55 protein-coding genes and 2 pseudogenes (1 of these 57 running past the window's edge) are annotated in these 57,671 nt (G+C 36.6%); 29 read left to right on the forward strand and 28 right to left on the reverse strand.

Annotated features, from left to right (window positions below):
* The first annotated feature begins 42 nt into the window (after positions 1–42).
* Entirely contained in the window at positions 43–186 is a 144-nt protein-coding gene (locus tag CWR45_RS14950; RefSeq protein WP_115750667.1) for an aureocin A53 family class IId bacteriocin, read from the forward strand.
* 66 nt (positions 187–252) lie between these two features.
* Positions 253–396: an aureocin A53 family class IId bacteriocin gene (locus CWR45_RS14955; RefSeq protein ID WP_115750668.1), complete on the forward strand. Its 144-nt coding sequence runs from the start codon at positions 253–255 to the stop codon at positions 394–396.
* A gap of 153 nt (positions 397–549) precedes the next feature.
* On the opposite strand, the gene CWR45_RS14960 is transcribed toward CWR45_RS14955, so the two are convergent.
* Together CWR45_RS14960 and CWR45_RS14965 are read right to left on the reverse strand one after the other, a co-directional pair.
* Positions 550–834, reverse strand: coding sequence for a hypothetical protein (locus CWR45_RS14960; protein WP_115750669.1), 285 nt, complete (start codon positions 832–834; stop codon positions 550–552).
* Positions 827–1,132: a DUF2089 family protein gene (locus CWR45_RS14965; RefSeq protein ID WP_115750670.1), complete on the reverse strand. Its 306-nt coding sequence runs from the start codon at positions 1,130–1,132 to the stop codon at positions 827–829. The genes CWR45_RS14960 and CWR45_RS14965 overlap by 8 nt, the downstream gene beginning before the upstream one ends.
* A gap of 184 nt (positions 1,133–1,316) precedes the next feature.
* Between CWR45_RS14965 and CWR45_RS14970 the strand changes: the two genes are divergently transcribed.
* The 9 genes and pseudogenes from CWR45_RS14970 (at position 1,317) to CWR45_RS15010 (ending at position 8,284) form a co-directional block, all read left to right on the forward strand.
* Entirely contained in the window at positions 1,317–1,739 is a 423-nt protein-coding gene (locus tag CWR45_RS14970; RefSeq protein ID WP_115750671.1) for a DUF4064 domain-containing protein, read from the forward strand.
* A gap of 33 nt (positions 1,740–1,772) precedes the next feature.
* Positions 1,773–2,462, forward strand: a complete 690-nt coding sequence (locus CWR45_RS14975; protein WP_115750672.1) for an ABC transporter permease — start codon at positions 1,773–1,775, stop codon at positions 2,460–2,462.
* Positions 2,462–3,391 (forward strand): ABC transporter ATP-binding protein, encoded by a 930-nt coding sequence (locus tag CWR45_RS14980; RefSeq protein WP_115750673.1) that lies wholly within the window; start codon positions 2,462–2,464, stop codon positions 3,389–3,391. Before CWR45_RS14975 ends, CWR45_RS14980 begins: the two co-directional genes overlap by 1 nt.
* A gap of 111 nt (positions 3,392–3,502) precedes the next feature.
* Positions 3,503–4,027: a PH domain-containing protein gene (locus tag CWR45_RS14985; protein WP_115750674.1), complete on the forward strand. Its 525-nt coding sequence runs from the start codon at positions 3,503–3,505 to the stop codon at positions 4,025–4,027.
* The gene (locus CWR45_RS14990) at positions 4,005–5,552 is read left to right on the forward strand and encodes a PH domain-containing protein (protein WP_115750675.1); all 1,548 of its coding nucleotides are present in this window, start codon (positions 4,005–4,007) and stop codon (positions 5,550–5,552) included. Before CWR45_RS14985 ends, CWR45_RS14990 begins: the two co-directional genes overlap by 23 nt.
* Positions 5,553–6,212: 660 nt before the next feature.
* Positions 6,213–6,437: pseudogene (locus CWR45_RS20165) on the forward strand (universal stress protein); the annotation flags it as partial.
* Positions 6,438–6,616: 179 nt separating this feature from the next.
* Positions 6,617–6,733, forward strand: a complete 117-nt coding sequence (locus CWR45_RS20510) for an SRPBCC family protein (protein ID WP_425453635.1) — start codon at positions 6,617–6,619, stop codon at positions 6,731–6,733.
* 156 nt (positions 6,734–6,889) lie between these two features.
* A complete protein-coding gene (locus CWR45_RS15005) occupies positions 6,890–7,525 on the forward strand; it encodes a LysE family translocator (protein WP_115750677.1) in 636 nt (211 codons plus the stop codon).
* A 309-nt stretch (positions 7,526–7,834) separates the two neighbouring features.
* Positions 7,835–8,284, forward strand: coding sequence for a nucleoside deaminase (locus CWR45_RS15010; RefSeq protein ID WP_115750678.1), 450 nt, complete (start codon positions 7,835–7,837; stop codon positions 8,282–8,284).
* 300 nt (positions 8,285–8,584) lie between these two features.
* Here CWR45_RS15010 and CWR45_RS15015 read toward each other — a convergent pair.
* From CWR45_RS15015 to CWR45_RS15045, 7 genes and pseudogenes are all read right to left on the reverse strand, one after another.
* Positions 8,585–9,235 (reverse strand): annotated as a pseudogene (locus CWR45_RS15015) (AAA family ATPase).
* Positions 9,236–9,266: 31 nt separating this feature from the next.
* Positions 9,267–10,403 carry an acyl-CoA dehydrogenase family protein gene (locus CWR45_RS15020; RefSeq protein WP_115750679.1) on the reverse strand — a complete coding sequence of 379 codons (1,137 nt, stop codon included), beginning with the start codon at positions 10,401–10,403 and terminating at the stop codon, positions 9,267–9,269.
* A gap of 357 nt (positions 10,404–10,760) precedes the next feature.
* Entirely contained in the window at positions 10,761–11,777 is a 1,017-nt protein-coding gene (locus CWR45_RS15025; protein WP_115750680.1) for an oxidoreductase, read from the reverse strand.
* Positions 11,778–11,965: 188 nt separating this feature from the next.
* The gene (locus CWR45_RS15030) at positions 11,966–12,877 is read right to left on the reverse strand and encodes a PTS system mannose/fructose/sorbose family transporter subunit IID (RefSeq protein ID WP_115750681.1); all 912 of its coding nucleotides are present in this window, start codon (positions 12,875–12,877) and stop codon (positions 11,966–11,968) included.
* Between the two features lie 19 nt (positions 12,878–12,896).
* Positions 12,897–13,703 (reverse strand): PTS mannose/fructose/sorbose transporter subunit IIC, encoded by an 807-nt coding sequence (locus CWR45_RS15035; RefSeq protein ID WP_115750682.1) that lies wholly within the window; start codon positions 13,701–13,703, stop codon positions 12,897–12,899.
* Positions 13,704–13,729: 26 nt separating this feature from the next.
* Positions 13,730–14,704 (reverse strand): mannose/fructose/sorbose PTS transporter subunit IIA, encoded by a 975-nt coding sequence (locus CWR45_RS15040; protein ID WP_115750683.1) that lies wholly within the window; start codon positions 14,702–14,704, stop codon positions 13,730–13,732.
* Positions 14,705–14,964: 260 nt separating this feature from the next.
* A complete protein-coding gene (locus CWR45_RS15045; protein WP_115750684.1) occupies positions 14,965–15,336 on the reverse strand; it encodes a DUF956 family protein in 372 nt (123 codons plus the stop codon).
* A gap of 273 nt (positions 15,337–15,609) precedes the next feature.
* On the opposite strand from CWR45_RS15045, the gene CWR45_RS15050 reads away from it, so the two are divergent.
* Both CWR45_RS15050 and CWR45_RS15055 read left to right on the forward strand, forming a co-directional pair.
* Positions 15,610–16,377: a DeoR/GlpR family DNA-binding transcription regulator gene (locus tag CWR45_RS15050; RefSeq protein ID WP_115750685.1), complete on the forward strand. Its 768-nt coding sequence runs from the start codon at positions 15,610–15,612 to the stop codon at positions 16,375–16,377.
* Positions 16,378–16,473: 96 nt separating this feature from the next.
* Positions 16,474–17,862, forward strand: a complete 1,389-nt coding sequence (locus tag CWR45_RS15055; protein WP_115750686.1) for a M24 family metallopeptidase — start codon at positions 16,474–16,476, stop codon at positions 17,860–17,862.
* A gap of 437 nt (positions 17,863–18,299) precedes the next feature.
* Here the strand turns inward: CWR45_RS15055 and CWR45_RS20345 are convergent, their stop codons facing one another.
* The 5 genes from CWR45_RS20345 to CWR45_RS15075 form a co-directional block, all read right to left on the reverse strand.
* Positions 18,300–18,425 carry a hypothetical protein gene (locus tag CWR45_RS20345; protein WP_281271862.1) on the reverse strand — a complete coding sequence of 42 codons (126 nt, stop codon included), beginning with the start codon at positions 18,423–18,425 and terminating at the stop codon, positions 18,300–18,302.
* A 122-nt stretch (positions 18,426–18,547) separates the two neighbouring features.
* A complete protein-coding gene (locus CWR45_RS15060) occupies positions 18,548–19,420 on the reverse strand; it encodes a DMT family transporter (RefSeq protein WP_115750687.1) in 873 nt (290 codons plus the stop codon).
* A gap of 149 nt (positions 19,421–19,569) precedes the next feature.
* Entirely contained in the window at positions 19,570–20,562 is a 993-nt protein-coding gene (locus tag CWR45_RS15065) for a ketoacyl-ACP synthase III (protein ID WP_115750688.1), read from the reverse strand.
* A gap of 160 nt (positions 20,563–20,722) precedes the next feature.
* Positions 20,723–21,076, reverse strand: coding sequence for a hypothetical protein (locus CWR45_RS15070; protein ID WP_115750689.1), 354 nt, complete (start codon positions 21,074–21,076; stop codon positions 20,723–20,725).
* A 358-nt stretch (positions 21,077–21,434) separates the two neighbouring features.
* On the reverse strand, positions 21,435–22,268 hold the full coding sequence (locus CWR45_RS15075) for a TetR/AcrR family transcriptional regulator (protein WP_115750690.1): 834 nt from the start codon (positions 22,266–22,268) through the stop codon (positions 21,435–21,437).
* Between the two features lie 101 nt (positions 22,269–22,369).
* Here CWR45_RS15075 and CWR45_RS15080 point away from each other — a divergent pair, with 101 nt between their 5' ends.
* Positions 22,370–25,456 carry an efflux RND transporter permease subunit gene (locus CWR45_RS15080; protein WP_115750691.1) on the forward strand — a complete coding sequence of 1,029 codons (3,087 nt, stop codon included), beginning with the start codon at positions 22,370–22,372 and terminating at the stop codon, positions 25,454–25,456.
* A gap of 113 nt (positions 25,457–25,569) precedes the next feature.
* Here the strand turns inward: CWR45_RS15080 and CWR45_RS15085 are convergent, their stop codons facing one another.
* Complete coding sequence (locus tag CWR45_RS15085; protein ID WP_115750692.1) at positions 25,570–26,451, reverse strand: LysR family transcriptional regulator; 882 nt, start codon at positions 26,449–26,451, stop codon at positions 25,570–25,572.
* A gap of 121 nt (positions 26,452–26,572) precedes the next feature.
* Here CWR45_RS15085 and CWR45_RS15090 point away from each other — a divergent pair, with 121 nt between their 5' ends.
* Positions 26,573–27,763: a coenzyme F420-0:L-glutamate ligase gene (locus tag CWR45_RS15090; RefSeq protein ID WP_115750693.1), complete on the forward strand. Its 1,191-nt coding sequence runs from the start codon at positions 26,573–26,575 to the stop codon at positions 27,761–27,763.
* Positions 27,764–27,780: 17 nt separating this feature from the next.
* Here the strand turns inward: CWR45_RS15090 and CWR45_RS20350 are convergent, their stop codons facing one another.
* The gene (locus CWR45_RS20350; protein ID WP_281271863.1) at positions 27,781–27,915 is read right to left on the reverse strand and encodes a hypothetical protein; all 135 of its coding nucleotides are present in this window, start codon (positions 27,913–27,915) and stop codon (positions 27,781–27,783) included.
* Positions 27,916–28,366: 451 nt separating this feature from the next.
* Here CWR45_RS20350 and map point away from each other — a divergent pair, with 451 nt between their 5' ends.
* On the forward strand, positions 28,367–29,107 hold the full coding sequence (gene map / locus CWR45_RS15095) for a type I methionyl aminopeptidase (RefSeq protein ID WP_115750694.1): 741 nt from the start codon (positions 28,367–28,369) through the stop codon (positions 29,105–29,107).
* 42 nt (positions 29,108–29,149) lie between these two features.
* The gene (locus tag CWR45_RS15100) at positions 29,150–30,001 is read left to right on the forward strand and encodes a DUF72 domain-containing protein (protein ID WP_115750695.1); all 852 of its coding nucleotides are present in this window, start codon (positions 29,150–29,152) and stop codon (positions 29,999–30,001) included.
* A 125-nt stretch (positions 30,002–30,126) separates the two neighbouring features.
* Here CWR45_RS15100 and CWR45_RS15105 read toward each other — a convergent pair whose 3' ends face one another.
* The 4 genes from CWR45_RS15105 to CWR45_RS15120 all read right to left on the reverse strand — a co-directional run bounded on the left by CWR45_RS15105 (position 30,127) and on the right by CWR45_RS15120 (position 33,140).
* Positions 30,127–30,480 carry a DnaJ family domain-containing protein gene (locus CWR45_RS15105; protein WP_115750696.1) on the reverse strand — a complete coding sequence of 118 codons (354 nt, stop codon included), beginning with the start codon at positions 30,478–30,480 and terminating at the stop codon, positions 30,127–30,129.
* Positions 30,481–30,528: 48 nt separating this feature from the next.
* Positions 30,529–31,065 (reverse strand): ribonuclease H-like YkuK family protein, encoded by a 537-nt coding sequence (locus CWR45_RS15110; RefSeq protein WP_115750697.1) that lies wholly within the window; start codon positions 31,063–31,065, stop codon positions 30,529–30,531.
* Positions 31,066–31,626: 561 nt separating this feature from the next.
* Positions 31,627–32,142, reverse strand: coding sequence for a GNAT family N-acetyltransferase (locus CWR45_RS15115; protein WP_115750698.1), 516 nt, complete (start codon positions 32,140–32,142; stop codon positions 31,627–31,629).
* Between the two features lie 71 nt (positions 32,143–32,213).
* Entirely contained in the window at positions 32,214–33,140 is a 927-nt protein-coding gene (locus tag CWR45_RS15120) for a ketopantoate reductase family protein (protein ID WP_115750699.1), read from the reverse strand.
* 257 nt (positions 33,141–33,397) lie between these two features.
* Here CWR45_RS15120 and CWR45_RS15125 point away from each other — a divergent pair, with 257 nt between their 5' ends.
* From CWR45_RS15125 to CWR45_RS15140, 4 genes are all read left to right on the forward strand, one after another.
* Positions 33,398–34,006 (forward strand): methyltransferase, encoded by a 609-nt coding sequence (locus CWR45_RS15125; RefSeq protein WP_115750700.1) that lies wholly within the window; start codon positions 33,398–33,400, stop codon positions 34,004–34,006.
* A 139-nt stretch (positions 34,007–34,145) separates the two neighbouring features.
* The gene (locus CWR45_RS15130) at positions 34,146–34,904 is read left to right on the forward strand and encodes a GNAT family N-acetyltransferase (protein WP_115750701.1); all 759 of its coding nucleotides are present in this window, start codon (positions 34,146–34,148) and stop codon (positions 34,902–34,904) included.
* A 156-nt stretch (positions 34,905–35,060) separates the two neighbouring features.
* Positions 35,061–35,897 (forward strand): undecaprenyl-diphosphate phosphatase, encoded by an 837-nt coding sequence (locus CWR45_RS15135; RefSeq protein ID WP_115750702.1) that lies wholly within the window; start codon positions 35,061–35,063, stop codon positions 35,895–35,897.
* A gap of 29 nt (positions 35,898–35,926) precedes the next feature.
* A complete protein-coding gene (locus CWR45_RS15140) occupies positions 35,927–36,331 on the forward strand; it encodes a VOC family protein (protein WP_115750703.1) in 405 nt (134 codons plus the stop codon).
* Between the two features lie 352 nt (positions 36,332–36,683).
* Here CWR45_RS15140 and CWR45_RS15145 read toward each other — a convergent pair whose 3' ends face one another.
* From CWR45_RS15145 to pulA, 3 genes are all read right to left on the reverse strand, one after another.
* A complete protein-coding gene (locus CWR45_RS15145) occupies positions 36,684–37,583 on the reverse strand; it encodes a patatin-like phospholipase family protein (RefSeq protein ID WP_115750704.1) in 900 nt (299 codons plus the stop codon).
* Positions 37,584–38,064: 481 nt separating this feature from the next.
* Positions 38,065–38,757 carry an MsnO8 family LLM class oxidoreductase gene (locus CWR45_RS15150; protein ID WP_342770187.1) on the reverse strand — a complete coding sequence of 231 codons (693 nt, stop codon included), beginning with the start codon at positions 38,755–38,757 and terminating at the stop codon, positions 38,065–38,067.
* Between the two features lie 273 nt (positions 38,758–39,030).
* A complete protein-coding gene (gene pulA, locus CWR45_RS15155; RefSeq protein ID WP_115750705.1) occupies positions 39,031–41,205 on the reverse strand; it encodes a type I pullulanase in 2,175 nt (724 codons plus the stop codon).
* 304 nt (positions 41,206–41,509) lie between these two features.
* Here pulA and glgB point away from each other — a divergent pair, with 304 nt between their 5' ends.
* From glgB to brnQ, 6 genes are all read left to right on the forward strand, one after another.
* On the forward strand, positions 41,510–43,438 hold the full coding sequence (glgB, locus tag CWR45_RS15160) for a 1,4-alpha-glucan branching protein GlgB (RefSeq protein ID WP_115750706.1): 1,929 nt from the start codon (positions 41,510–41,512) through the stop codon (positions 43,436–43,438).
* Positions 43,423–44,577, forward strand: a complete 1,155-nt coding sequence (locus tag CWR45_RS15165) for a glucose-1-phosphate adenylyltransferase (RefSeq protein WP_281271864.1) — start codon at positions 43,423–43,425, stop codon at positions 44,575–44,577. The genes glgB and CWR45_RS15165 overlap by 16 nt, the downstream gene beginning before the upstream one ends.
* Entirely contained in the window at positions 44,577–45,683 is a 1,107-nt protein-coding gene (glgD, locus tag CWR45_RS15170) for a glucose-1-phosphate adenylyltransferase subunit GlgD (RefSeq protein ID WP_115750707.1), read from the forward strand. Before CWR45_RS15165 ends, glgD begins: the two co-directional genes overlap by 1 nt.
* Before the next feature lie 445 nt (positions 45,684–46,128).
* A complete protein-coding gene (gene glgA, locus CWR45_RS15175; RefSeq protein ID WP_115750708.1) occupies positions 46,129–47,559 on the forward strand; it encodes a glycogen synthase GlgA in 1,431 nt (476 codons plus the stop codon).
* A 15-nt stretch (positions 47,560–47,574) separates the two neighbouring features.
* A complete protein-coding gene (locus CWR45_RS15180; RefSeq protein WP_281271865.1) occupies positions 47,575–50,007 on the forward strand; it encodes a glycogen/starch/alpha-glucan phosphorylase in 2,433 nt (810 codons plus the stop codon).
* 386 nt (positions 50,008–50,393) lie between these two features.
* Positions 50,394–51,755 (forward strand): branched-chain amino acid transport system II carrier protein, encoded by a 1,362-nt coding sequence (brnQ, locus tag CWR45_RS15185; RefSeq protein ID WP_115750710.1) that lies wholly within the window; start codon positions 50,394–50,396, stop codon positions 51,753–51,755.
* 132 nt (positions 51,756–51,887) lie between these two features.
* On the opposite strand, the gene CWR45_RS15190 is transcribed toward brnQ, so the two are convergent.
* The 4 genes from CWR45_RS15190 to CWR45_RS15205 all read right to left on the reverse strand — a co-directional run bounded on the left by CWR45_RS15190 (position 51,888) and on the right by CWR45_RS15205 (position 55,573).
* The gene (locus CWR45_RS15190) at positions 51,888–52,550 is read right to left on the reverse strand and encodes a GntR family transcriptional regulator (protein WP_115750711.1); all 663 of its coding nucleotides are present in this window, start codon (positions 52,548–52,550) and stop codon (positions 51,888–51,890) included.
* 620 nt (positions 52,551–53,170) lie between these two features.
* On the reverse strand, positions 53,171–53,725 hold the full coding sequence (locus CWR45_RS15195; protein ID WP_115750712.1) for a 5' nucleotidase, NT5C type: 555 nt from the start codon (positions 53,723–53,725) through the stop codon (positions 53,171–53,173).
* The gene (gene ribD, locus CWR45_RS15200) at positions 53,725–54,825 is read right to left on the reverse strand and encodes a bifunctional diaminohydroxyphosphoribosylaminopyrimidine deaminase/5-amino-6-(5-phosphoribosylamino)uracil reductase RibD (RefSeq protein ID WP_115750713.1); all 1,101 of its coding nucleotides are present in this window, start codon (positions 54,823–54,825) and stop codon (positions 53,725–53,727) included. Before ribD ends, CWR45_RS15195 begins: the two co-directional genes overlap by 1 nt.
* On the reverse strand, positions 54,818–55,573 hold the full coding sequence (locus tag CWR45_RS15205) for a GTP cyclohydrolase II (protein ID WP_115750714.1): 756 nt from the start codon (positions 55,571–55,573) through the stop codon (positions 54,818–54,820). Before CWR45_RS15205 ends, ribD begins: the two co-directional genes overlap by 8 nt.
* Before the next feature lie 573 nt (positions 55,574–56,146).
* Here CWR45_RS15205 and CWR45_RS15210 point away from each other — a divergent pair.
* Positions 56,147–56,872: an EcsC family protein gene (locus CWR45_RS15210; RefSeq protein WP_115750715.1), complete on the forward strand. Its 726-nt coding sequence runs from the start codon at positions 56,147–56,149 to the stop codon at positions 56,870–56,872.
* 14 nt (positions 56,873–56,886) lie between these two features.
* On the opposite strand, the gene CWR45_RS15215 is transcribed toward CWR45_RS15210, so the two are convergent.
* Positions 56,887–57,090, reverse strand: coding sequence for a hypothetical protein (locus CWR45_RS15215; protein ID WP_115750716.1), 204 nt, complete (start codon positions 57,088–57,090; stop codon positions 56,887–56,889).
* An 85-nt stretch (positions 57,091–57,175) separates the two neighbouring features.
* Here CWR45_RS15215 and CWR45_RS15220 point away from each other — a divergent pair, with 85 nt between their 5' ends.
* Positions 57,176–57,671, forward strand: partial view of an RluA family pseudouridine synthase gene (locus tag CWR45_RS15220; RefSeq protein ID WP_115750717.1) — the 5' portion only. Its footprint extends 230 nt past the window's final position; the window shows 496 of its 726 coding nt (coding positions 1–496); it begins with the start codon at positions 57,176–57,178; its stop codon lies beyond the right edge, outside the window.

Here is a 57,671-nt window from a genome sequence, read left to right on the forward strand (position 1 = left end):
CTCTATCAACTATGTAGACGAAATTTGAAGGAGGTGAAAAAAATGGTGGTTTTTCTAAGAATAGTAGCACAATTGGGTGCAGCAGCAGCCAGGTGGGCATGGGCTAACAAAGAAAGAGTTTTGGAACTAATCCTTCAAGGCTTTGGGATCCAATACATCATTGATTACATTAACGCCAGAGCTTAACGAACGCTCTTAAACTACATAAGTGGTAGAGTCGTAATCTCTATCTCTTAACAGGAGGTGAAAAAAATGGTGGTTTTTCTAAGAATAGTAGCACAATTGGGTGCAGCAGCAGCGAAGTGGGCATGGGCTAACAAAGCAAGAGTTATGGAACTAATCCTTCAAGGTTTTGGAGTCCAATACATCATTGATTACATCAATGCCAGAGTTTAATAAACTCTCTTATAAACTACATGGGGGGTAGAGTCGTAACCTCTATCCCTTATTTTTATAAGGTAATTGCTTTGGAGATATAATCAATCCCTTTGTAAGCCCATTCCAATTATATATATCATACCACAAAAATATGATATTAAACCTAAAGTTTTATTTTATATCATGTGTTTTCATTTTATCTAATTCTCTTTGTCTATTTTTGCGAAGCGTATTCCGACCATGAGACCATTGTTGTAGAAGAAAAACGAGTCCAACGATAAGAAATAAAACGTAAGCAAGAATACTTTCAATCCGGTCAGTGATTAGCATCCAGGTTAAGCCAGCCACAAATAGAATGGGAACAATAGCTCCCAAATAAACATTATTTCGAGATGATAAAAGGTACTGTAAAGCTAAGGTTGCTACAATTAATAGAATAGATACGATTTCATTCATTATTGTTCATCCTTTCAGATTTATATTTTTCAATGATATTCTTCGCGTCATCTAAGTTGATACGATTTTCAATAGCTAGTTGTTTAACATAGCTAATTAATGGTTCCTTTTCTAAATCCACATTCATTTCAATCTTTTGGATGATCCGATCTAGTCTAATTCTTACAGTAGGATAAGAAACCCCGTAACCTTTAGCAATCTGTTTTAATGATCCAGAGCTTAATACGAATTTTCTAATAAATTCTATATCCTCATTATCCAAGGATAATATCCAAGCTGGTATTTCATCCTTATTCATTTATATTCCCCCTCACATTTATAATATAGCACACCGTTTAATTAAATGAAAGTAATTTTGAGTAAAGATATAAACTTTATTTAATAATTCTTTAATAATATTAAAAAAATAGTTGATTTTACATTTAACTTTATGTTAAGGTGATGTCAAGATAATTACAAAAACTAATTTGGAGGCGTTAAAAATGAAACGTACAGGTGAATTTTTATTTTCTTTAATAGGGGTTATTTTGTTTAGTCTTTTGTTTGTAGGCAGCCTAGTTTTCTATGGTAATATGCAGAACAGCTCAGCAACAGAAGAATTGGCACAGGAATTTCTAACTGATGAAAATATAACAGAGGTGACGGTTGGACAGGTAGTTACATTTCTGGAGAATGGAGTATTATATTTCGGGGTTATCTCACTTATATGTGCCGTTTTAGGAATTGTTTCAATTGTATTACTTAAAAGAGACATTAAATCTAATGCAGCAGGTAAAATTTTAATTACTACGGCAATACTTAGCACAATTCTTACTTTAATTGTGGGCATTGTAGCGTCTTGGGCATATCTAATCGCAGGTATAACATCCACAGTGCGCACTAAAAAAATCAGGAAAGCGGCCTAAAACTATTCATTCGAAAAGAGAAGAGGAGATTGTATGTTTGCTATAACTATAAAAGAATTTACGTCACTATTTAAAAGTACCAGGTCAATCATCATTATCATTTTTCTTTTTGGGGTTACAGCCGGGTCAGCTAAGCTAATAAGTCAATTTGAGACGCAGTTGAGGGATTTGGGGTTAGGGGACAATGCGTTTGTTGGGGGTTTGATGATACTGCTTTTTTTGGCAGGCCCCCTTTTTGTTACCAGCATATCCCACAGTATCGTAAATAAGGAAATCGACTCAAGAACGATTAGATTTTTAGCTACTAAAACTTCCCGAGATAATATAATTCTAGGGAAGTTCTTAGGAAATATTTTGTTCTGGATTATCTGTTTAATTACTGCTTTATTGTTGATTATTCCCTTTTCTGAGGCGTTTTATTTTTCCGAATTCTTTCAGAGCATCATATTTGTTTCTTATTTCGTTGGTTTAACAATATTTCTTTCAACGATTATTGGAAATCCATCTTTGACAATGTTTCTAGGAATCACCATTTCAATTGTTTTACCAATCTTAGGTATATGGGGTATGTTTTCAGAAAACCTAATTATTAAATTTATCTCGTACCTCACTCCCTATTTCTACTACACACATGAAAATACGTACTACACTTATTTTGTTGCAATTTTTACTTTTATGTATTTGATACTAAGCTTAATTGTATTTAGGAGGAGAGATTTGTAATGAAAGCAATCAGCACTTGGGATTTGACTAAAAGGTACGGTAATAAGACAGTAGTTAATAATCTAAATCTGGAAATAGAGAAAGGCAGTATCTTTGGTTTCTTAGGAAAGAATGGAGCCGGGAAGTCTACATTTATCAATATGATTACAGGGTTAACGAGGCCAACATCCGGTTCCTTCGAAATCCTAGGGGAGGAAGGAAATTCCTTAAAAAAAGTACGACATAGAATAGGTGTACTACCTGATTATTCTACTTTTTACGAGACTTATACAGCTTTAGATCACCTAAAATATTATAGTAAAATTTTGCGGCTCTCTTTAACTACACAGGAGTTAAAGGATATTCTAAAGAAGGTGGAATTGGAGGATGCCATTAATCTAAAAACAAAGAACTTTTCATTCGGAATGAAAAAGAAGCTAGGTCTTGCACAAGCTTTAATAAATAAACCCGATCTTTTATTTTTAGATGAGCCCACATCCGGTGTGGATGCAAATTCAATTTTAAATATCCATTCCTTGATCCGAGAAGTATCCGCTCAAGGTACAACCATTTTTTTAACATCGCACAACTTAGATGAAGTTGAAAAACTATGTGATGATATAGCTATTATGAACAAAGGAATTATCCAGATTAAAGGGAATATGCAGCAATTACGGAAACAATATCAAGATAATATATCTGTATATATTAAACATGAATCAATATCAGAAACTAAACAAAGTAAATTACGAAACGATATGGGTTTATTTGTAAAAAATGTTAACATTGCTGCTGATCATTCGGAGTTTCACATTGAAGATGAAAGCGCCATACCTAAAATTAATAACTATTTAGTCAGCGAAAATATTAGTGTATATAGATTGGAAGTCGAAGAACCATCTTTAGAAGAAATCTTTTTAAATTTGGGAGAAAAGAAACATAGTGCTTAATGATACTTGGATTAGATAAATTTGGCAGTCTATCGGTTACGATTATTGGTTTGCATTTGTGCATCTAGTTTCTACATAGGCATTTAAATATAGGTGAAGGAGAGATTAAAAATGTACGTACTTAAAGAACCAACGCAAAAAATTTCGCCCGATGCCATAAAAGTATGGAGAATAACAGATACCATTAGTATTATCATTTTTTTGGTTACCTTAACTTTTCTTCTGTATCTACATTATTCCTATCAGTGGGATTTCTGGATAGGTGCTGTCATCTACTCATTGATAGGAGTTACATGTGTCTCCGCAATAATAGAACTTATCATTCTACCGGTTTATAAACAAAAAACCTGGAGATACGAAATTGACAGCAACTGTATACAACTAAAACACGGGGGAGCTATCAAAAAAACACACATGATTATCCCTATGGATAAAGTGTATTTTGTTGATACCTATCAAGGGCCCATTTTAAAAAGGTATAAGTTGGCGGCTATAAAAATTGGGACCGTTGGTTATGTTCACGAGATTCCTAATCTTCCGGAGGAAAAGGCTTCAGAAATCCGTAATTATATTGCTTCTTTGACGGAGCTATATAAAGAAAAGGAGGATACCAATGGAGATCAAACCCGTGGATGAGAAATCGCTCACTTTAAAGAAATTGCATCCCTCGTGGATTGGTTTCAAACTTTTTAAATCGATGAGGAGTTTAATTTTATTTATCATATTTGTTTTTATGGTTTTAGATATTTCCTCTAATTCTATTTTCTCAATTTATGGATTTAGCCTAATTGGATTATTTATCGTATATCAAATAGGAACAACGATATTGGAGTGGAAACATTTCACTTATTACCTTAACGGGGAAGAGCTTTTTATTAACAAGGGGAAATTTGTTACGATGAAACGATATTTTCCATTGGAGAACATCCAAGGGATAAATCAAAATACTTCTTTCTTTCATCGATTACTTGGACTAACTTCATTATTAATAGATGTTGGATCTAGTGATAAAAATACATCAATAAAATTAGAAATGATATCATTGAAGGAAGCATCCAATATAAAGAAAACACTCTCTGAATTTGGCAATATTAACGTAAGTAAAGAAGAATACACAGAGGAAATCAGCGATGAAGAACTGAAAGGAAATTCTTTGGATAAAAACATACATTATGAAATAGAGTTAAGTGAAATTCTTATTGCTTCTCTAACTTCTCTAAGGCTACTTTTCTTTCTAACCGTTCTTTACACGATTTATTCGGAATTAAGCCAATTCTTTTCTATTGAAGAACATGTCAATAAAATCCTAAATTACTTCCAATCATCTGTGACAATGCTAAGTGTAGGGATAGTTTTATTGTTAGTTTGTTCAATGGTATATGGAGTGCTAAAAACGTATCTACAATACGGGGGGTTAAAAGTCACTTCTGATCCTTATCGGATTTATATTGAGAAGGGGAAAGGAAGCAAAACTAATTTTTCAATACCGAAAGATAAAATTCAGGCTTTGAGTATTAATAGTGGTTTCATCCATAAGGTATTGAATATAGTAAACGTAAAACTAATCAGTTCTATTGATACAGACGATCAGGATGTTAAAGCCTCTAATGTTTTATTTCCATTTATTGAAAGAAGTAAAGCGTTCAAATTAATACCTGAAGTTATACCAACAATAGAATTATCGAAAAATATAGTTAACATTCCGAAGCAGTCTTTATTTGTAAAGCTATTACGAACGACTTATGCTTGGCTTTTATTCCCTTTAGTTATTTATTATTTTATCCCGGGTTTTTGGTATATTGCATTATTGATTTTCGTATTTACAATCACTTCTCAAATATTAAGTGGTTTATTTAGTGGTTACGCTCTCAACGAATCGTTTCTCCAACTAAAAAAAGGCTCTATAGCCACAAGAATGTTTGTTACGAAGAGAGACAAAATTGAAAGATTAATGATGTCTCAATCAATGATTCAAAGGAAGATGGGTCTAGCCTCATTAAAAGTTACCATACGATCCAGACCAACTAAAGTTATTACTATTCACGACATTCCATTACAAATAGCGCTTCAATGCCAATCATGGTATATAGAGGGAAAGAATTTTTCTACAGAGTTAACAATTCCAAATAAACTTCAGAATAATACTAATTTGTACCATTAAGTAATTGAGCTTCTAGGTTAGCGTATTTTTCAATAAAAAAGAACCTGAAATAAGCGATTGTTATATGCTCAATTCCAGGTTTTTTTCTTTTGTTTTCTTTGACTCTCTATTAATAGATTTTTCATTCTCACTTTCCTTCTTCGTCTCATTCAGGTGAGTTAATTTGCTTTCAGTATCCTGATACTTTTTCAACACTTGTCCAAATTTTGGGGATACTTTTGAATCACATAGATTGCTTTGTTCATCTGCTGCGTCTTCATCTTTTCAATTTTTATAATCAGCTTGTTCTCCAGCTGGCATACTTGTTCAAGCTTATTGCTAGTGCCACTGGCATTGTAATTGCCAATTAAACATGGAATAAAGCGTGTCACCATAGGCAAAAATATTCGTGGTCTAAGCTGGTCATACACTGTTAGAATTCCATAGGTGGTAACGTTTTAAGTTTTAAGAGTTGAATAATATGAGATTCTGAAAAAATTCTATAAAAATATTAAACACCCGAGAGCCATAGAAGGAAGAAGGTTATTGATAGAACAAAAGGGGTAATGATAAATAGAGAATTATTATAAATGTATTGTAGTAGCTGTCGATGGTTCAGAAGAAGATGGCCGAGCTAGTGTTGGCGATGCACAGCACATCAGAATAACTTGTTAATGGCTAAAAAGCGCGCAGGCTGAGGGTGTTGGAAACGTAAAAGCAGTAATTGAATATGGATCACCAAGAACAGTTATCACGAACGAGATTGCTGACTCTGTTGGTGCTGATTTAATTATTTGTGGTGCAACAGGATTTATTACAATTGAACGTTATTTATTGGTTCTGTATCTGAAACAATCATACGCTCTGCTAAGTGTGATGTGTTTAGTTATCCGAACACCAGAATGATAGAATATAAATAAAAAAGAACGCATTTTGATAGAGATTTTATCAAAATGCGTTCTTTTATTTCTCTGTTATAAAGAATACATAGGTTAAGGTTTTGAAGAAATGAATTCTTTCGATATAATTTGAATGAGTATGAAGAGAAAAAATAAACTTTAACATTAAAATTTAGGAGCAATGGAATGAATAATTATTCAACAACGACATTAACGATGGTAAGTAACTTTAACGTATCACCAGAAAGTGTGTTTGATGCATGGCTGAATCCTGAAATGATGCGAAAGTGGTTTTTCGCCTAGAAAATTAGTGTTTATCTTTAACATGCCGTAGTTTAACGAATTAGAGTGCTTCTCTTATTTATTTGGTTGTTTTCAATTGTGTAATTATTATTTATTCTATATAATGTATATTTATACATCACCTCAATTGGGGTTGTTTCGAGAAAGGAGCATCTTATGATAGCGGCATTATTTACTTATATTTTACTTGGGCTTGCTTTATCTTTAACTCCGGGTGCAATGACGGTGCAAATGGTGAAGCAGGCACTGCGAAACGGCTTCCTTAGTGGTTGGTTCGTTGGACTTGGGGGAATGACGATTGATCTGACGCTAATTACATTGATTTACTTTGGCTTTTCGCATTTTCTAACACATCCAATAGTTGAAACGGTCATGTGGCTAGTCGGTTTTGTTTTTCTGCTGATACTTGGGATTGATAGTTTGAAAGAATCCGGTAAGCCAGTTGATTTTAGTGGAACTGCACCGAAGCGGTCATTATTAAAGGCATTCTCCTCGGGATTTTTCATGGCAATTTCACCAGCGAATATTGTCTTTTGGGTAGGGATATTCGGTCCATTATTAGTATCTTCCTTAAATAATGTTAATGGAGTGCATTTTAGTGTTGTAGCGGCTGGAATTCTAGTTGGAATCTTAATCCATGACATCGGGTTGATGAGTATCATTCATTACACAAGGCGATTTGTAAACCAAATGATATTAAAATGGGTTTCAATTATCGCTGCAATTCTCTTATTTGGATTTAGTATTTATTTTGGCTATGAATTTATAACTCAATTACTTTCCTATTTATAAGGGTTGGTTCCTCCTCCGCGATTTATTTACAGGGAAGATGAAAGGATATTAGGATTCAAACAAACGTTTGATTGAATATTATAGGGAGTTGGAATCAGTATTTGAGTTCTATATCGAATAGCTGGGAATTAGAAAAGAAAAGCAAGAGGGGCTGGAAGAGGAAAAGATTAGCATTTTAAAAATAGTGTGAGTATTATTTTTCAGTTTGTGCAGACGAAAATAAAGGTGTAAGAAAATATGCAGTTCCATTATAATTACAATAACAATAATCTTATTTTTACTGAAAATGTACAGAGTGGAGGTATTTAAATGGATATATTCATGGAGCGAGCAGTAAAACTAGCGGTAGAAAATGTTCGTGATGGTGGCCAGCCTTTTGGTGCAGTACTTGTTAAAAATAACAATATAGTAGCTGAAGGTGTGAATGAACTGCACAAAACGTATGATATTAGTGGGCATGCAGAATTACTAGCTATCCGACGTACACAAGAGCAGCTACAAACGAATGATTTATCTGGTTATACAATGTACGCAAGTGGAGAACCTTGTCCAATGTGTCTAACGGCAATGTACTTTGCTGGAATTGAAAAAGTATATTATTGTGCTTCAGTTGAGGATGCGGATGAAGCAGGATTAGGAAAATCTAAAATAATTTATAAAGAATTACAGGAATCAAGAGAAAAACGCTCTCTTTCAATGATACAAATGCCATTGAATGACGGGCAAGAAAATCCAATGAAGCTATGGAAGAAGCGATAAAAGAATTGAGAATATGTGGAATTAACGATGAGAGAGATAAGACAATTTACGCTTTATCGGATTTTGTAAAATAGTTCATTTACTTAATAAGATAATAAAAGAATATAGACCTAAAATTGCGATTGCTTTGCTGAATAAAGGCACTCGCTCTTTTGGTTGGAAGATAGGAAAACTACCAATTGGAATTAATGCATTAAAGATTTTTTTAACGCTTAGAAATACTGGCGAAATGCTAAATCTGGAAAATTGCCGATATCTTACGTTAGCATAGACGCAGTCGAAACGTTATAGACGATGAAATTACTTAAACCAGCCTATCTCTTTAAATTTAATCAAATTCCTATCTATAAATTTCCTGCCCTTTGTGCGCTTGTCAGGTAGTAACGCTATATTGGAGCTGGCTGCAATTGCCTCAACAATCTTATCTATTGACATGTTGTCTGTTAGGATATGTTCTTTGAACATATTATTTGATAATAGACCTAGACGATTATCAATTTGCAAATATGCCCATGAATTTTTCCCTTCGAATCTTGTTCTTAGTCGTTTTTGTATCGTTGTTTTAGAAGCTGTTAATGTAAAATGCTTTATTTCTATGTCATCTTTCTTTAACCTGCCTATGATTTCATTAAAGTAGTCCTTATTTGTCAGCGTCATTGGCACAATAATGGTTCCGTTGTATTCTTCGGTGATTTGTTTTAACAACTTGTAATTAGCTTCACGCCACAATGGATAATCTTGGAAATCCACTTTTAAAATCTCTTTAGGAATATTCGCCATGAGAGCGTGTCCGAATCTTTCGGGATCGTATACGATAGAATCAGGTAATCTCTACTGCAATTCATAGGCAGTCGTCGTTTTTCCAGCGCAAAACGTTCCATTAATCCAAATAATCAAGACATCACCTCTTACGTTTAGTGCGATATAGGTTTTCACATTCTGGGAATTCATAAGACAAAAATAGAGGAGTGCCAGGCATCCCCTATTTTCCAGCTAAATTCATGATAGTCATGTCATCCATTGGTGGGTTATGCAATCCTGCTCGGACATCACGGTAATATCGCTGTAATGGATTTTTTTCAGATAAGCTTCGTGCCCCAACAATACGCATTGCTAAATCGACAATATGAATTGCCTTATTAACAACGGAGAGTTTTGCAGCGCCTAGCTCTGGTCCCATCGATTGCCTTATATTTGTATCACCTTCATCCCATTTCCTAGCAACAGAATAGAGAAAATGCTTCGATTCTAAGACTGCAAGTTCCATTTCGCCCATTTTTTGTTTCACATTTGGAAAATCGGAAATTGTTCCTGAGATGCTATTGGGCGAGTAGCTTCGGGCAAATTGATTAGCATAATCCTGTGCGGCAAGGGCGATTCCAAGATAGCAAGCGGGAATATGAAGTAGCCATCCAGCTGCCTGTTTAATACCTGGAGTAATGCGCTCAACAAGGTCGTCTTCTGCGACATGCACGTTTTCTAACACTAAATCATGGCTTCCTGTACCTCGCATGGCTATAGAATCCCACGTTTCATCTACACTTACCCCTGAATACTCGCGTTTTATTAGAAAATTCCCTACCTCATCTGTTCCATCAATCGACGCACTTACAACAAAATAATCGAGGATTGGTGCGAGTGTTGTAAACGTCTTTCTGCCATTAATTATCCATCCTTGACCGTCTGCCTTTGCATAGGTTTCTGGCTTTCCACCACGAGTAGGACTGCCTGTTGCGGGCTCTGATGCAGCATTATTTAGCAGGGCTCCATCCACGACAACATCACGGGCGACTGTTGCAAATTTTTCTGTATTCCATATATTGTTCTCACCTAGATGCTTCAAAATCCCCATATGCCAACCAATAGAGAGCGCTGTCGAACCATCCGCCTTGCCAATGATTTCTTGGAGCTGTAGCATTTCCGTAAGCGTTATCCCTAACCCACCATGTTTTTCCGGAAGCGTTAATGCGGGGTACCCAATTGCTTTTAATTCTTGGAAATTTTCATAAGGGAAGGTTCCATTCGCATCATGCTGCTCTGCTCGCTCTGTAAAGGGCTTAACAGTTTCCCTTAATAAATCTGCTCTTTTCTCGCTAGTCTTAAGATCTGTTAATTTCATTAGAATCCCTCCATTAAGTAAATAGGTATCTCTAATTCTTCAATTCTTCAATTCTTATATTCTTAGTTGGAATTATAAGCATATTATTTCATTGATGGAGAGAAAATTCAATTAATAGGTATAGAGGAATTTTTCATTATTATTGATTGATTGCAATAAAAATCTTATAGAGAAAACTATCTCTATAAGATTTTTTAGATTATATCAGTTCTTGCGTGCGGGTTGTACTAGTAGAATAACGATAATAATCAATTGCTAATGGAACATAGGCATTTAATGTTTTTGTTCTAGGCTAATCCTAGTTTCTTAGCTTGCTAAGTTGTTATCCAGAACTTGTAATAGAATCAGGTATTACTTTTACTTTAGGTTTTTAATTCCTGTTTCTAGCATTTCCATTTGCAGCAATGTCTGTTCGTCTGTAATAGTCTTTTCTTTTCCGTTTATGATGGCTTCATATAACTCATCATATACTCTTCCATAATCGCCATTTACGGATTTCACTTTTTCTTCGTGCAAGGTACCTTCTTCATCAATATATGTCAGTACACCATAGTGTTCTATTGTATCCACGCCAAAATCTTTATTATCAGGCATATAAAATAGCTTTAAATGTTCTTCCTGACGATCTTTTGTTTTTTTCACAAAGCATCCTTTTTTGCCATAAATGACAAAGCTAGGTCTCTCTTTAATTCTAAAATAACTGGATTTAACAGATACCTTTAAATCGCCATAATATAAATCTAAATCAAAATAATCATTCATTCTCTGATGTCCTAGTAATTGCCTTACGTCATAGTGTACATTATCCGGTTTGCCGAAATAACTGATAACCTGATCTAGTGTATGAGTAGCATGTGCATACAAAAATGACTCAACAGGATTAAAAGTATGAGAAGACTCCGGTACTTCGGGGCGATAATAGTCAAAATGCATTTCCACTTCAAGCAAGTCGCCTAGTTTACCTTCTTCAATGACCTTTTGAACTGTTAAAAAGTCACTATCAAAACGTCTATTTTGATACGGCTGAATAATTAATCCTTTTTCCTTTGCTATTGCAAATACTTCTTTTGCCTGCTCTGAGGTTTCCATAAAAGGCTTTTCAACCAAACAGTGCTTATTATGGTCTAATACTAATTTTGTGTATTCATAGTGACTGTCCATTCTTGTACAAACCACTATGATCTGAATTTCCTTGTCATTTAATAGTTCATCTAAATCAGAAGTATAGTTTACTCCTGCAATTCTATCCCAACTTTCTCGTTCTGGGTTTCTTTGATAAATTGTTTTTACCTTAATATTCTTTCTTTGTAGAACAAATGGTAGATGATATCTATTCGTACTCTTTCCATTTCCAATAAAACCAATCTTTAACATAGCAGTCCCCTTAAAATATATTTATTAATAATATTTTTCTTTATACTTAACAAACCATATTTTACCACCTGTATGAAGATTATACAGTCTAAAAGACAGCGGCCAACCTAAAAAGGCGGCCGCGTTATTTTTACAATAAACGTAAGGGTAGAAATTTCCTCTGGATAGTTATTTAGAGTCTCACTTTATTACATTATGTTCAATAAGTGGAAAACAACACCGACCACAAACAATCCAAGGATGATTACGATTGGTGAAACTTTCTTCTTGAGCAACCACATGGACAGAAGTGTTAATAGCAATGGAGCTAAGCCTGGGATTAACATATCCAAGTTGTCTTGTAAAGTGGTTACTTCGACATTACTCAACGAGAGACCAGCAGCAAACTGTTCTAGCGCCATTCTAATTCCTTCTGATCCTGCAGGTAAATTTGCCCAATCAATAAAAGCGCCTTCGCTCAGCTTAACTGAGGATACAATTGGCGTGAACGTTATCGATACCCAACGGTTAACTAATGAACCGAGGATGAACATACCAAGGATGGATGCACCCTTCGTAATATCTTGAAGTAGGCCACCTGATAAGTCTTCAGTTATTTTAGAACCAGCTTTGTAACCTGATTCTTGTGTATACCACATGAATGACATCCGGATTAAGTTCCAAAATACAAAGTAAATAATTGGACCAAGGATGTTACCAGTCATAGCAAGTGAAGCTGCTAATGCACCAAGAATCGGTTTAACTGTGAACCAGAAAACTGGATCCCCGATACCTGCTAAAGGTCCCATCATACCAACTTTAACCCCTTGAATTGCTACGTCATCTACAGGAGCACCATTTGCACGTTCTTCTTCAAGTGCTAATGTTACTCCAAGAATAGGTGAGGCTACATATGGGTGAGTATTAAAGAACTCTAAGTGCCGTTCTAGTGCAGCTGCACGATCTTCTTTTGTTTTATATAATCTTTTGATTGCGGGAATCATTGAATATACCCAACCACCGTTTTGCATACGTTCATAGTTCCAAGAGCCCTGGAGGAAAGTTGAACGCCACCAAATAGCAATACGATCTTTTTTAGTCAATTTTAATTCTTCAGCCATTTTTATCTGTACCTCCTTCTTAGTAACTATCAATAATATCGCCTAGAGGGTCACCAGTGTTGCCGCCCCCGCCAGTGCCAGAACCACCCATTTTAGAAAGTGAAATGTATATAAGTGCAAGAGAAAGTCCGATAGCACCAAGACCAATAAGTGTGATTTCAGAAATAGTCGCTAATACGAAACCGATTGCAAAGAATGGCCATACTTCTTTTGTAGCCATCATGTTAATAACCATTGCATAACCAACGGCTACAACCATTCCCCCACCGATTGCTAAACCGTCTGTAAGCCAAACTGGCATAGATTCAAGTAAAGATCTAACTGGACCTGCACCAACAGCTAAAATTAATCCAGCCGGAATAGCGATACGTAATCCTTGCATGCAGATGGCGATAATTTGCCACATTTCAATTTGTCTGATGTTTCCATCTTTTGCTGCAGCGTCCATCAAATGTACGATACCTGTTGCAAGCGTACGAACGATGATTGTTAATAATAAACCTGCAACTGCAAGCGGAACAGCAATAGCGATTGAAGAAGCTACACCAGCTTCACCTTGTCCACCTAAAACTAATATAATTGCAGATGCTACTGATGCTAATGCGGCATCCGGTGCTACGGCAGCTCCGATATTTGCCCAACCTAAAGCAATCAATTGAAGGGTACCACCTAAAATAAGAGCAGGTACTAAGTTCCCTGTAACTAAGCCGATTAACGTACAGGCAATAATGGGTTGATGGAAATGGAATTCGTCCAAAATTCCTTCCACGCCAGCTAAAAATGCTATGATTAAGATTAATATTATTTGAATAATACTTAAATCCATGATTTATCCTCCTTTATCTCATGTAGTTAGGATCTTTTTTTTATCTCTGCTTGGGCCCGCTTGAGAATTTCGTCCATGTTGTCTTTTGAATCACCTGGAACTTTACGTACATCAAATTTCAAACCAAGTTTTTTCAACTCAATGAAAGTATTGATATCATCTTGGTTAAAGGCCAATGTCTTATTCGGTTGAACTTTACCAGTAGAGTGTGCCATCGAACCAACATTGATTGTCTCCAACGGAACGCCACCCTCGACCGCTCTAAGCACATCTTGCGGGTTTTCAAATAGAAGCAATGCGCGCTGACCACCGAAGTGTTGATCATCTTTTGCAAGTTCAATCATTTTATGAATAGGAACAACGTGTGCCTTTACTCCTGGTGGAGCAGCTTGTTGAATCAATTTCTTACGAAGTTCATCTTTAGCAACTACATCTGATACAACGATGATCCGTGTAGGATTTGTAGTTTTTGTCCAAGAAGTTGCGACTTGTCCATGAAGTAAACGTGAGTCTATACGTGCCAACACATATTTAAATTTACCCGGTGCACCAGCATTTGACGGTTTAGCCGCAGCTGTAGCTGGTTCTGGTGTTTTTGGCTGTAATTCTTCAGGTAATAGGTTAATGCCTTCTTTGGCTGTGTTCAAAATATGTGCCGCAATTTCATGTGCTGTGTTCATCGACATGCGTGATGCGAACGCTTCAATTAACATCGGCAAGTTCAAGCCAGCAACAATTGCCCATTTGTTTTTATGTTCTTCGTACAAGCCATTAGCTTGGTTGAAAGGGGTTCCTCCCCAAAGATCGACTAAGAATAATACTTCATCTTGATTGTCGAAAGAGGCGATTGCTTCTTTCATTTTTCCCTTAATATCATTAGGCCCTTCACTTGGCATAAGTATAACAGCCCTTACATTTTCTTGTTTTCCAAAGATCATCTCTCCAGATTGCAAGATACCATTGGCAAAATCACCGTGACTTGCAAGGATAATTCCTACCATCTTTTTACCTCCTTTATAAAATTTGTTACAGTTTAATAATATATATAAGTTCAAAAGAACCTGTAACCGAAATTATTATGTAGCATTTGTTCTTTATGATTAAAAAACTCAATAGATTGTACGTCAACACTTCAGAGCAATGAAACTAATAGTCCTCAAAATCTTAACTTACTACACTTAAAAGAGTGACGTAACAATAAGCGCTTTCAATTTTGAAGCGATTAACCTTAAATAGATAAAACTGTTTGTAAATATTACAATTATTTTTTAAAAATGCTCTTCAAGCCGCGTTTGATTACATCAAAGAAACTTAGTGATTGGACCATGTGATTAGGATCAATGTAATCACGAACTGCTCGCAACACTTTTTTTGGCTCTTTAGAAGAAAATGTAAACATTCCATTCTTTTTCGTTTGAATAGTATAACGAGGAACCCATTTCCCTTTGAACAAAATTGAAGCAATCACGTAATCAACTTCTTCCCAAGGAATTTGAATAAACTTTTGAGAGTTGCGACTATTGTAAAATTCAAAACCCTTGTCTCCAATCATGATTTTGCCATACTCTGGAAGTCCCAGATGTGAGGTTGCGTCAATTACTAAAGCAACTTTTGAATTGATTGATTGGACCATTCGACCTACTCCATTTCTTTTTAATTTAATTGATTACAACTAAATTATACACAACAAAAACACACAAGTAAACATTTTTCGGTATTTATGTTAGATTCTGTTGTTATTATTTCACATAAATGTTATTTTGTTGTGTAAGGATGTTTTATGCTAAAAAATATTAACTATTTTATACTTTGTTTACATTTATAATCGTTAGAACTTTTGACCCTGATATAAGTAAGTCTGGTATTTAAAAAAGATGTATTTAGCATTAATTTGGAGGTCTTAAGATTGAAACAGACTAAAAGACAAAAATTAATATTAGAAATGATAAAAGTGAGTGGTGAAGTAAGTTCCAAAGAGCTAGCTGAAAAATTTGGTGTTTCAACGATGACGATTAGTCGAGATTTAAATGAATTAGCAAAGGGAGGTGAAATACATCTAATTTATGGAGGTGCGACATATAAGGAAGATAGTATTGTAGAAAAACCAATGTCTATAAAAGAATTAGTAAATATTAATGAGAAAAAAGTAATTGGAAAATATTGCAATAATATTATTACACCTGGTAGTTCAATTTTTATAGAAACCGGAACAACCACCCTCGCAGCAGCAAAAGAAATATTTAACATAAAAAATTGTACATTCTATACAAACTCATTGTTAGTTATGAATTCACTCACAAACTATGATGAAATAAATTTGCATTCAGTTCCAGGAAAATATCGAGATCTTTCTAAAGGATTTTTAGGTATTCAAGCTAGTGAATATATTCAATCTTTTAATTTTGATTATTGTTTAATAGGAGCTGAAGGAATTAGTGTTACGTCTGGAGTTACTCTACTAGATAATGATGATGCCTTTACAAAAAGAGCAGTTATGAAGCAATCAAAATGTAAAATTCTTGTAGCAGATAGTAGTAAATTTGGAGGGAATTTCAATTTCCTTTATAAAATTGGAGACGTAAGTGATTTTGATTATATTGTTACTGATAACAAATTAGACAAAAAGACATATCAAGATATAAAAGAAATTACTGAAATTGTATCAGCTAATTAATAAAAATCATAACTAACGGTGGTTAGACATGCGTGAGGGTTAACAGAAATATCTTTATATATTAATTTTAAATTCAGGTAGGAGGAATTATAAAACATGAATATTATTGTTAAGGAAGCCTTAATCCCAAATCTTGATAATTCAGGTGAACCGATTTTATTGAGTGATGATACAATTAAATTGCGTAAACAGAAAATTTTGAACTTGATGCAAGAAGCAAACCTAAGCGCGTTAGTTATTTATGCTGATAAAGAACATGGGAGTAACTTTGAATACTTAACTGGATTTATCCCCCGCTTTGAAGAAGGTTTACAAATACTAAATCAAGATGGCAGTTCTACGTTATTGCTCGGAAATGAAAACTACAACAAGGTGAAGTTTTCCCGTGTAGAGAGCGAGGGGGTTCAGTGCCCACTCTTCTCCCTGCCAAATCAACCAATGGGTGATTTTCGCCCATTAGCACACTATTTGCGCCAAGTAAATTTTGATACTTCACAAAAAGTGGGAGTAGTAGGATGGAAGCTATTATCGAATGACTTTAATGACTTCCATCAGAGGTTTGATCTGCCTGCTTTTATCATTGATGCTTTAGCTGAAGTGGTAGGAAAGGACAGATTAGTAAATGCGACACAAATTTACATGCATCCAGGAAAAGGGGCACGCGTAACAAATAACTCCAATGAAATTGCTCGTTATGAGTATGGTGCTTCACTAGCTTCAGATGCAGTCTTATCAGCTATGAATGCGCTGGAAGAAGGGGTCAAGGAAACAGAAATAGGGGATTTATTAAATCGTGACGGTCAATACCAAAATGTGATAACCATCTCGGCCTTTGGAGATCGCTTTATAAAAGCAAACCTTTATCCAACGAATCGCCAACTTAAAAAAGGAGATAAAGTTGCATTAACAGTTAGTTATAAAGGTGGTTTATCAAGTCGTTCAGGTTATGCTGTATCCAACCTCGAAGAACTGGAAAATGTTGATCCCGGTTATCTTGATGAAGTTGTAATTCCTTACTTTAAAGCTTATAACTGGTGGCTTAATAACATTTCCATTGGTATAACTGGTGGCAAATTCTATGATAACTTTGCTAAATATTATCCTCAGAGTAAATATGGTTGGGAATTATGTCCTGGGCACTTAACTGCAGATGAAGAATGGCTGAGTTCACCATTTTATAAAGGGTCAGTTGCAATTGTTCAAAGTGGGAATATATTCCAAGTGGATTTTATTCCAGTTCATGAAGGATTCCATGGAGTTTCGGCAGAAAGCACGATTGTTTTAGCAGATAGAAATCTTATTCAAGAAATCCAAACAGAATATCCTGATTTATGGGAACGAATTGAATCACGTCGGAACTACCTTAAAGAGAACTTGAATATTCATTTAAAACCAGAAGTCTTACCTCTTACAAGTACCCTGGGGTATTATCGTCCTTTCTTTTTGTGTTCAGAAAATGTACTTGCGGTTGAGAAAGGTAAGTAAACTATTATTATAGGGAATTTCCTCAAAAAAATCACACCGTTCAGGTGTGATTTTTTATACCAAAACTTATTAAAAAAGACTTGTTTATCAGAGGGAATTTTCAAATAACTAGGTCAAGCTATTTCGTTAGTATAAATTAATTCTATAATTCCAACAGCGAATCATATCCCATATTTCTCAAGTACTAATGGATAAACTCTGCTGGCTGCGTAGGGTTGTAACGGGACAGTTATCGAATCAAGAAGTACTATTCAAGGGTATGCAGGAGATACCTTGAATACCTTGCATCTTACTCGTTAACAGGAAAGTAAACTGGATTGGCGAGGATGTCTGTAAAGGTAGTTTTAAATAATCATATAAAAAACACCCTAACCTTTGAGAATGTAAGGCTAGGATGTTCTGTTCCTATATTGTTTCAGTTGGCTATTTTTAAAACATTAGTTTTCCTGTGGTTTCGAATCCGTTTCACGTTGTGGCTCAACATCCTTCTTTGAATCCTTCTCTTTCTGTTCCTGCTCAAGAGAGTCACTGTCTTTTGGTTTTTCTTTATCCTGATTTGTCACAATATCACCTCATTTATAGAATTGGATATTATCAAAAATCGTACATGAATAATGTACCCTTTAACATTAAGGTGGAAGTTCGAAAAAACACGGGAAGTGACAGGCACCAAACGCACAGCCTCCTAAATCTTACTCACTTTCGTGTATGCTGATAGCAGTACTCCGCCTACAATGATGAGTGATCCTAGGATTTCTGTTATGGTTATTGGCTTGAATAGAATAATTAATCCCATGATCATTGCTACAAATGGTTCTAAATTAGATAATATGGATGCCTTCGATGCATCGACGTATCGAATATTTTGATTCCATATCAGCGTTGCGATGCCGTGTACAACGATTGCGGTACCGATAAGAAACGCCCAATCAGGCAGACTAGTGCTCATTCTTAATGGATTGTCTAGGGTAAATGCAAACGGAATGGAGATAACAAAGCCGATGATATTCGAATATAAAGTGATAGTCAGTGGATCAATTCTGCTTGAGAAATGTCTTGTCATGATAATCATAATGGCGAATGTAATCATCGTTATGACAATCCATAATAATCCTTTTTCAAAATGTAAAGAAGTGAAACTCCCCTTAGTAATGACTAGGTAAATACCGATAAGTGCAATCACTGACCCTGCAAGCATACGAATGGTAAACTTTTCCTTTAGAAAAATAGCAGCCAGAAATCCAGTTAATATCGGGGTGGTTGCTAGAATTAATGCAGATGTTGTAGAATCAGCTGTTTGCAACCCCATGAAAAAAGACCATTGGTTAATGAATACACCAATTACCCCTAAAATAGCAAGTGCAAAAAAGTCTCTTGTGTTCACGCGTTTAAATTGTTTTTTATTTAAGGATAAACATAAAAGTAAAAGTGCAATGAATAAAAGTCGAAGCGTGGTTAATAGGGTCGGTGAAAAGTGCTGAACTAAAATTTTTCCAAATACAAAGTTACTGCCCCATACCATTACACAAAAAGTAAGCCAAGCATATGCTTTTAACAAATCTTCCATCCTTCCTATGATAAAATCCAAGATTTTATTTTATCATGTGCAGGTCGAGATATCACTATTAATAAAATGGAGAGAATTGCTTAGAGAAGAGAAACGAAGGCTTTGTTTAAGCCTTCGTTGTAAAAAAATGTATGGGATATCTAGTACCTAAATAACATTGTAACGAATTCATGCCCGCCGCCAATTGTCCAAAATAATACTAAATCTCCTCGTTTAATTCGACCAGATTCAATTCCTTCGTAAAGTGAAATGAAAGGACTACTTGTCCCTGTGTATCCATACCTATCTCCAACATAGACGATTTTCTCGTTGGGGATGTCAAATCGTTCTTGCATTCTTTCGATGTTGACTAGAGCAAATTGAGATAGACAGAAGCTATCGATATCATCAATTGTTAAGTTATTCCGGTTTAGAATTTCTTCAAATTGCTCATAGACATAAGGTAGTGACATCGTACCATCAAATGGGTGCCATAACATATAGTCCGAATTCTCGCCGTCTTTTAGGGATTTGGACAACCCTTTTTCAGGATATAAGATGTTATTGCGATTAGACGAATCTACTTCAAACATCCCATCAATGAAACCAGTATTCTCTTCTTCTGTTTTTTCCAAAATAATAGCAGAAGAAGCATCACCAAAGTTTGCGAGTGTCATAGCGTCATCGGGGTTACCAAGTAAAGAAAGATAATCTGATCCGACTACTAATGCTTTATTTACATGGGGACTAGACAGCATGTATCGTGATGCTTGTTCTACAGCAATTGTCATACCTGCACAGTTCGCATTCAAGTCATAAATCACTGTACCTTTTCGTGCCTCAATTGCATTATGGACAAACATAGCATTGGTAGGAACTGTATATTCAGGAACCTGAGTGGAAAATACAATCATGTCTAAATCATTTCCTGTTAATCCTGACTTTTCAAGCACTCGTTTCGATGCTTCAATTGCCATCGTTATGGAATTTTCGTCAGGACTATCAATGACATATCTTTCTTCTCTTCCCATTATTTCTAAGAAGTTCGAAATGTCTTTTCCTGTTTTGTTTTTAAAATGTTCGATATAGCGAGCATTATCGACGATTTGTTCTGGATGATAAATTTCTACAGCGTTTATTCTAATATTAGTCATTGTTTTCAACTCGCTCCTATATTTGTTTATGTATGATACTGAAATAAAAAGCAAGATCCGATTTGAATCTTGCTTTTTATTTTGATTAAAGTAAGAAAGTAACTTACTATATTAGTGCAGTTAAGGCTGTCACCTAAAAGCTTGGCTAAACTTTAGTTTTCTAATAAATCTCTGCAACTTCGAAATTAGTTAAGCCTGCACTACGCGCTATGCGATTTAATTGCATTTTAATAATTGCGCTTTTCTTGATGCCAACTTCCACTTTTTCAAATCCAGACTCTTTATATAATTTCATACAGAATTCTAAAGGAGGTATCATCTCTTGTGTTACAACATTTAAATCCCTGCAATCAAATTTTAGTGTGTATTCATTTGCTTTAACCCCAGCAACGATGCGTTTATAATCTGCAACGAATTCTTCTGCCTTTTCAGGTGTAAATGAGCCACTCACCGTCATATCAATTGTTTTATTTCCTTGATTTACCTTCATTGTGTAAGATCCTTCATTTGCCATTCTTTCCACATCCTTTCGCCATTTTAACCTACTTTTGTACTATATTATTATCGGCATAAATTTTCTATTGTTAACAAATAGTTTGATTTTTTAACAATTAAAATAAGAAACTCTATTCAGTGGGATTGCTTTTGTAATTTATCATTGTAGGAGAGGATGTATTAGTTCATCTTATAGATAGTAGGTGTGGGAAAAATAAGGAGTATGTAACGGCTGGTGATGGTTGTGCCTAATTTCTTCATTTAAGGGTAACCAACAAATGCGGGACTATGAACATAGTTTCATAACTGATGGTTCTCATAGAAAAGTTTTTCAATACAAAGAAGGTCAGTAGATCAAGATATACCGACCTTCCTTATTATGAAAATGAATAATAGTTTTGAAGTAAATAAGAGATCCATTTGCATTCGGGTTTGTTTCGAACATTCTCGATCAATCCTTTAATAATTGCAGGACTTAATGCTGGTTCAATCAGCTCTTCTTTTAGTAAAACCAATGATTCCTTTTCAATTGATTCTTTCATCTCATCTATTGTTTGCTCAATAATTTCGAGTAGCTTTTCTATTGTTACATCTTCGTTCAATGGATGCTTCATTGCTTGAATTACTTCTTCTGAAATCAATGGAATAGTAGTATGCTTTGCGAGTAAATTCGTCTTTTCCACAAATGACTCAGCAAGAAACTGTAAATCGAGTGGAGCACTATAGAATAGCTTCAGTTCCGAATAAATACTTATGAAGCTTTTTATGCAATAAAGTAGATCATACTTTATTTCTTTTATTTTATCTCCATATATACGTTCAATCATTGATAAAATCGTTTCCTCTATTAAGCTATTGTAGTAGCTTATTTTTAAGAGAAATTCTTTATTAATCGTATGAGTTTGTTCTTTGATAAGAACTTTAGTGAAATCGGAATGCTTCTGAAAGGATTGAAATGTTTCATAGTAAAATATATAGAGAAGTTCTTCATTATTTGTATTTTTGACTACCCGGTCAATTTCTTTAATTATATCTTCCATGAAATGGTCTATCATTGCTGAAATTAGCTCGTCCTTTGATTTGAAGGATAAGTAAAACGCCCCTTTTGAAATACCACATTTCTCCGTTATTTGTTGAACGGATGTGGATTCAAATCCTTGATCCGCAAAAAGCTCTAATGCTTTATCCATTATTAATTGTTTTTTCATCATATCGTTTTTCTCTCCTATTACTTTTAGAGTTGACAATTGACCGGTTAGTCAATTATTATAAGTAATTGGGAAAGATAAGTCAATTTAAGGTAGGTGTAGAGGTGAAAGGTTTAGTAAATTTTGTCTTAAAAAATAAATTAGCAGTATGGTTGCTAACAATCATCATTACGGTATCTGGGATCTATTCCGGTACGCAAATGAAAACTGAAACAATCCCAGATATTTCCATTCCTTATTTAATGGTAATGGGTGTCTATCCTGGAGCAACTCCTGAGCAAGTGATGGATGATGTATCGATGCCGATAGAAAAGGCAGTAGAAGGTCTTGATGACGTGAAAGCCGTTTATTCAAACTCATATTCTAATATGTCTAGTATTCAAGTGGAATACGATTATGGCATTGATATGGATGAAGCAAAGCGTGCTTTAGAATCGGCGATTGATACAGTGACACTGCCAGAGGATGCACAAGAACCAACGATTACGTCAATTAGCATGAACATGATGCCTGTTGTGGCATTGAGTGTTAGTAGTGAATCGGAGGATATTGTTGACTTAACATCAACAGTAGAAGAAGTAATTGTTCCAAATATCGAGAAAATCGATGGTGTTGCTTCTGCAACAATAACTGGTCAACACATAGAAGAAGTAGAGCTTACTTATAATGAAGAGAGAATGGCGGAGCTTGGCCTTTCAGAAGATAATGTAAAAGAAATGATCCAAGCAAGTGATCTTGCAGTTTCATTAGGCCTTTATGAGTTTGAAGAAGGGGAACAAGCTGTTGCAATTGACGGTAAGTTCATGACAGCAGCAGAGCTAGAGGAAATGATGATTCCGGTAGAACCGACGGAAGCAAATCCTTCTCCATTCGTAACCCTAAGTGATATCGCAACAATTGAAGTGGTTGGTAAAGTAGAATCCGTTTCACGTACAAACGGTGATGATGCAATCGCGATTCAGATTGTCAAAGATCAACAAGCAAACACAGTCGACGTTGTAAATGATGTAAAAGACTTAGTTAAAGAAGAACAGGAAAAGTATGAAGGACTAGTCATTGATATATCGTTAGATCAAGGGGAACCAATCGAATCTTCGGTCGCAACGATGATTGAAAAAGCGTTGTTTGGTGGTTTAATTGCTGTATTAATCATTCTTTTATTCTTACGTGATTTCAAATCAACGATTATTTCTATTATCTCCATTCCAGTATCTATTTTTATGTCATTATTGATACTGAATTGGATGGATATTACATTAAACATGATGACGCTTGGAGCAATTACAGTTGCAATCGGTCGTGTAATTGATGACTCAATCGTTGTTGTAGAAAATATTTATCGAAGGCTACACCTAAGAACAGAGAAATTAACTGGGCGAGCTCTGATTCGTGAAGCAACAGTTGAAATGTTCAAGCCAATCCTTTCGTCTACATTAGTAACGATTGCGGTATTCGCGCCACTTGTTTTCGTTAGTGGAATGGTTGGTGAGCTATTTATGCCATTCGCTTTAACGATGTCATTTGCACTGATTGCTTCATTACTTGTAGCAATTACTATTGTTCCTGTACTGTCTCATACCTTGTTTAAGAAAAAATTATACAATGAGAAGACAGAGAGCAGCCATAAAGAAGCTGGAAAATTGGCGAACTGGTATAAAGGAATGCTTAACTGGTCGCTAAATCATAAGATTATTACTTCAGCGATTGCGATTATTTTATTAGTCGGTAGCTTAGCGCTAACACCGTTAATCGGTTTTAGTTTCCTAGGCAGTGAAGAAGAAAAAGTAATGTATCTAACATACACGCCTGAAGCTGGTGAACTCGAGGAAGATACATTAGCGAATATTGCAGTGGTTGAAGAAGAGTTATTAAAGCGTGATGATATTGATATCCTGCAACTATCAGTAACAGATAGTGCTGACCCAATGGTAGCAATGTCGGGTGGTGGATCGAATGGTGCATTAATGTATCTTATTTTTGATCCGGAAATGGATGACTTCCCAGAAGTGCGCACGGAAATTGAGGATTATGTGTTTAACATTGGCCAGTCTGGCGAATGGAAGAGCCAGAACTTCTCATCAATGGGAATGTCTGCCAATGAAATTAGCTACACATTTTACAGCGAAGATTTAGATAAACTTAATGAAGCTGTAATGATGGTAGAAGATGTGATGAATGAAAATGACGGTTTAGACGATGTTTCTTCAACAGCCGAGGATGCATATGTAGAATATACATTCAATGTTGAACAAGATGAATTATTACAGTATGGGTTAACAACTGGGCAAATTATTATGATGTTGAACCCGAATGCAGCTCCAGAAGTATTAACAACTGTCGAAAAGGATGGGAATACACTGGAAGTAATTGTCCAGCAAGAACAGGCTGCACAACCGAAATCGGTTGATGAGATGTTAGAAACAGAAGTACCAACTGCAATGGGTACGACAATGCCACTTTCTGAGCTTGTTACAGTAGAGGAAGGGATAACATTAAATACACTTGCACGTAGCGCAGGTGAATATTATGCAACTGTTTCTGGAACGGTTCTTGATGAGGATGTTTCAAAAGCATCTTCTCAAGTAGAGGAATCAATTGATGATTTAGATTTACCTAAAGGTGTAACAGTAGGGGTTGCTGGTGTAACTGCAGATATGAATGAAGCATTTACACAGCTAGGTATTGCGATGCTTGCAGCAATTGCAATTGTGTACTTCATCCTTGTTGTAACATTTCGTGAAGGTGTTGCTCCATTTGCAATTCTCTTCTCACTACCATTTGCGGTAATTGGTTCATTTGTTGGTCTATTGATCGCTGGTGAAACCATTTCTGTATCGGTTATGATGGGACTATTGATGTTAATAGGTATTGTTGTTACGAACGCTATTGTGCTTGTAGACCGAATCGTTCGAATGGAGCGAGGGGGCTTAGTTATGCGTGAAGCAATCCTGGAAGCGGGTAGCACACGTTTACGTCCAATCTTAATGACAGCAATCGCAACAATTGGTGCGTTAGTTCCATTAGCATTTGGTTCAGCTGGTGGCGGCGGTTTAGTATCGAAGGGTCTTGGAATCACCGTAATTGGTGGGCTAGTAAGTTCAACATTATTAACATTAATTGTTGTACCAATTGCCTATGAGATCCTGTCCAAACTATTCAAGAAAAACCGTAAAGACGAGGAAGAAAATTAATCCTTAAACAGAGCCCTCCAAGGTAAATAAGCTACCTTGGAGGGCTTTTTGCTTGAAAAGCAATTAACTTTCTTAACAAATAATTGTAATTATGTCTTAAGTTTTTGTTCCTATTACACTTTGATACTAGAAATAAATTCCATGGCTGAAGGAGATAGTGAAACACTATTTAAATAACACATACCAATACTTCGTGCTGGTATTTCAGTTAATAATGGAACTTCGAACAAGCTTCCATTATCTAAATGCTCCTTGGCGAATTCCCTCGTCACACAGGCAACTCCTAAATTGATTTTGGCAAACTCCAATAATAGATCGTGGGAACCGAGTTCAATCTCCGGATATATGGTAACGCCATTTGCACTAAGAAAGTCATCGACATACTTTCTTGAAATTGATTTTTGTTCGAGTAATATTAATGGTTCTTTTGCTAATACATCAATAGTGACGGGTTCAGCAAGGAGGTGTTGAAACTTATCGCCACAAACAAAAATATCGTGGATATCGAGACAAGGGATTTGGACTAGTCTTGGTTCATCAACGGGAAAGTTACAAAAGGCGATATCGACTTCTCCTGATTTCAAAATAGCACAGAGTTCAGATGTTGTTCCGTTAACAATTTTAAATTTAATGTTTGGAAAATGATTATGAAATGATTCGAGATATGGGAGTAAGAAATACTTGGAAATCGTATCACCTACGCCAATCTTCAGTTCGCCAGCGGTTAGATTTTTAAACTCTAAGATCTTTTCTTCACCAACATCGATTAAGTTTATCGCTGAATTAGCATATTCAAACAATAGCATTCCTTCATTTGTTAAGGTAACTCCTTTGGTTGTTCTAGTGAAGAGCCTGGTATCTAATTCCCTTTCTAATTGCATGATGGCCTGACTCACGGCTGGTTGCGTCATATATAAGTCCGCGGCAGCTGCAGAGAAACTTTTACTTTTTCCTACCTTTGTAAATACTTTATATAAGTCTAATTTACTTACCATATAATTGCTCCTTATATCGGATATTAAATATATTAATTTTACTTATAGCATGGATGTCATGTATATTACAAGTAGAGTTATGATAAACATATAAACTAATTGTTCTAGAGGAGTGAACGGAATGGAAAGAGTAGTTGGAACAGTTGTTAGAGGACTACGTGGTCCAATCATTAATCAAGGTGATAATATTGAGGAAATCGTTGTAGATAGTGTATTACAAGCATCCAAGCAAGAAGGATTCAGCATTCAAGATCAGGATATCGTTGCACTAACAGAATCAATCGTTGCCCGTGCACAAGGGAACTATGCAACAATTGATCATATCGCACAAGATGTGGGATTGAAATTTGGTGATGATACGATTGGTGTCATTTTCCCTATTTTAAGTCGAAATCGATTTTCAAACTGTCTTCGTGGAATTGCAAAAGGAGCGAAGAAAATTGTCTTAATGCTTAGCTACCCATCAGATGAAGTTGGTAACCACTTAGTGAGCATTGATATGCTAGATGAAAAGGGAGTAAATCCTTGGGCAGATGTGTTGACTGAGAACCAATTCCGTGATTACTTTGGTTATTTAAAACATACGTTTACTGGTGTTGACTATATTGAATATTATAAATCACTCATTGAAGAATATGGTATTGAATGTGAAGTCATTTTCTCAAATAATGCAAAGACGATTTTAGATTATACAAAAAGCGTGCTAACATGCGATATCCATACAAGATTTAGAACGAAGAAAATCTTGAATGAGAATGGTGGAGAAAAGGTTTATAGTTTGGATGATATACTAGCTACGTCTATTGATGGCAGTGGATATAACGAAGAATATGGTCTATTAGGATCTAATAAATCAACAGAAGAAAAGGTTAAGCTTTTCCCACGGAATTGCCAGCCGATCGTTGACAACATTCAAACAATACTTAAAGAAAAAACAGGTAAAAATGTGGAGGTCATGGTTTATGGTGACGGCGCATTTAAAGATCCGATTGGTAAAATATGGGAACTTGCTGATCCAGTAGTTTCCCCAGCATATACTGCGGGACTTGACGGCAGACCGAATGAAGTGAAACTAAAATATCTTGCAGATAATAACTTTGCAGATCTTAAAGGTGAGGAGCTTCAAAATGCAATCTCCGAGTACATTAAGAACAAAGAGGTTGACCTTGTTGGGGCAATGGAAGCGCAAGGAACAACGCCTAGAAAACTTACCGATTTGATTGGTTCGTTAGCAGATTTAACTTCCGGAAGTGGCGATAAAGGAACACCATTCGTCTTCATTCAAGGTTATTTCGATAACTATACAAAATAATAGAGAGGCAATGCTAATCAATCGATTGGCATTGCCTTATTAATTAGGACTAAATAGTGATTAGAGTTCATGGGCAAGTCGCTGCGAAAATACACTTCGCTTTCCGCGGGGGCTGATGAGCCATCTTGTGCTGTCGCACTTCGAATTCTCACCTAGGCCCTCCCTCCCGCACGACTAGGAAAGCTTCGGCATCGTTACATCGCAATCAGACAAATCGTTCTTTATTTTCGAGGAGTCTTCGTGTATTTTTTCCGCTGAAATTGTGCAATTTCTATCATCATTCAATCTATGATATAAGACGAAAAGGCAATTCTTCACCCCTGGCCGTTGATTGGAGCAGAGGACAGGAGACTCCTGCGGGAAAAGCAACGGCTGAAGATCCATCGGAAGTGATTTTCTTCCGAAGGAGCTGAAGCGTTGCCCGCGGAAAGCGACTGTCCGTAGCGGAAATCAACATTGCACAACTGCTAGTTCAATCAAACGTTTGACCAAAAAACTGGAGATATTTTAAAAAAAGCTTTAAAATCAAACGTAGACTTTTGTTATCAATAGTGATTGAAAAGGATATTGCATTATTATACTTAACATAAATGAGGGATTAACGTGATAATAAAGACAGAAGAAGAACTACAAGCACTGAAAGAAATAGGTAAAATCTGCGGAGTGATTCGTGATGAATTAGTACAGAAAACGAAACCAGGAATAACAACGAAGGAACTTGATGAGCTTGCAGGCGAGCTTTTTAAGAAAGCAGGTGCAATATCAGCACCAAAAGGAGAATATGACTTTCCGGGATATACTTGTATAAGTGTTAATAAAGAAGTGGCACATGGTATACCAGGAAAGCGCGTTATAAAAGAAGGGGATCTAGTTAATATTGATGTTTCAGGTTCTAAAAATGGCTATTTTGCGGATACTGGTGTCTCTTTTGTAGTAGGAGAAGGGGATGAGAAGTCAATAAAGGTATGTGAAGTAGCAAAACTAGCATTTGAAGCAGGCCTGGAGAAAATTAAACCTGGTGCTAAAAAGAGTGGAATTGGAAAAGCAGTGGAACTAACAGCGAAGAAGCATGGACTAACTGTAATAAAAAACTTAACAGGACATGGAATTGGAACAAGTATCCATGAGGCTCCAGACCATATTTATAATTATAATGACAGATGGGATGATGAAATTTTAAAAGAAGGCATGGTTATCGCCTTTGAACCATTTGTTTCTACACGTGAAGAGGAAGTATTCCAGGAGGATGATGGTTGGACATTTGCTACAAAAAATAGTCATGTTGCACAATACGAACATACGATTATTATTTCGAAGAATGGGCCAATTATTACAACACTTTAATAAAGAAACATCTATGCTGATTTATTCCATGGAGGGATTCTCGTGATTTATATTGGTTTAACGGGATGGGGAGATCATTATTCCCTATACCCGCCTCAAATAAAACCAAAGGATAAGTTATCTGAATATGGCAGTCATTTTCCAGTTGTTGAGTTGGATGCATCTTTCTACGCGGTTCAATCAGTTGAAAAAGCTTTAAAATGGGCACATGAGACTCCAGAGTCATTCCAGTTTATTGTGAAGGCGTATCAAGGGATGACAGGGCATAAGCGTGAGGATCTGCCATTTTTAAACAAACAGGAGATGTTTCAAGCATTTAAGGATTCGTTAAAGCCACTTCGGGAAGCGAATAAGCTGGCAATGGTTCTTTTTCAGTTTCCTCCATGGTTTGAATGCCGGACTGAAAATGTGAATTATTTGAGATATTGTAGGAAGGTAATGGGTGATATACCTGTTGCACTTGAATTCAGGCATCAGTCTTGGTTCAAAAAGCAATACTATTCAAGCACTCTATCTTTTATGAAACAAGAAGGCTGGATTCATTCTGTTGCAGATGAACCACAGGCTGGAGTTGGATCTGTTCCGATTGTACCTGTGGCAACGAATGAAAAAATCACGCTTATACGAATGCATGGCCGTAATTTCCATGGCTGGACGAGACCGAAAAATGCAAATACGAACTGGCGTGAAGTACGATATCTGTACAAATATAATGAAGCTGAGCTTGTGGAATGGAAAGCGAGAATTCAAGACTTAGAGAAGCAGTCAAAAGATATCTTTATAGTGTTCAATAATAATTCTGGTGGAGATGCTGCAGGCAATGCCAAGCAGCTCCAAAAGCTGCTTGATATTGAATATGATAACCTCTCACCACAACAACTGCGCTTGTTTTAGGCAGACAGGCAAGGAATGTACAAGCTTGTCAGTATCTATTTTGGTTCAGACTTTATATTAACTGTTGCTTAGTATAAAAGCGTAGGTAAAGTAAACGCCAGCTGAGTCCTTTAAAAATTAATGAATTAACCAAATAGGTTCTTCATAATTTTTCTCGCATACTTCCGAAATGAGGGATTGGTATGTAGCCTCTTCGACTGAACGAATGCTTCATATTGTGTACGTTTTTCGTTAATATCAATGTCTGCTGTACCTGTTGCACTTGTCATTAGGTCATTAAATGTAAGTTTATCTTTTGTACTAGCAGTTTCTTCATCAATATAACCAGCATTTTTAAGGATTTTGTAACCCATTCTAAGTTCTGGAGATATTCCTGCCAAGTCATCTTTTAGGTTTAAGGGTTTTCCATTTCCAGGCAGGTTATCAAATTCTCCATTATCGACTGCTTTTTTTATTTTCTCTTCCACAAAGATATACATCGAACCGCTCCTTTACGACCATGGCTTTCTTATATTATAACAAAGAAATTACTTCGTATAACGATTGGCATAGCTGCTTGCGACAAAAGAATCAGGCTTAATCTTTGGTTCAATTCCTAACGTTTCCATGCGCATGACCATTTCATTGACAAATACTTTAGTTTTATTTCGATTGCCTGAGCCTATATCTATATGCCCTTCAATCGTGAATGACGATCCCTTGTAAATGTGGGGTAAAACAATGTCGATTAATTGATTTTTTCGATTTTCGGTAAACATGGAGACAATTTCTTCTGTTAGTGTTGTTTCATAGGAGATTCTTTCATGGAGGTTTAGCATTTTTCTTGGGACAACTACTTTGCGAATACAAGCCCATGCGCCTTTTGTTTCACGCTGGATTACAATCCCAGTTATAAACCTAGTGTAAGCCGAATGAATTTGTGAGTCTGTTCCAAAGATCAAGCGAAAGTTGCCAATAGGGTCCTTTTCCATAAATTGAACGATATTCTGATAAACTTCCTCAAAACACATTTCTTTTTGACTTAAGTTCTGAAACGTATAATCAAATAATTTAAAGTTTGTCATAGAGCAAAATCGTCCTCCTTTTGTTCGAAAAAGTTAACGTTCCTCTTGAATAGACTTTCCATTCTTCTAAAGCTACATACAGGAAAATGTGCAATTTCCTATTGGATAGAAAGAGAAATTATAAACATTATCGTTATTATACCAAGGCAGACCATGCCCAGATTCAGCGTGCTGCGAATAGTGAGTCATCAGTCTCCTCCGTATGATAAGTCAATGGCTATCAGTTTCCAATGGGTATTATTTATCACCTTCAGTTGGGCCATCCATATCCCGGATATAATCCTTACTGCTTTATACTTATATTAAACATTATTACGATAAAATTTGTGTAAAATTACTAAAGATTTGTAATGTTTTCTTAATGTTATGTTCGAATTCCACTTTTGTGAATGCGGAAATACTAGTTATATAGAGTACGGAGGAATTTATCATCAAAGAAAATGCTTCTACCGTTTACCGCGATCAGATTCAGATTATTAACAAGGAAAAGGCTCAGTAATATTCACTGAGTCTTTTTTATGTCCCTTATCCATAAGTGCAAAAAACTAGGAAAGGAATAAGTTACTTATCGAAAACACCTTTAATATTATCCCATCCATAAACAAGTTCAATGAGCTTTTTGTCTGCAATTTCAACCTCTACTTTATCGATTATTTTACCACCCAATGCCTCATAGAATAATTTCGATTTATTGTCTTCTAAAACCAATACAAGCAGTGTATTTATTCCTAATTCCTCAATCTTATCGAATACTGGTTTAGCTAATAATTTTCCTATCCCTTTTCCTTGGAACTTTTCTAGAATATAAATCGAACTCAATTCGCCTTTATACTCCTTATACTTCCCACTCCTTTCTTCTCCACCTGATGAAAAACCAATAATTTGACCTTGTTCATTTTCTGCTACAAACACATTGTCTTTAGGAATATTATTGGTCCACAATTGTTCACGTTTTTCATAAGACAAGCTATTCAAATAATCTTCCGGAATATTATTTTTGTATGTCGTTTTCCAACTATCTACGTGAACTCTAGCAATTCCTTTTGCATCATCCACTTTTGCTTTTCTTATAATCATATAAAACTCTCATTTTCATATTAGCTCGGTCTGACTTTATCCTTCATTCACAAACACCAATCTGAGAAATTTTATTTATGATATTTCGTAATCTCCTCCATAATTTGAATCACCTTATAAAGCTGGTCATTGACAGGAGTAGGGACATTGAACTTCCTTCCAAGCGCACATACTTTTCCTGCGAAATATTCAACCTCGGTTTTTCTTCCGGCTTCCATGTCTTGTAACATCGATGTCTTTCCATTCGGTGAGAGGTTATGTAAAATAGGTCTGTACAGTGTCATGTCTTCTTCCGTTAATTGGACACCGACCTTTTGTGAGATGGCAACGACCTCATACATCGCAGATTCTGCCCATTCGTATGCGAGAGGGGTATTTTGGAATATGCCATAAGGTGCTCGCAATACCGCGGATGTTTGATTAATTCCGACATTAAACATAAATTTCGCCCAGATTGTATGCCAAATATTATCCGCGATTTCATACGCTATATGGGCATCATCAAATAAATCCTTTAAAGCTAGTACATCACTTGATAGGCATTGATTTTTGTCGCCATAGCAAATTTTCCCTAGGCTGGAGTAACGAGTGCTTGTATTATTTCTCACGGCATCAATACCGACACACATACTATAAAGGATATGTTCATTTTTAGTAGCTTCGTAGATATCTTCCTCGCTTGAAATTCCATTTAATAGGGAGAGTATTATCGTATTCGGTCCAATATGGCTCTTCACTTCCTCGATCGCTTGATTTAGCTCGGCATTTTTCACTGCAAAGATAACAAGATCTGCCGGTGCAGTAGATGTTTTTGGCAATTGGTAATTAAAATAGAAAACGTCATCATTTACTTTAAGTCCAGTAGACTGATAACGCTCAATCCTTTCCTTGTTTGCTACTACAGTAAGTGAATCGCCTAATAGATTCTGCAGTTTACTTCCATAGGCTGCCCCAATAGCCCCTAGCCCAATTAAACTTACTGAATTTATCCTTCTCACTAATTATCCCTCACTTTAATATTGTTTATCGTTTATAATAATAGCATATGGAAATACAATTATCTGAATTTAATTACATTTAACGAATAAGCGGGGCCTACAGGATGTACATCAGTTCGGTGTCGCTCCAAAGGTTTTCGGGTGGGGCGAGCAACCGCAGTCCTAGGACGTCGCGTTTTTAACCAAACTTTTCTCAAAGGCTGTCACCTAAAAGCTTGGTAAAGCCTTAGTTTTCTAAAAAGAACAGGAGTATTTAAGTGAAAGAATATCAATACGATAAAATGCTGAACATCAAGACAACGGGGAACCAGTGGGGGTTTCCTAGTATGACCCATTATAATCCATATGAGCCAACCCTTTATTATGCATTAGAAGTATTATTTGGTCATTATGAATTGAAAAGGGAGGACCATATTATTGACTTTGGGAGTGGTAAAGGAAGATTAAGCTTCTATATCGATTACTATTTTCATGCAAAGGTAACCGGGATAGAAATGAATGAGAAGTTTTATGAAATGGCGATGAAAAATCGAGCGCAGTATTTACATCGTACAAAACGACGAGGAGACGGGATACAATTTTACTGTGGCTTAGCGGAAGACTACAAGATTGATTTATCAGCTAATCGGTTTTATTTTTTTAATCCATTTTCTGTACAAATTTTCCATAGAGTTATCCAGAATATATTGCAATCTATCGAGGAGTCGCCTCGTAATATCGAGATTATTTTATATTATCCACACGATGATTATCTTTTTTTCTTAGATAATCACCCTTCATTTGTCAGAAGGGAAGAAATCATCATACCTAAAATGTATGATAAAAATCCTTACGAGCGATTTATCATCTATCGATCCGATGATTAAACTTACGCAGCCTAGTTTTATTAACGTGAGCAACAGTGATGGGTAAGGCTAGATGCACTGAAAATAATGATAAAAATACATAAGATACAATACCATTAATAATGGAGTACATGTGTTTACAGAGGAGGAACTTGTGAAAATGAAAACAATAACATTTGCAGATATACATATAATAGGTGACGTCATCACTGAAAAGGAGCTTTATAAACAAATTCACTATCCTGAATTATTAAATCGGTATGATAGTAATTTTATCCAATTTAAGCGTATGCCATCTCTTGAAGAATTTATCGGAGCTGCAAATTATTTAAGAGCTTTTCATTTAGAAAGAGGTCAGAAGCATGTGAAATTTTACTTGCCTGCAAACGAAAAGCCATCAAAGGAATTATTGGATTATTTAAAGGAAAAGAGTTACGAGGCAGGCTTTCTTGAATTATATGCAATCGATCCAGAAGCGTTCCCGTCTGTTGATGTGAATCCAGATATAGACATCCAAACGGTTAAGGCGGATAACTTTTCCACTTATCTTGAGTTGCAATATCAAGCTGACTTACAATTCGGTAAGGAGTATGCAAAACAGAAGATAAATCTATATAAGCGTCATTTTAATGATCCGACTATGATGCAAATTATTGCTTATTACCAAGGTGAACCTGCTGGCTCAGTTGATGTGATTATTGCTGATGAAACAGCAGAAATTGATGGATTATCGGTAAAGGAAGTTTTTCAGAAGAAAGGAATTGGAACTCGATTGCAACAATTTGTGATGAATAAATTTGCTAACAAAACTATTATTCTTGTAGCAGACGGCGAAGATACACCGAGAGAAATGTATCGACGGCAGAACTATCATTACGTTGGTTTTCAATATGAAATCCAAAAAATCGATCATGTATAAATCGTGCTGTGACTTAATTTAAATAAACATGGTAAACTAATCTATGCTATAATCCAAAATGGATAGTTAGATAAATGAGGTTGTACAACAGGTCAATCTCGCATATTTTTATTATAGGTAATGAATGAAAAACTAAGAAAGTAAGGAGTTAACACAATGGAGTTTATTGATTTACTTAAAGCTATCATTCTAGGATTAGTAGAGGGATTGACAGAGTTCGCTCCTGTGTCATCAACTGGTCATATGATTTTAGTGGATGACATGTGGTTGAAATCGACAGAGTTTCTAGGGCAATATACAGCGAACACGTTTAAAATAGTAATTCAGCTTGGTTCGATATTAGCTGTAGTAATTGTATTCAAGAATCGTTTTATAGATTTATTAGGATTAAATCGTTTAAGTAAAAAGAAAGTAGTCGTTCATAAATCAAATCATCTGAACATCATGCACGTCATTGTTGGTATAATTCCAGCAGGTGTTTTCGGATTATTGCTTGATGACTATATTGATGAAAACTTATTTACTACAAAAACGGTATTAATCGGTTTATTCATCGGAGCAATCTTTATGATTGTTGCGGATTTATTTAGCTCCAAGAAACCAAAAGTTGAATCGGTTGACCAAATTACGTATAGACAAGCACTAACCGTTGGACTAATTCAATGTCTATCATTATGGCCTGGATTCTCAAGATCTGGTGCAACGATTTCAGGTGGTATCTTGACTGGGATGAATCACCGAACCGCTGCCGACTTTACATTCATTATGGCTGTTCCTATTATGGCAGGAGCAAGTGGGGTATCGTTAATTAAAAACTGGCAATACTTTACGATAGAGGCACTTCCATTCTTTATCGTTGGATTTATTAGTGCATTTATATTTGCATTAGTATCAATCAAATTCTTCTTGAAATTAATTGATAAAGTAAAATTAATACCGTTCGCTGTTTACCGAATTGTATTAGTATTTGTCATTTATTTCTTGTATTTCTAAACTAGCTAAATATTAAGGAGTGGTGAAAAATGGATAATTTAAAGCATAAGGTTCATCCGTTTTTAATGTTTGAAGGGAAAGCAGAAGAAGCTATGAATCTTTATACATCAGTATTTGATGATGCGAAGATTATTACGATTAGACGTTATGCTGCAAATGAGGCTGGCGAAGAAGGAACAGTAATGCAAGCTATATTCTCTATTAAAGGCCAGGAGATTATGTGCAGTGATAGTAATGTTAAGCATAATTTCACTTTCACGCCATCCATTTCATTATTTGTAACCTGTGATACGGAAGAGGAGCTTGACCACGCTTTTGAAGCTCTCTCCCAAGAAGGACAGGTTTATATGCCACTTAATAATTATGGATTCAGTAAGAAATTTGGCTGGGTTGGTGATGTATTCGGTGTTACGTGGCAATTAAATTTAGCGTAGAGAATCTGTGAGAAAAGGCTGGACATATATGTTCAGCCTTTTTGCTTGGTGCTTAGGAAACTATACAATTTGGATGCTGTGAATAACTAAATTGCCGAGAATAGTCACCTACAGCTCCCGTGCTCCTAGCAAGACCTCCCCCACCTCATGACAATCTAAAGAGGACTTGCCAATTGGTTATACATGAGGCTTAGTCACACTTATACCCGTGTGGTGAAAGACAGCATCGATTTGCTTTCCCTCCCAAAGAGTTTCCTATATCTCCTTCGAAGGTATGTTCGACACGTTGAACCACCCAAAATTGCGGGTGCAGTCCGTACACAGCACAAACGGGCGCTTGCGCTTTTATTCGTTATGAAGAAACAATCTCCATTGATAGAGGGGAAACAGTGCTTTCTGCTGTATCTAAAAATCGTTTCAGTGAATCCATTTTCTTTTCTGCTTCAGTATAGCCTTGCATATATAAGATTTCAAGCTTCCTATGATCCTTTTCAATTCTGCTAGCCTTTAGAGGCTGTTCCGGCTGAATAAAAAATACTTCTTCTCGTTTTTCCATTTCCCTTAGAACTTGCATCGTTTGGTTGTACGTGAGATGACGATCGCGTAATAGTTTAATAAGTTCGGGTTTATTTCTAAAAAATCTCTTGAAGAACCAATTCAGTTTTGTTCCGTTTTTTATGTAACCTTTATTTCTTGTAAGAATAACGACATTCTTCTTTAAACCACTTTCAAGTAATGGTTCGATTGGAATTGGGTCGGAGACACCACCATCCATTAATTCAATCTCACCATGGAAGATGCTTGAAGCGAGCACAGGTAATGAACAAGAAGCACGTGTTATTTTTATTAACTCATCCAAAGAACTATACTGATTATAATAAATGGGCTTTCCCGTGTTAATATCTGTCGTGCCAATAATGAATCTTGAAGCAGAAGCTTGAAATAAATCAAAATCAATTGGGACGAGTTCTCGAGGGATTTTATCAAAGATATAATCCATTCCGAATAATTCTTTCTCTCGAATCATTTTCAGAAAGGAGACGGATTTTGGATTTCCTCCAACATTTTTCAATATTTGATAGTTACGTTCACGTTGCTTTGAGATAAAAGAGCTTCCGATTAGTGCTCCTGCAGATGCAGTTGCTACGACAGGAAATTCAACTCCCTTATCTAGAAAAAGGTCGAGTACTCCTGCAGTATAGGCGCATCTCATACCTCCGCCTTCTAATAGAAGTCCAACGTTATCGTTCAATTTATGCCCACTTCCCTTACAGCATATAGCTATATTTATAGAGGTTCTTTAAAAGGTCTGATAAAAATGAATTATTGGATTTCTGTTGTAGCCTGTTTCTTCTACCGGTTAATACATTCAGCGATTTTCTGCTAAACCTGTCGACGTCTAGGACGGTTAGTGCCGATGTTCTCAATCTTGGCCGACGCAGTCTTTTTCTAATCCTTTTTGAATATTTATTATTTGGCAAGTAATAAAAAGCTTTATGATAAATGAATGGAGTATTTCATTAGTAATCTATGTGACAATATCCAGTAATATTCTAGCTATGCTTATTGCTTCATAACCTCCGCTAGCATACGAATACCTGCCATTCGATTGTCGATACTAGGGAAATTTGGGATAATCGTTACCTCATCCGCATTGAATATGTTTGCTAGGAGAATGATTTCTTCTTTTACCTGTTTGGGGTTACCAATGATTGCCCTTTTGCGAATTTGATTTATCTTTTGTTTTTCAAAAGTGGTAAAAGAATGCTTGTTAGCAGTTTCAACAGAAGGAAAGTAGGTTGGAAGTGGTGACGATATGTTTTGATTATTTCGATTCCTCTTCCAGCTGGATTGATAAAATGTGCGAAAGTAAAGGCAGTTCCGTTCTCAGCGGCTATTTTTTTACTTTCACCACCAGCACCAAGCATCCAAACCTCTGGGGTTGTTTCGCTAATCGGTGTTGCAGTTAATGTAGGAAAACGGTGATTCTCTGGGCTTTCATTTGATAAGTATCTTACTACATCTTTTACTTGCTGTTTGTAAGTTAATCTTTCGCCTTTCTCTTCATTTAGCACACGATTAATAATCCTGCCACCGCTGCTATCACCAATTCCGAGGTCAATCCGGTTTGGGTGAAATGTCTCGAGTGTAAGAAAATTTTCAGCCACCTTATAAGGACTATAGTGAGGGAGCATTACACCACCAGAGCCGATACGAATCCGTTTGGTCGCCGCTGCTAAATAAATCATAATCATTTCTGGAGAACTACTGGCAATTGAAAATGCTTGATGTTGCTCTGGTACCCAAAATCGGTGATACCCTAGATCGTCAGCTAGCTTGGCAAGTTCAGTAGTTTGCAATAATGCATCTCTTGCATTCTCCCCTTCATCAACTAATACGTAATCAAGTATATTGACTGGAACCATGTTTCACCTTCTTTCAATTACAATGGTCTTACTTATATTTTCCTATATCGGAGTTAATAAGGCAATTATAGGAGGGGAGGGAATGTGTCTGCTTATTCAGATTGATGAAAATGGTGTATTTGAAATTTGGCGAGAGTTCCAGATAACACTAATCTCCCACCGATATCCATACTCCAATCACACCTAGAATCTCACAGCAAACGAAAAAGGAATTACTACCAAAATTGTAGAAATCCCTCTTCATTTTATATGTGATTAAAAACCAAAAATTCTTCACTCGACACGTATTCCACCTATATTCACAAAGGAATCGGGATTTTTACTCGTTAAGGATTTCCTCGATTTCTGTAAAACGACCAATTCGAGAGGGGTAATGAACGTAAATTCACCAATCACGGTCCGCTCTTCTTTGCTCTTATGAAAATCATTTGTTATCGCGACTTTCCAGTTCCCTGGTGATGGTAATTGTAGTTGCTGCTTCTCTTTCGTTGGATTGACATAGATAGAGAAATCTTCCTCATCACCAAGTAATGTGAAACCGAAAACAGAGTTTGGTGTATCAAGAATATGAAGTCTCCTGCTTATCTCTTCTCTAGATGTCATTCGAAAAACAATGTATTTCTTCCTTAAGGCAATTAGCGATTTAACAAATTCAACGGATTCATTTTCAAACGCTCTCTTTTGCCAATCCAATTGGTTAATCAAGTCACCAGAAATATAACTATTCTCTTCACCAAATTTACTTCTGAACCACTCCTGACCTGCATGAATGAATGGTACACCTTGACTTAATAATGTAATCCCTGTTGCGAGCTGCTGCATTTTCTTACGATCCATCTCACTTGAGTCTTTATTGGTCAATTCTAGCCGGTCCCATAAGGTGTGATTGTCATGACACTCCACATAATTCACCGTTTGTGTCACTTCGGATACGAAAGAAGACCCGAATAGGTTAAAAGCAGACCCGGAAACAAGTCCAGGCAATCGCTCAATAAATCGTCCATTCCCATTAACGTATCCTGTATCACCTGCATGGAATAAATTCCCTTTTAAAGAATCGCGAAAGAAATCATTGAAAAAACGTATGCTTTTTAACTGAGCGGAATTTCTGCTTGTTGCTTTTCTTTCCGATGCCAGCGCTGTTGAAAGCTCCCAACCTTCACCTAAGAGCATGATAGGCACAGGCTCTTCCTTGCAGCGCTCCTCGATTTGGCGCATCGTTTCGATATCGATTGCTCCCATGAGATCGAAGCGAAATCCATCAACATGATATTCTTTCAGCCAGAAGTCAACTGTATCCAAAATGAACGCACGTGCCATTCCACGCTCAGATGCGATATCATTGCCGACACCAGTTCCATTACTTAAAATTCCATTTTCGTGATAACGGAAATAATAACCTGGAACGAGCTTTTCGAATGGAGACTCTTCCATAATAAAGACATGATTAAATACAACATCAAGAATGACAGAGATACCCTCGCGGTGAAAGGCACTAATCATTTCCTTACACTCATTAATTCTTGCAAAGGGATTTTCCGGAACGACAGAATAACTGCCCTCGGGAACTTGGAAATAAAGTGGGTCATATCCCCAATTATAATCTGGGCCAGGATTAAGCTCATCGACACGTGCATAATCATTTATTGGCAATAATTGAACGTGGGTACAGCCTAATTCTTTAATATAGGATAGAGCTGTAGAGTAGCCATTCTTTGTCGTTGTCCCTATTTCAGCCATACCTAAATACTTGCCTTTATTTATTACGTTACTATCGGGATGAATCGTTGCATCACGAACATGTAGCTCATAAATAATCGCATCCTGAAGGCTAGTTCGCTTTGGTCTGAATTGATTGTTCTCATCTACTTGCTTCAGTCTAGAAAGGTCAACAACGATTCCTTTTTCACTATTCGGTAACATTGCTTTTGCGTATGGATCGCTAACAAGAATTGTTTTTCCATTAACATTGACCTCATACTCATAGGTTGCCCCATGCCAGTTACCAGAAATGGTTGATCTCCATACACCTCGATTATGGCGTTTGAGTACATAAAATTGCGCATCTAATTTCACCTTTACACTGATGGCAGTAGGAGCCCAAACAGCAAAGGTTGTCGCTGATTCCTTGCAATGTGCTCCAAGGATTGCATCGACAGCTGAATAGTTATTATCAAACCATTTCGTACGTACGATTGCACCAGCATAGATAGGGATATCCAGTTCCCCCCACTGGAGGATGAGCGACTCGCCGATCGGAAGGTCCTCGTAAAAATGGATTATGATCGTTGTATCGTCTATTTGATTTCCAATATAGGTTTGAAAGTACTTTTCCTTATTCCCCCAATAAATAATTGGTTCTACATGGGGATATGACACTAAAGAACGATCGTTGAAGATGACTGTCAGTTTCCGGGCATCATCAATCCAAGCTGTTGTGGTATTCACGGAAGCAACTCCTTTTTCAAACTTACATTTTATTATATGTATCCTATTCCAGAAAAGGAATAAATTTTATGGATCCTTTAACGAGGATAACCAGCTTAGGTGGTTTGTAAACAAAATTTAATAGGTAATGAGTAATTTCGATAAAAAACGACAACAACCCTTGATGTAATAAGGTTTATGTCGAACGAAATTTCCGACATTGGGTTGAAGTGGCAAATAATTCAAACTATAATTAATACTAAATATAATACTGGAATTCTGCATAGTTTATTATTGCAGCTAGGTTCAAACGAGGGGGAGCATATTGTACTACAACATTTCAGAGCAAGACATCTATCTATTTCATCAAGGTACAAATTATCGAAGTCACAAAATTCTAGGTTGCCACCAAATTGAATGGGAAGGTATTCAAGGTCACCGGTTTGCAGTTTGGGCACCGAATGCGGATAGTGTTCGTGTTGTAGGAGATTTTAATCATTGGGATGAATCTAGTCACATCCTGGAGAGAGTTACGAATGAGGGGCTATGGGTCGGTTTTTTTAAAGATATTCCGGTAGGTTCTGCGTATAAATATAAATTAACTTCTTCTAATGAACAGCTGCCCTTAAAGTCAGATCCTTATGCTATTCAGTCGGAACTGCGACCAGCGACAGCATCACTTACAACTGCTAATTCAACCTATGATTGGCAGGATAAGGAATGGCAGGAAAGCAGAAAAGTGTACAACCCACATCAATCGCCAATCACTATTTATGAAGTACATTTGGGGTCGTGGAAAACGAAAGAATCAGGAGAATATTTCACGTACCAGGAGCTTGCAAATGAGTTAATTCCATACGTGAAATCACTAGGATTTACCCATATCGAGCTGCTGCCACTCTCTGAGCATCCATTCGATCTGTCATGGGGCTATCAGACAACCGGTTATTTTTCCGTTACGTCAAGGTATGGAACTCCTGATGAATTTAAATATTTTGTTGATATGTGCCACAGGCATGATATCGGAGTCATTATGGACTGGGTTCCGGGGCATTTTTGTAAAGACGATTTTGCATTAAGGAGATTTGATGGGAGGCCCTTGTACGAATATGCCGATCCAAAAAAAGCAGAGAAAAAAGCTTGGGGAACATTAACCTTTGACTTTGGTCGTCCTGAAGTACAAAGCTTCTTAATATCCAACGCGCTTTTCTGGCTTGAAGAATACCATATTGATGGCATCAGGGTTGATGCTGTCGCAAGTATGCTGCATCTTAACTTTGACAGACCAGATGGTGAGGAGAAAATCTATAACTCGTTTGGTGGGGAAGAGAATCTTGAAGCATACGCATTTATTCGCAAACTAAATGAAGTGGTTTTTTCTTACAAGCCAAGTACGTTAATGATGGCTGAAGATAGTTCTGATCTTCCTCTTGTAACTGCCCCGACCTATTCAGGTGGTCTCGGTTTTAATTTTAAGTGGAATATGGGTTGGATGAACGACATGCTGAAATACATGAAGAAAGAACCTGTACACCGTAAGTGGCATCACAATCTGCTTACATTCTCTTTTATGTATACTCACTCAGAAAATTTCTTATTACCATTATCGCATGATGAGGTCGTCCATGGTAAAAAATCCTTATTGGATAAAATGCCTGGTGATCAGTGGCAGCAGTTTGCCAATCTAAGGTTGCTATACGGGTATATGATGGCACACCCAGGTAAGAAGCTTTTATTTATGGGGAGTGAGCTTGGCCAATATGCAGAATGGAAGGATAAAGAACAATTAGACTGGCATCTATTAAACTATCCATTACATCTCGGAATTCATACGTATGTAAAAGCCTTAAACCGTTTCTATCAAGAGCATCCACAATTATTCGACTTTGACCATGATCCTAAGGGGTTCGAATGGGTTGATCCACATAATATCGATCAAAGTATTGTTGCATTTAGGAGAAAGGGTAAGCGGTTAGATGATGATCTTGTCATAGTATGTAATTTTACACCTGTGACTTATTATGACTATAAAGTTGGGGTTCCAGTTCCAGGGAAATATCGGGAGATCTTTAACTCGGATCGAACTGAATTTGGTGGTTCAGGAGTTACTAGTGAAGTAGAACATTTTAGCTTCCCGGACAACTGGCATGGTTTACCACAGCACATCAAGATTAAAGTTCCACCTTTAGCAATTTCCGTTTTTCATCAAGATAATTTAAATTTGGAGGAGGATACAGATTGGAAGAAATTATAGGGATGTTGTTAGCTGGAGGAGAAGGAAAACGATTAGGTGCATTAACGAATAATATTGCAAAGCCTGCTGTACCATTTGGTGGGAAATATCGGATTATCGACTTTACATTGAGTAATTGTACGAATTCCAACATTCAAACGCTAGGAGTATTAACGCAATATTCACCTCTCGAGCTGAATCGACATATTGGTAACGGAAAACCATGGGATTTGGATCGTGGGACGGGTGGTGTGTCCGTACTATCTCCATATACCGCTAAGAACGGTGGAGACTGGTACTCTGGAACTGCCGATGCGATCTATCAGAATATCCATTTCATTAATCAACATAATCCAGAGTATGTCCTTGTTATTTCTGGCGATCATATCTATCAAATGGATTATCAGCGACTGCTTGAACAGCATAAAGCAACCGAGGCAGATGCGACGATATCTGTAATCGAAGTTCCTTGGGAGGAAGCATCACGTTTTGGTATTTTGAATACGACGGAAAATTTGCGAATCTATGAATTTGATGAAAAGCCAATTAATCCAAAGAGTAATCTAGCTTCAATGGGCATCTATATCTTTACATGGGAAACTTTGAAGGCATATTTGATTAAGGATGCACAGAAGAAATCATCCAGTCATGATTTCGGAAAGGATATTATTCCTGCAATGTTAGATAATGACCTTCGTCTCTACGCTTATCAATTCAATGGCTATTGGAAAGATGTAGGAACGATTCAAAGCTACTGGGAAGCTAATATGGACTTGCTGGATGAAGATTGGGGACAAGCGTTAAACAATAAGAACTGGAAAATGTATACGAATGACACTAACTATCCTCCGCAATTTATCGGTGAAGATGCAGTGGTTAGTCACTCGCTCATTAATTCCGGTTGCTTTGTCTATGGAATGATTGAAAGCTCCGTACTATTCAAAAATGTAGTAGTGGAGCGCGGTTGTTCAATCAATCAATCTATCCTGCATCCTGGAGTAAAAGTTGGAAAGAACGCTACATTAGAACGTGTAATTGTCATGGAAAATACAGAAATACCAGAGGGAACAAGTATCCGAATTGGTGAAAATGAAGAGCCGCTCGTAATCAATCAAGATATTTTAACAGGTATGTTAACGCTATCTGGGGAGGAAATTTAATGGATACAATGATGGGTTTAATAAATTTGGAGCATGAACACCATGTATTTAATGAATTAACGTATTTCCGCAATGGTTCCTCCATCCCATTTGGGGGGAGATATCGCATGATTGACTTTGCACTTTCAAATATGGTGAATTCTGGTATACATGAGGTTGCGATATTTGCCCGTTCAAAGTTTCGCTCCTTGCTTGACCATCTCGGAACAGGTGAAAACTGGAGTTTAGATCGGAGAAATGGTGGATTATACATCCTTCCCCCTGACTGGAATGACCCGACGGATATGTCTAGAGGAGACTTGCAATTCTTTCATAATAATCGCGATTATTTTCGCCGGGGTAAATCCTCTTATGTATTAATTAGCGGAAGTCAGTTTATTTCCAATACCAATTATCATGATGCTTTCAAGTTTCATCTTGATCGGAAAGCAGATGTAACCTTAATTTCAACAAAAATTGAAGAGCTGCAACCAGAGCATAATTCTTATTTCCGGATTGAAGCAGACGATATTGGCTGGGTTAAAAACATAACAAATGATCGTAAGAACCCATCGCTCTTTACAGGTGTCTATATTATTAATAAAGAATTATTGATGGAAATTGTGGATGATTGTATTGCATATAACAATAATCACTTTTTTGTACATGGCATTAAAGAAAGGCTTGCAGGTTTGAAAGTTCAAACGTATCGACATCGTGGGTACAGTGCATTCATCAACACGATTGAAAGCTATTATCGCCAAAATATGAAGCTATTAGAAGAGAAAAACTATCAGGAACTATTTTATCAGCCGACCTTTGTTAGGACAAAAATATCAACAAATCCACCAGTGAAATATCGTAAAGACTCGGTTGTGAAAAATTCAATTCTAGCAAATGGATGTATTATTGCTGGGGAGGTAGAAGATAGTGTTTTATTTAGGGGAGTTTCTGTGAAAAAGGGAACAACGATTAAGAATTCTATCATTATGCAGCGCTGTACAATTGATGAAGGGGTATATTTAGAAAATGTAATTTTGGATAAGGATGTTCATGTAACGGAGGGACAGCGGATTATCGGTTCGAAAGATAAGCCATACGTTGTGGCGAAAAGACAAACGGTTTAATCAGAATAGGAATGCCAAAAATTTCCCTATGCCAGGAGAGGGCGCGTCCAGCGCCCGTGCTCCTAGCGAGACCCTCACCTCATGATAATCTAAAGAAGACTTGCCGATTGGTGAAATCAGTGACTTAGTTGCACTTAACCCTTGTGGTGAAATTCCACATCGATTCGGTGCTTAAGGAATGCCCAATAAGATTGGGCATTCGCCTATAACGACATCCTTCTAAAGAGAAAGGGCATGTTTCCTTTATCTCCTACAAAGGAATGTTCGACTAAGGTCTCCACATCACGTGGCAAAGTCGAATCATCCCACGTCCTTGAAAAAGAAAAACACTTTTTCTGCGTGCGATGTTTTTCAAGGAAGCCTTCCTTATCCTGTGGGGCGCAGTCCGTTGTCGCTAAATGGGCGCTTGCGCCTTTTTAAAATCCGAAGAAAGAGGAGATATTAAATGGAAAACGTGTTATTTGTTGCATCAGAATGTGCACCTTTTATTAAAACAGGGGGCCTTGCAGATGTCGTTGGTTCTCTACCGCAGGCATTGAAGCAGAATGAACAAATAGAAACTCGTGTTATTTTGCCACTTTATGATGAAATAGCAGAAGTATGGAAAAGCAAAATGGAATATCTCACCTCCTTCGATGTAAAGCTTGGTTGGCGAAATCAAGAAGTAAGTATGTATACATTAAACCATGATCAAATTATCTACTATTTTATCGCTAATGATTATTATTTCACTCGAAAAGGTATCTATGGATACTATGATGATGGGGAAAGGTTTGTATTCTTTAGTCAAGCGGTTATTGAAGCGTTGGCACACTTTGATTTTAAACCGGATATTCTTCATGCACACGATTGGCAGGCGGGTATGGCTGTAGCGCTTGCGAATATTATTAAGCCAATTGATGGAATGAAAACTATTTTCACGATCCATAATATTAAATATCAAGGTATGATGCCACTTGATACTTTTTCCGACTTTTTTAATCTAGATCGAGAGCATATCGGTGGTATGGAATGGAACGGAATGTTGAACTGCTTAAAAAGCGCATTGTTCCATGCTGATAAAATTACGACTGTAAGCCCGACTTATGCAGAAGAGATTAAGCATTCTTATTATGGGGAAGGCCTAGATCCGATGCTAATTGAGAGGAGTCAGGACTTAGTAGGAATTCTTAATGGAATTGACACAAGAGAATATAATCCATTAACAGATAGACATCTTAGTGTAAATTATCGCTCTGCACGTGCAAAGAAGATAGAGAATCGCATTGCGCTTCAAGAGAAGCTCAGCCTTCCTATTGAAGGGAATATGCCGCTATATATAATCGTAACAAGACTTGTAGAACAAAAGGGTCTACATCTTGTGCAAACTATTTTAGAGGAATTTATTCAGGAAGATGTTCAATTCATTATTCTTGGTACCGGCGAGCCGGAATTTGAACATTATTTCTCGGATCTTGCAAATCGCTATCCGAAAAAAGTAGCATCACTTATTACTTTTGATGAGGGGCTTGCAAGACAATTATATGCAAGTGCAGATTTCTTTGTGATGCCTTCGAAATTTGAGCCATGTGGCTTAGCGCAGCTTATTGCATTACAGTATAAAACCGTTCCGATTGTTCGAGAAACTGGTGGTCTAAAAGATACGGTTATCCCGTATAACGAATTGACTGGTGAAGGTAATGGCTTTAGCTTTGCTAACTATAATGCACATGAGCTTTTACGTGTTTTACGTTACTCTTTAGCTATTTACCATTATCAAACAGAGTGGCAGCAATTGCTCCGAAATGTTAATAAGAGCCAGTTTAGCTGGAAGGATTCTGCCCGTGAATATAGTAATCTGTACGAACAATTAGTCCCAACACCAATCTATCGATAGGGAGAGATGATTTCTTTGTTACAGTTAACGGCAAGCGATCTAAAGGAACAAATAATAAACAAGCTAATGATCGATAGAGGGATTGAGGTATCAGAAGCTACCGGTAAAGATGTTTATTATGCCCTTACGTCTGTTGTCAATGAGAAAATAACGCCACAATGGTTTCAGACTGATAAGAAATATAAGAGTCAAAATAATAAACAAGTATATTATTTATCGATGGAATTCTTAATTGGGAGGCTACTTGAAAGCAATCTACTAAATTGTGGGATATTAGATGTTACCAATGTGGTATTAGAGGAGCTTGGGTTCAATCCGTCAGAAATTTATGCTGCAGAGCATGATGCCGGCTTAGGTAATGGTGGCTTGGGCCGTTTGGCAGCCTGTTTCTTAGATTCACTTGCATCGCTAAACTACCCTGGTCACGGGTATGGAATCCGCTATCGTTATGGTTTATTTGAACAGCGTATTATTCATGGGAACCAGGTTGAACTGCCAGATTATTGGTTGAAGGATCCTTATCCATGGGAAACAAGGAATGAGAAAGAGGCGGTTGTTATTCAGTTCCATGGTGATGTACATATGTTTAAACGGAATGATGGTACATTAGAATTTAAATACGAGAATACAGACAAAGTAATGGCAGTTCCCTATGATATTCCTATTCTCGGCTATGAAAATGAAGTTGTAAATACGCTTCGTTTATGGAGTGCAGAAGCTGTTTTTCAAGATAATAAAGGGAAGTCAATTGGTGAGAATAAGGAATTTTATCGTGACTTAGACCATCAGCATTCGATTGAGCAAATCTCAGGTTTTCTTTATCCGGATGACTCTAGTCATGAGGGAAGAGAATTACGCTTAAAGCAGCAATACTTTCTTGTTTCTTCAAGTATCCAGAATATCATTAAATACTATAAAAAGACGAACAGAAAATCTTTAAGTCATTTACCCGAAAAGGTAGTAGTACAAATAAATGATACCCATCCAAGTCTTGCAATCCCAGAAATGATGCGAATTTTAATGGATGAGGAGCGATTTAGTTGGGATGCTGCTTGGAAAGTAACGACAAATGTGTTTGCCTATACAAACCATACGACACTGAGTGAAGCGTTAGAGACTTGGCCGAAAGACATGCTGCAAAACTTATTACCTCGCATCTATATGATTATTGAGGAAATTAATGAACGGTTCTGTAAAGACATTTGGCTTCATCATGAAGAATTACAGCATAAGGTTCATGAAATGGCCATTATTGCGGATGATCGTGTGCATATGGCTAGACTTGCGATTGTTGGCAGCTTTAGCATAAATGGCGTTGCACGGATTCATACGGATATATTAAAGAAGCAGGAAATGAAGACATTCTATTCACTTTTTCCTGAACGCTTTAATAATAAGACGAATGGTATCACCCATCGTCGTTGGTTGCTTCAAGCAAATCCGGAGCTAGCCAAATTAATTACTGATGTAATTGGCCCGCAATGGATCAAACGTCCAAAACAGTTAATTAGCTTATTAAAGTATTCCAATGATAGGTCATTGCTGGAGAAGTTTGACCAAGTGAAGCATGAGAATAAGAATGCACTTTCAAATTATATTTATCAGCAGACAGGAATTCTAATTGATAATCAGTCTATTTTTGATGTGCAAATTAAACGACTCCATGAATATAAGCGGCAACTCCTTAACATATTTCATGTTATTTATTTATATAACGAGCTGAAAGAGAATCCGAACCAGGATTTAACTCCGAGAACGTTTATATTTGGCGCAAAGGCTGCCCCGAGTTATCATATGGCAAAGGAAGTAATTAAGCTAATTAATACCGTTGCATCCATTGTTAACTATGATAAGGATATCCGAGGAAAGTTAAAGGTTATTTTTCTGGAAAATTATAATGTAAGTCTTGCAGAGAAAATCATTCCAGCAGCAGATATAAGTGAACAAATCTCAACCGCTAGTAAAGAGGCTTCTGGTACAGGGAATATGAAGATGATGATGAACGGTGCATTAACGCTTGGTACACTCGATGGTGCAAATATTGAAATCAACGACTTAGTCGGTAACCAAAACATGTTTATCTTCGGGTTAACATCAGATCAAGTATTAAATTATTATCAGAACGGTGGATATAACGCCCGCGATATTTATAACACGGATGACCGCATTAGAAGAATCCTGGACCAATTAAACCAAGGGGAATTTGGCATTCATGATATTGAGTTTAAGGATATTTATTATAATATCCTCTATCATAATGATCCATATTTTGTACTAAAAGATTTTGAGCCATATTTAGAAGCACATGAGCTTGCAGAACGTGCATATCGTGACCGAGCAACATGGATGAATATGAGTGTTACCAATATTGCATATTCAGGTAAATTCTCCAGTGATCAGACGATTCAGGAGTACGCGACAGATATATGGAAAATAAAGCGTGGATAATCTATATTAACAACCTGCATAGTTATTAAAGGATAAAATATGATTAAGGTCATTCCTAGTTGAAAAAATAGGAATGATCTTTTTTTCTGATAGCAATATATTTCTTGCTTTCTAGAATTCTCTTAAAGTCGGCTATAAAATGATAAAAATACTTTTTTGTCAATATATGGTATATATTGTAAAGTTACATACTCGAAAGTTTATTGCTTCAAAGGTATAGCTAACTAATACTCGAATAATGACGAATACTGATTTGTAATATATTGCATTTTGCCGAAAAAGATAGTATGATAACAAATATTGTACAAATCTCACTTCAATTATCTGAATAGAACAACAATTGAGATATGCCTTGAATAATATAATACGACTAGGGGGAGCATAATATGAAAGACAAGCAGATATCGTTTGGTGCATATTTAGCAATCGGATTTATGCTATTTGCATTATTTTTTGGAGCAGGAAATTTAATTTTCCCTGCACAGTTGGGGCAATATGCTGGGACAAATCTTCTGCCAGCAATAATCGGATTTCTGATTACGGGTGTAGGACTTCCATTACTTGGAATCCTGGCAATGGGTTTCTCAGGGAGTAATAACTTACAAGACCTTGCAAGTAGAGTTCATCCAATTTATGGAGTATTCTTCACATCATTGCTTTACTTAACGATTGGATCATTCTTTGCAACACCCCGTACCGGAACAGTTGCATATGATATAGGTATTTCAACTTTCGTTAGCGATGAATTTCAACAAAGCGCATTATTAATATTTAGTTTTCTCTTTTTCTTGATTACAGCATTATTTTCAATGTATCCCGCGAGAATTGTTGATAATGTAGGTAAAATATTAGCACCAGCACTTGTTGTTTTACTTGTTTTTCTTTTGATTACGGCATTGGTTAAGCCAATGGGTTCAATACAACCGCCTGAAGGAGCATACGCAACTGGGGCATTTGCAAAAGGATTTCTTGAAGGATACAACACGATGGATGCAATTGCGTCTCTAGTATTCGGTATTATTGTCATTAATATTGTTAAATCAATGGGGATTACATCAAGATTAGGAATACTGCGTGCAACTTCGAAATCGGGTATTATCGCAATTGCATTATTAGCACTTATTTATGTAGGTATCGGGTATCTAGGAGCGACGAGCACTAGTGTATTAGGATTATTTGATAATGGTGGACCAGTTCTTAGTGGGGCTGCGGACTATTACTTTGGAACAGTAGGATTGATTCTGCTTGCAATTGTTATTATCCTTGCTTGTTTGACAACCGCAATTGGATTGATTACCGCAAATGCGGAATACTTCCATGCACTACTGCCTAAAGTTGGCTATAAGGCATTTGTCATTTTCTTTTCCTCGTTCTCTTTTGTGATTGCTAATTTTGGATTAACGAATATTATTACTTATTCACTTCCAGTTCTAATGTTTTTATATCCATTAGCTATCGTGTTGATGATTCTAACGTTTGTGTCACCATTGTTCCAGCATAAGCGCTTTGTCTATGTTGCGGCAACAATTATTACATTTTTAGTTAGTATTATCGATGGATTCAAGGCATTATGTGAATCGCTTAAAATCGATTACTATAACTGGTTAAGTCCTATTATTGATTTCTATGAAACATACCTGCCATTGTACAAGCAGGGACTTGGGTGGTTATTGCCAGCATTAATTGTAATTGTCATCACAGGTATTATCGCTCGTATACAGCATTCAGGTGCAACACAGGAAGCATAGGAACAGGAAAAATCCGGAAGCCTTTAGGCTTCCGGATTTTTAGTGGCTAGGAAAATCTTAATAATAGGTTGTCACCTAAAGACATGGTTAAAACCTTAATTTTTATGTTAGCGGTTTCTCGATTAATTACTATTAATCTTCTTTCTCCACTTCAAAAGCGTTAATGGTTCGTAACCAATTTTCCTTCATTATTGGTGAAAGCTTATCCTTGTCACCTTGCTTTAACAGTGAAATTATCGTCGTATGGTCATCAATCGATTGTTCAGTTAGTGTAATGGAGTTATGGTAAAACAATCGTCTAACATGCGCTTGAAGTGATTCGATGATTTTAGAAATATATGGATTGTTAGCAATGGAAACAATAATATGATGGAAATCTTCGTCTAATTTTAAGGCTGCATAAAAATTTTTAGATTGGATTGCACTAGCAAATCGATCATTCGTACTTTCCAGTAACTTGATTTCCTCATTCGTTATATTGGGAATTGCTAATTCGGCTGAAAGTGCTTGTAAGGCAGCTAGAGGGGGCAGAAGATCTTTGATTGCTTCTCTGTCGACTTCAGTTACCTGTGTTGCTTTACCTGGAAACATTTTTACAAATCCTTGTACTTCAAGGAGCTGTAGTGATTCACGAACCGGTGTTCTGCTGACATTAAGAGCTTTGGCCAGTTCGGTATCATTCAATTTCTCACCTGGAAGTAGTGTTCCATCAATAATCCATTGCTGTAACTGTCTAAATGCATTTTCCTTAGCCGATTGCCGAATCGGTTTTGCATGACCAGTTGGTATAGGCATGGTAATCCCCCTTACGAAATATCTATACAATTAGTATACCGTAAAAACCTTTAAATGGGTATATGCAATATATCGCTAAGAAGTAGAATACACAAATGAATGTAATAAAGAAAGTGGAAATTGGCATGATGAAGTGGAAAGAATTATGTCTAGTCTATCGGTATTTAGATAAACTGCGAATTAGGCGCAAGTTGATTTCCGCTTCGGACAGTCGAACACCTTAGGGCAACGCGGTCTGATCGATCGAAAAAGACTACTTCCGATGGATCTTCAGCCGTTGCTATTCCAGCAGGCCAAGGAAGGCTTCGACAGCGTTACATCGCACGATGAAAATCGTTTTTATTTTCGATGACAGCAATTGTAAAATTCCAGCGTAGAAAATACACGTAGACTCCTGCGGGAGGAAGGGCCTAGGTGAGACTTCGAAGTGCGAAAGCACAAGAAGGCTCACCAGCCCCCCGCGGAAAGCGAAGTGTATTTTCGGAGCGACCGGCCAGAGAGCCATTTCTCTCCTAAGTTAGTACGCACTTTATATCAACACTCCACGACTTAGAAAAAATCTCTTAGAAAATACTAATTTAAAAAGAAGCAGATAAGATAGTTTGATACTATCTTATCTGCTAAAATAGACGATCTGTCCAATTGATGATTCTTGGGAAATCATCGAGATGACGATTATAGGATTGATCTTTTAAATATAGTTTTGTCTTATTACCTTTGAGTGTGTGGAGTATAGTAGGCTTATCATCCACATAGTAGTCAAGCTGCAAATCACGAATGGTATGCACCTTTTCATGATCCTGCATCCCATAGAAAAAACGATTATGATGAACAGGGAATCCTCGTTCTGTTAACCATTGTTTGGTTCGCTCACCATGTTCCTTTGGTCGAGCTGTTATATAGTATATTTCATCGCCACGTTCACCGAGACGTTGAAGTGTTTCGAGAGCTCCAGGGAAAATCGGGCAGTCTGTATAATAGATTTCTTCGAGAGAAATGTTCCACATCGACTTACCCTGTTCATCGGTTAAACCAAATGGTTCGTGGATTTCGACTCTTTCAATAGCATGAAAAATATCGAGTGAGATATCTTTTTTTAATTTCTTATTGTAAATATGAAAAGCATGTTCTCTAAGATTGATTAACGTGTCGTCGATATCAAAGCCAAATCTCATTATATTCCATCCTTGTAAATTGGATAGCCCGTAAACTTAAAGTCGGGTCCAATTGGTGAAATAGTAATATTGGTTAGTTCGACTGCATCCTTCATTTTATCAATTCCTGTTCCTTCAAGGAATGAGGGGGCTTCACTTCCACCAATAAGTTTTGGTGCTACATAGAGAACGACTTTATCAATTAATTTATTTTCTAAAAAGGCTGCATTAATATTACCGCCACCTTCAATAAGAACTGAGGAAACACCTTTTTCACCTAATTGTGTTGCCACATCTGTTGGGTTAACTGAATCAATCCCAGTAGTTGCAAAGATAGAGATACCTAATGCTTCCAGCTTGCTTCGTTTATCTTGATCATGATTTTGGCTAGTAAATATCCAAGTTTCTGCTTGATTATCGGTAATTAATTGAGAATTTAATGGGATTCTCAATTTAGAATCCATGACAATACGAATTGGATTCCTGCCATTGGGAATTCGAGCAGTTAGTGCGGGGTCATCCTTTAATACCGTATTTATTCCTACTAATATTGCCTTATTCTCACTTCGAAGCTGATGGACATCGAGTCTTGCTTGTTCAGATGTAATCCATTTGCTATTAAAGGAATGGGAAGCAACCTTTCCATCCAGTGTAATACCTGATTTTAAAGTAATAAATGGTTTCTGCTTGATAATATACTTATTAAACACTTCATTCATTTGAATGGATTCTTCTTCTTTTATACCAGTAATGACTTCAATGCCTGCATCTTCAAGTATTTTTACACCGTTTCCTGCAACGATAGGGTTTGGATCTAGTGTAGCAATCACGACCTTCTTGATTCCTGCCTCGACAATTGCAATCGCACATGGACCTGTCCTGCCGTGATGGGAGCATGGTTCTAGTGTGACATATATTGTGCCACCCTTCGCCTTATCGCCGGCCATCCGCAATGCATTAATTTCAGCATGAGCTTCCCCAGCCTTCATATGGGCACCAACACCGACAATGCGATTATCATTAACAATAACAGATCCAACTAATGGGTTAGGATCCGTTTGTCCTTTCATTGCTTGCGCATTTTTAAGTGCTAAATCCATATAGAATTCATGGTTACTCATTTGCGCAATTCCCTTCAGCCTCTAAGTGACCAGATTTGATAATCTTTGTTTGCAAATACTTTTCATTGTATTCGGAAACGTCTCCCCATAATGGTACTCTGCCGGCAACAAACATACCCGAATTCATTAATGCTTCTAGTTTATTTGGGTTGTTCGTTATTAGAGTTACAGGCTTCGTGCGCAGGCTTTTTAAAACTTGGATCGCATCATCATAATTTCTAGAGTCATTGACAAAGCCGAGACTTTCATTAGCTTCTACAGTATCAAAGCCATTTTCTTGTAGAACATATGCCATTGCTTTTGAGAATAAACCAATTCCTCTTCCTTCGTGATTGGCTAAGTAAAACAAAGCGCCTGCTCCGTGTTCTGTAATTTTCTTCATCGATTGTTTCAATTGGAAACCACAATCACATCGTTTACTACCGAATATATCGCCTGTATGGCAAATGGAATGCATACGAATCAACGCATCTGAATTTGTTTCGAAGTCACCATAAACAAGTACACTAGATTGCTGATAATCAGCAAGGTTAGAGGACGATAACTTTTCGATAATCTTCTCATAGTCCTCTGTTACTTCATCATAATTCAACCAGCAATACCATTTAAATTCGACAGTTTCACCATATAAATTAACGGGAAGCTTAATAGGCCCCACCAAGTAAATTGCACGATCATTAGATCTTATTAATTGTATTTTATCTTTTAAAACGGAATAAACTTTAGATTCAAGCTTCATTTTTTCCATGTTAATAGCTCCTCTCATTTCTTCATAAGTATAGTTAAAAAAGTATCTTTCATCAATATATTAATCTCGAGTATAGTTTGTATTTTCCTTTATTAATCGACTACCTAATATTATGCCAAATTTCCTATTTTAGTGTAGGTAGTCCTTGTAACATTAATATTTTAAATTTTTTAGATAATATGTTGAATATATGCCACTATCGAATATTACAACGATGAGAGGGAAAAATCAGAAGAGGTGATGAAATGGTTGAGGTAAGACAGTAGTGCTGTTCACATGTAAAGCTTCCATTTTCTCACTTCAATCAATGTCGATTGTCAGTGGTAAGTTCCTCTTTTATAGATGATTTTCTTACAACCCCAGCGGAAGAAATACAGGGAGACTTCTGCTGGAAGAAGAGCCTAGGTGAGACTAAGAAGCGCAATAGCGTGAGTAGTCTCACAAGTTTCCAGCGAAAAGCGTAGTGTATTTCTGGAGCGACTAGTCTGAGAGCTATAAGCACTAAAATAAAAAGAACTTTTTACCCTTATAATACGTATAAACAAATAGCAAATAGTAAGAGGGGAATTGACTATGAAAGACTATGAGATAAAAGCATATGATGAAGTACAGATATGGCGCGTAAGAGTGATGAAGAAGCCAAGTTTAATCAAAGGATTTTCAAAGAAAGCTCAAAATAAAGTAAATAGCTGGATACCAGAAAAAGCACATAAGATTATTACGGAGGCCATTAAGAATATGGTGAAAGCAACATTAGCAGGTTCTAATATTACTACAAAGAAACCAACTAATTCAGTAATGAGTCTTTATGAGATGGATGAGGCATTTAAGGTAAAACATTCGGTATATCGGAAAACAGCGGTTATTGAGGGTGCTGGGACTGGCGCAGGGGGGATCTTCCTTGGACTTGCAGATTTTCCGTTATTATTATCGATTAAAATGAAATTTCTATTTGAAGCAGCTGTGATTTACGGGTTTGATCCGAAGAAATATGAAGAGCGGTTATTTCTATTGCATATTTTTATGCTTGCATTTTCAAGTGATGCAAAGCGAAAAGAAACCTTATTTATCTTGGAAAACTGGGTAGAACAAAAAGAAAAGCTTATCGATATGGATTGGCAAGTATTTCAGCAGGAATATCGTGACTATATCGATTTAGTAAAGATGCTGCAATTAGTTCCTGGGATTGGTGCAGTTGTCGGTGCCTATGCAAACTATAATTTGATGGATCAATTAGCTGAAACAGCAATGAATGTATATCGCATGAGAATTTTAGATAGGAAGGCTATAGACGGTTAGAAAATACACCGTCTTTAGTCTTCCTGTTTTCCTGTAATCCCGTAAAAGAAAATTTTCGTTAGATCTTCAGAGAAGGGCAAAACCATTTGAACAACATCTTCTTTTCCTAAATATTCCTGGAACATTTGCAAATAGAATAATATAGCCTCATTGGATAAATTAGGGTCGGTGTATCCTTGCTTATTGCCATCACTTACAAACGCCATTAATAATGGCAATCCCCAACCCTCACTCCAACCAATCTATTTAACTTGCTACTAATTTTAAAGTAGGTACAATAGATGGGAAGGAGTATTGATATAAATGAGAATACCAATCCTATACGAGGATAACCACCTGCTTATTGTTGAAAAGCCGGTGAATATCCCAGTACAGGGAGATAATACGGGAGATAAAGATTTACTAACGATTCTTAAAGAGGACTTGAAAATTCGCTATCAAAAACCTGGAAATGTTTATTTAGGGCTCGTTCACCGTTTGGACCGTCCTGTTGGTGGTGTTATCGTATTTGCTAAAACCTCCAAAGCCGCATCTAGAATGTCTGACGTGATTCGCAGACAGGCAATGGAACGAAGGTATTTTACTGTAGTGCGAGGAAGTCCGACAAGAAGTCGAGCTATACTTATGCATCACTTAATGAAAGATAAACATAAAAATAAAGTGTATGCAGTTTCCCCGAATCATAAAGAGGCGAAAAAGGCATCACTTGAATATGTGAAAGTTGCTGAGGAGGAAAACCATAGCTTGCTGTCTATTGAACTTCATACAGGCAGATCACATCAAATACGGGTTCAGCTTT

Origin of the sequence: Oceanobacillus chungangensis (assembly GCF_003369565.1) — a bacterium.
GTDB lineage: Bacteria > Bacillota > Bacilli > Bacillales > Amphibacillaceae > Oceanobacillus > Oceanobacillus chungangensis.

What these genes read in the sequence shown, in the direction of transcription:
- ribD (WP_115750713.1), bottom strand. Translation starts at nt 54,825, where the DNA reads ATGAGTAACCATGAATTCTATATGGATTTAGCACTTAAAAATGCGCAA.
- CWR45_RS15150 (WP_342770187.1), bottom strand. Translation starts at nt 38,757, where the DNA reads ATGGTTCCAGTCAATATACTTGATTACGTATTAGTTGATGAAGGGGAG.
- CWR45_RS15035 (WP_115750682.1), bottom strand. Translation starts at nt 13,703, where the DNA reads ATGGATTTAAGTATTATTCAAATAATATTAATCTTAATCATAGCATTT.
- CWR45_RS15090 (WP_115750693.1), top strand. Translation starts at nt 26,573, where the DNA reads ATGGAAAGAGTAGTTGGAACAGTTGTTAGAGGACTACGTGGTCCAATC.
- CWR45_RS15020 (WP_115750679.1), bottom strand. Translation starts at nt 10,403, where the DNA reads ATGAAATTAACAGATCTTAAGACTAGCGAGAAAAGAGCAGATTTATTA.
- CWR45_RS14975 (WP_115750672.1), top strand. Translation starts at nt 1,773, where the DNA reads ATGTTTGCTATAACTATAAAAGAATTTACGTCACTATTTAAAAGTACC.
- CWR45_RS20510 (WP_425453635.1), top strand. Translation starts at nt 6,617, where the DNA reads ATGAATAATTATTCAACAACGACATTAACGATGGTAAGTAACTTTAAC.
- CWR45_RS15205 (WP_115750714.1), bottom strand. Translation starts at nt 55,573, where the DNA reads ATGGAAAAAATGAAGCTTGAATCTAAAGTTTATTCCGTTTTAAAAGAT.
- CWR45_RS15190 (WP_115750711.1), bottom strand. Translation starts at nt 52,550, where the DNA reads ATGCCTATACCAACTGGTCATGCAAAACCGATTCGGCAATCGGCTAAG.
- CWR45_RS14960 (WP_115750669.1), bottom strand. Translation starts at nt 834, where the DNA reads ATGAATGAAATCGTATCTATTCTATTAATTGTAGCAACCTTAGCTTTA.
- CWR45_RS15110 (WP_115750697.1), bottom strand. Translation starts at nt 31,065, where the DNA reads ATGACAAACTTTAAATTATTTGATTATACGTTTCAGAACTTAAGTCAA.
- CWR45_RS15105 (WP_115750696.1), bottom strand. Translation starts at nt 30,480, where the DNA reads ATGTATATCTTTGTGGAAGAGAAAATAAAAAAAGCAGTCGATAATGGA.
- CWR45_RS15045 (WP_115750684.1), bottom strand. Translation starts at nt 15,336, where the DNA reads ATGGTCCAATCAATCAATTCAAAAGTTGCTTTAGTAATTGACGCAACC.
- CWR45_RS14950 (WP_115750667.1), top strand. Translation starts at nt 43, where the DNA reads ATGGTGGTTTTTCTAAGAATAGTAGCACAATTGGGTGCAGCAGCAGCC.
- CWR45_RS15065 (WP_115750688.1), bottom strand. Translation starts at nt 20,562, where the DNA reads ATGACTAATATTAGAATAAACGCTGTAGAAATTTATCATCCAGAACAA.
- CWR45_RS14980 (WP_115750673.1), top strand. Translation starts at nt 2,462, where the DNA reads ATGAAAGCAATCAGCACTTGGGATTTGACTAAAAGGTACGGTAATAAG.
- CWR45_RS15115 (WP_115750698.1), bottom strand. Translation starts at nt 32,142, where the DNA reads ATGATTATAAGAAAAGCAAAAGTGGATGATGCAAAAGGAATTGCTAGA.
- CWR45_RS15075 (WP_115750690.1), bottom strand. Translation starts at nt 22,268, where the DNA reads ATGATGAAAAAACAATTAATAATGGATAAAGCATTAGAGCTTTTTGCG.
- CWR45_RS15005 (WP_115750677.1), top strand. Translation starts at nt 6,890, where the DNA reads ATGATAGCGGCATTATTTACTTATATTTTACTTGGGCTTGCTTTATCT.
- CWR45_RS14965 (WP_115750670.1), bottom strand. Translation starts at nt 1,132, where the DNA reads ATGAATAAGGATGAAATACCAGCTTGGATATTATCCTTGGATAATGAG.
- CWR45_RS15025 (WP_115750680.1), bottom strand. Translation starts at nt 11,777, where the DNA reads ATGTTAAAGATTGGTTTTATTGGAAATGGAAAGAGTACGAATAGATAT.
- glgA (WP_115750708.1), top strand. Translation starts at nt 46,129, where the DNA reads ATGGAAAACGTGTTATTTGTTGCATCAGAATGTGCACCTTTTATTAAA.
- brnQ (WP_115750710.1), top strand. Translation starts at nt 50,394, where the DNA reads ATGAAAGACAAGCAGATATCGTTTGGTGCATATTTAGCAATCGGATTT.
- glgD (WP_115750707.1), top strand. Translation starts at nt 44,577, where the DNA reads ATGGATACAATGATGGGTTTAATAAATTTGGAGCATGAACACCATGTA.
- CWR45_RS15210 (WP_115750715.1), top strand. Translation starts at nt 56,147, where the DNA reads ATGAAAGACTATGAGATAAAAGCATATGATGAAGTACAGATATGGCGC.
- CWR45_RS15085 (WP_115750692.1), bottom strand. Translation starts at nt 26,451, where the DNA reads ATGGTAAGTAAATTAGACTTATATAAAGTATTTACAAAGGTAGGAAAA.
- CWR45_RS15135 (WP_115750702.1), top strand. Translation starts at nt 35,061, where the DNA reads ATGGAGTTTATTGATTTACTTAAAGCTATCATTCTAGGATTAGTAGAG.
- CWR45_RS15055 (WP_115750686.1), top strand. Translation starts at nt 16,474, where the DNA reads ATGAATATTATTGTTAAGGAAGCCTTAATCCCAAATCTTGATAATTCA.
- CWR45_RS14990 (WP_115750675.1), top strand. Translation starts at nt 4,005, where the DNA reads ATGGAGATCAAACCCGTGGATGAGAAATCGCTCACTTTAAAGAAATTG.
- CWR45_RS14955 (WP_115750668.1), top strand. Translation starts at nt 253, where the DNA reads ATGGTGGTTTTTCTAAGAATAGTAGCACAATTGGGTGCAGCAGCAGCG.
- CWR45_RS15040 (WP_115750683.1), bottom strand. Translation starts at nt 14,704, where the DNA reads ATGGTAGGAATTATCCTTGCAAGTCACGGTGATTTTGCCAATGGTATC.
- CWR45_RS14970 (WP_115750671.1), top strand. Translation starts at nt 1,317, where the DNA reads ATGAAACGTACAGGTGAATTTTTATTTTCTTTAATAGGGGTTATTTTG.
- CWR45_RS15195 (WP_115750712.1), bottom strand. Translation starts at nt 53,725, where the DNA reads ATGAGATTTGGCTTTGATATCGACGACACGTTAATCAATCTTAGAGAA.
- CWR45_RS15030 (WP_115750681.1), bottom strand. Translation starts at nt 12,877, where the DNA reads ATGGCTGAAGAATTAAAATTGACTAAAAAAGATCGTATTGCTATTTGG.
- CWR45_RS15130 (WP_115750701.1), top strand. Translation starts at nt 34,146, where the DNA reads ATGAAAACAATAACATTTGCAGATATACATATAATAGGTGACGTCATC.
- CWR45_RS14985 (WP_115750674.1), top strand. Translation starts at nt 3,503, where the DNA reads ATGTACGTACTTAAAGAACCAACGCAAAAAATTTCGCCCGATGCCATA.
- CWR45_RS15140 (WP_115750703.1), top strand. Translation starts at nt 35,927, where the DNA reads ATGGATAATTTAAAGCATAAGGTTCATCCGTTTTTAATGTTTGAAGGG.
- CWR45_RS15010 (WP_115750678.1), top strand. Translation starts at nt 7,835, where the DNA reads ATGGATATATTCATGGAGCGAGCAGTAAAACTAGCGGTAGAAAATGTT.
- CWR45_RS15070 (WP_115750689.1), bottom strand. Translation starts at nt 21,076, where the DNA reads ATGGCAAATGAAGGATCTTACACAATGAAGGTAAATCAAGGAAATAAA.